Raw genomic sequence first — 57109 nt, 5'->3', positions numbered from 1 at the left:
GGAGTCGACCGGACGCAAGAATCCCGCGGGCCGGGCGATGATCATCGCGCTCTTCGTGGTGGCCTTCCTGTTCGTCGCGCAGACCTGGGTGGCCAGCCTGCTGGCCGGCGGCCGCGAGGCGTTCAGCGACGACGAGATGGGCAATGCGTTCTTCACCCTCGTCGAGGCGGCGTCGAACACCGGCTGGATGAATGCGTTCTTCGCGGTCAACGTGATGGCGGTGGGGTTCGCCAACGCGATGGCCGCCCAGGCAGCCACCAGCCGGCTGCTGTACTCGATGAGCCGCGACGGTCAACTGCCGCACTTCCTGTCCAAGATCAGCAGCCGCAAGGTGCCCATCGCCGCCATCCTCGTCGTCAGCGCGCTCAGCCTCGTGCTGGTGCTCTTCTTCGTCGGCCAGATCGGGCTGATCTCGTCACTGGTGAACTTCGGCGCGCTGTTCGGCTTCTGCCTGCTACACGTCTCGGTGGTCTGGTACTACATCGTGCGCCAGAAGTCGAAGAACTACCTGCTGCACCTCGTGGTGCCGACGCTGGGCTTCCTGATCATCGGGTACGTGCTGTTCAACGCCGATGCGCTGGCCAAGATCGGCGGCCTGGTGTGGCTCGTCGTGGGAGCTGTTGTCTTTGCAATCAACGTGTTTCGCGGCAAGGGCATACCGGAACTGGCCGAAGAACCCGCGAACGACTAACCCACGGGCGCGCTGGCGTTAGGGTGACGCCATGACAGCGACGTCCATCGCCCCGCGCCTGCTCGACGTCATCGACGACGACATCCTGCCGCTGACCGAACGCGGTGTCGCCGCGGGCAACAAAGTGTTCGGTGCGGCGATCCTGCGCAAGTCGGACCTGTCGCTGGTGATGGTGGGCACCAACGACGAGACCGACAACCCGCTGCTGCACGGCGAGATCAACACCCTCAACGAGTTCTACGAATTGGCTGACCGCCCATCGACGCCCGAACTGGTGTTCCTGACCACGCACGAGCCCTGCACGCTGTGCATGTCGGCGATCACCTGGGCCGGGTTCGACAACTACTACTACTTCTACAGCCACGAGGACTCGCGGGACGCCTTCGCCATTCCGCACGACCTGACGATCCTCAAGGAAGTGTTCGGGCTCGAACCCGGTGGCTACCGCCGCAGCAATGCGTTCTGGACCGCCTACTCGATCCGCGACTTGGTGGAATCCGAATCCGAACCGTTGCGCTCCGAACTCCGTGACCAGGCACAGCGGATCCGGGACCGCTACGCGACCCTCTCCGAGCAGTACCAGAAGTCAAAGGGCGACAACGACATTCCGCTGAGCTGACGGCGCGGGTACTGCGCCGAGGTGGACTAGTGACACAGCCATCCCACCCATCAGAAGCCAACGCGCACGACGCATTACCTGCCTCTGAATCGCTCCGAGAGCGGCTGTCGCGTGACTTGCTCGGCGATTGCCTGTCGCTTGGCCATATCGACTCTGAGCTTGCCTATGACTTCCCAGCCGCGCCACTCGCAGCACGACAAGAGCGACTCTTGACCGCGGTCCGATCGCTGCTCGCCGACGGCCTGCTGGTCGTCGGTGACATCGTCGGAGGTACAGACCCGGACGTAATGCCATGGTCAAGCTCGGTCGATGTGACGATGGAAATCCTTCGTGAGCGCTACGTCGACCAGTACGAAGACTCGGTCAAGTGGGAGTGGACGACGTGGTTCGCGCTTACGGAGTCGGGACGACGTGCTGCAGAGGCACCAGAGGCGTAGGCGAACGGTTTACCTCCATGGGCAAAACACATACCTGTGCCGTGCCCTCCACGAAAAATCCGGCGGCGCGGCTCCCGCAGTTGCCGAGTCTCTGTCACGTCAGCTTCAACGCGGCGACGGGACAGCTGAGCACTGCGGCGTGCACATCGTTCTCATCTCCTGCTGAGACTTCCTCTTTGAGGACGGTCAAGTTCCCGTCATCGTCGACGGAGAATGACGCTGGCGCGGCGGCCTCGCATAAGGCGTGGCCTTCACAGCGTGGGCGGTCGAGTTCGATCCTCAAGGCTTCCCTTCCCTCGGCGGGCCATCCAGCGATACAAGTACCTGTCCGACGCTTCTGATGAGCGCCGTCGGTTGTTTCATCCATGTGGCGCCGTTGACCAACCTCAGATCGGGATATCGATCGAGCAGCGCCCCAACGGCAACTTGGGCCTCGATCCTGGCCAGCGGCGCGCCGATGCAAGCGTGTATTCCACGCCCAAACGCCAAGTGCCCTACAGCATTAGGTCGATCGACACGATAGTCTCGGGAGTCCTCGCCCCAACGTTGTTCGTCCTGGTTGGCCGACACGATGTTCAAATACAGCTTCTTCCCGCGTTCGACCGGGCACGTGCCGACGACGACGTCCTCGAGTACCGAACGGACCATGAACTGAGCCGGCGCGTCGAGGCGTAGCGACTCTTCTATGGCGTTCGGCAACAGCGAACGGTCCGCCTTCAGTGCCTCCCACTGCGAGCGCTTCTCCAGTAGCCGGTAGAGGCAGTTGGCGATGAGTGCACGCGTTGTATCCGTCGCGGCCACTACGAGTTGGAAGATGTGCATCGTGATCTCGAGCACGGACATCTCCCTCTCCGAGTCATCCGCGAAGCACAGGTTGTCCAACACGTCTTCGTGGCGTTCATTTGAACGGGCCCGGCGCTCGTTGGCGAGCTGTGTCAAATAGCCAATCAGAGAGCCGAATTCGGGCAGCTCGTGTGCCGGTCCTGGCATGGCGCCGACGACGACATCCGACCACGTCTGAACCTCTTTCCAGGCCGACCGGGGAATTCCGATCATCGCGTAGAGGACGGCCGCGGGTATCACATGCGCGTACCTCTCGTACAAGTCCACCTCACCGGAGGTCGGAAGCGCGTCGACGGCTTCCCTGACGATGTCATCGACCTTCGGCCTCAGCTTCCGCAGCCGCGCCGGGCCGAGGTCCTTCAGCAATCGCGCACGAAGTTCTGTATGCACGGGCGGATCCGCGGTGGTGATCACAGCGATCGGAAGTTGAAGGTCGTCGGGACCCAACGTGAAGTTCCCGCGGTTGGAGAATCTTTTCGTGTCCGTGAACACCTCACGAACCTCAGTGTCCGTGTTCACGGTGTACAGATAGTCGCTGACCTGGGCGACGGGAGCCTTCCTTCGCGACGCCCGCATGGCCTCATCCGGATCGGCGGTGGAGGTCTGGTTCAACGGGTTGAAGCATTCGGTTGAGTCTGTCGTCATGACGAAATCCCTTCTTTAGACCCAGTTCTCATTGGCCGCCGGTCGGCGGAATCAGCATCGATTGCCACGGTTTGTCTGCGCGTTGCGCAGACCTCGCCAAGTCGAACTCGCGCACCGCGAAGGGTCGACGACCAGCCATCGTGTCGATGGCGAATGCCCGTCGAATCGCCTCAGGCCGTTGAGCAGCGCGCGGTCCACCTCCGGCTGGATGAATCCGTGTTTGCGTCCCCAGCCGAATTCGGTCGTGGCAGGATCGTTGACCAGCAGCACGTTGCCGGCGCTGTTGACCAACCGCATGATGTGGTGGGGAGTCGTGTGGGGCAGAACGGTTTCCACCAGGCCGACTGTCTGAATCGTGCATCTCGTCGTCCTCGCCTGTCATGCGGTCCTCCATCATTCACTAGGGCGGCCTTTGGCCCTGCGCCAACGTCAGGCTAGGACGACCTGCGTTTCGCGAGAAACAGTCACCGTGAATGCTCGACCATCGACGAAATCGATACCTGGCCACCGCAACCGCATCTCGCCCCTCCTCGACGAAGAGGGCGATGCTTGATCCCATCCGATCAACGAGGCCGTGCATCACGCGAATCGCGACGTCGCGCATCCCGGCATACACGTTGCGAGCCAACGCGGTGAGCCCACCCGCGGCTCGGTACCTGTTGTCGGGATCACGCACACCTGTGTAGCGATTGGACAGGTCCTGAAATGGCGGCGCGCCCAACCCTCAATCCGGCAGTGCGCGCGGGAGTTCCGCAGTGGGGCATTCTTGCGAGAGTTCTCTCGCGGCCGTACTTATGTCATTCGACGCCTGAGCGAACGCGGGCCCATAGTTTGGCGTGGCGGTAGTGGGAGTCAGCCGTATGGCGTCGCGTCTAATTTGGGCCCTCACAGCAAGGCCGTCAGCCCATCTGTTCAAAGCACTTTGGATCGACCGGGACGACAGGTCTCGGGTCGACGCTCGCAGCACGTGACTGGATGATTCTTCGGCTCCAGCAACGAGAAGCACGGCTTCGCGCTGCGACGGGTCAGTCAATAGCGCCGTCTTTGCCGGAGCCACATCTGAGTTCCACTGAAGTGTCATGTCGCCGACCACATCGCAGTCACTGCGTGGCCCCCGATGTCCCCAATGCAGGATGAGCGCACCCGATACGATCGCGCAGATCGCGATCAACGCCGCCACACCTAACCATATTCGCTGCTCCCTGTCAGAGGCGTTCACCATTGCCCATGCCCTTCGAAAGTTGCCCATGGCCTCGGTGGACACGTTCAGTCGAAATGAACCATCCGCGGAGTCTCGGTTTTCAATACACCTATTGCGCAACGGATTTCGACAACGGATGCTCCAAGATGGCGATGGCCGGGCCCGTCTCGTTCCCACGGAGGTGCCTGCGAATGCAAGGCCAACGCCGCCTTGCCCGCCCCGTCATCCAGCATCGACAGGCGGTAGTGCCTGGCAGTTCGGCGTGGTCGGCAGTCCGTTGAACCGATCGGTGACCCACTGAATACCGCGCTCACCTTCGACGAAGTACGTCAGCATGGTGTTGGTTGCCGTCTTGTTGAGAAACGGCGGTTGCTCATTGGTCCAGAACTCGACATCGGCGCCCTGGGCACACCAGTCCGCGGCCAGTTGCCTTGCGCCAACCCAGGGAAAGAGCGGGTCCCATCGATTGATGTCGATCTGCACCGGAGCTTGCGGCTTCAGTGATCCCAGCCGTTGAGCGGCCAATGCGGACTTGATCGGCTCCGAAGCGAGGATCTGGTGAAAGTCCTGGTTGAAGTACGGCTGTAGGTGCCGGAACATGAACTTCATGATGCTTTCATCGGTGCAGCTATAACGGGTCTTCTGGATGAAGTCGACGCCTCGCGGCGTCAATGTAGACATCACGCCCGGCTCGGCTTCGGGGAATGCCGCCATGAAGGCGTTGAGTGCAAAACCCATGGTGCCAGCCAGCATCGAGCCATCGGCGTAGTCCGCATACAGTGCGTAATCGGCGATCGGTGCACCGAGCCAGGCACCGACGACGTTCAATTCGGGCGCGTAACTGGGTGCCATCTCGACAGCTGATCCTGCCCCTTGCCCACCTGGCCCGTACCCCCAGAATGCCACGGGCCCATGAGGATCGAGCGACGTGCCGGGCAGCCGCATGGCCGCTCGCGCGGAGTCGAGCACCGCGTGCGCGGTGGGGATTCGTATTCCTGCGGTAGGCGGGCCGTAGGTGCCGATGCCTTGGTAGTCCGTGACGACTAAAGCGAATCCTCGGTCCAACAGCGTCGCCGGAAATCCCTCTTCGAAATAGAAGTTGAAGTCGAGGTAACCGCCGTAATGCATGCCGCCTTCGCTGACGAGGCGGGAGATGGCGCACTGATCCCCGAGGCCTTGCGTCCAGGGCGCCAATGCGATGAGGGGGCGTGGGCCGCTGCCGGTCCACGGTCGGTCGGGCTCGAAGTAGGTGCCCGTGACGGCGACCGGTTGGCCGCGGCCGTCGATGCTTTGGTACATGATCCGCGTTCCCGTGCCCGAATAGTTGCCGTGGCCGGCGGGATCCAACGCGATACGCGACGGCTCGGTGCGGACGAGATCACCGGGCGCCCCGGCGGGGAGCGGGTTCGGGGGGGTGTAGAAGGGCCGATACTGACATTCCGGTTGGTAGCCGGTGTTTGGTGGACAATCCTCATCCGCGCTCGCGAAAGGATGGTGCCCGATCACCAGGCATGTCATGACGGTCACGGCGACGATCATGACGTTCAACAGCACGCCTCTCAGGCCGAATCGCCGGCGCGATACGTTGGCGCGTGGCGGCCGCTGTGCGCACCCGCCGGCATCTTGTATGATTTGGTTGCTCGCGGTGATGGAAACTCGCTTCATGTCGTTCCTCTGTCCTGGTTCTATTCTTCGTGGTAGCCAGCGATTCCCCTGCGTTAAGGCACAGAGGAATCGGCCGATGGCGGACAGCCCAAGGGAGCCGCCGTCGGCGATGTTGTGGTTATTTTGTTGTGTGACAGGCGGATTCGAATGTCTGGGATCGCTACCGCTGCTCTCGATCCCGAATTGGCTGCGCTGTACCGCTAATTGCGAGGACTAACTCCGTTGCGGTGCTGCGCTTTCCAGTCGTGTCGACGGGCTTCGCGGATCGGCGGCGAGGCCGTGCCCTGCACGACGGTATTGCGGATAGTGCCGAGTGTCGCAACCGTCATCTCGACCACATCCCCGGGCTGGAGCGGTTTCGGCGTGCGCTCACCGGAACGGCCCCACAACTCCGCGAGGCACCCTCCATTTCCCAGCGTTCCGGACCCGAGAACGTCCCCGGCCCTGACCCACGTCCCGCGCGACGCTTGGGCCAGAAGCTCGTCGAACGACCAGCTCATGTTTCGCAGGTTGTCCCGGCCGATGACTGTGCCGTTCACCGAAACAGTGCCGTCGATGTCCAAGAGGCCGTCGGCGGTCAGAAGGGGATCGAGTTCATCGGCCGTGACGAGGAACGGGCCGAGTGTGGTTGCGAAATCCTTGCCCTTGGCCGGGCCGAGGCCAACCTTCATCTCCCCCGCTTGGAGGTCCCGGGCCGACCAGTCATTGAAGATCGTGTAGCCGAAGATGTAGTCGCGAGCCTCTGCCGGTGCGACGGACGTTCCGTCCCGCGACACGACGGCTGCGACCTCGAGTTCGTAATCCAAAACCTGACATCCCGGTGGTACGGCCACGTCGTCATGGGCGCCGATCATCGCGTAGGGATTGCTGAAGTAGAAGGCTGGCCGCTTGTACCACTCGGGCTCTACCTCGGCCGCAGCCGACATCGATCGAGTGACCCCATCCAGGTGCTCTTCGAAAGCTGCGAAGTCACGGACGGTGGGGGGCTCTATCGGCGGGAGTAGCCGCACCGCAGCGAGATCGACGGGACGTCTACCCAGTGCGGCGGCCCCGGCATCGAAGGCGACCGGGAGTCCGGCGCGAACGAGTTCGAGAATCGTAATTGGATGGTCGAACGCGTGTAGGCCGTCGTCGCTGGCGACGCCGGTCGTGATCTGACCATCCTGAACCCACGTGGCGAAACGCATGGGTGAAGCTCCTGTCGTGTTGGTGGGTTCAGCCCGCCGGTCGAGTCACTTGATCGCGACGGGGTTGACCGGCGCGCCGACGGCGCCCGTCACCGGAATGGGCGCGGCAGTCAAGAAGAAGTCGAAGATCCTGTCGGAGGCGCAGTCTGCGGCAAGTTTGTCGAGATCCCACATCTCTCCGATGAAGAGCCCCATGTGTGGGATCACGACCTGGTGCAGCGGTTGGAAGGCGTTCACGAATTCGTTGGGGCGGACTTCGAAACCCCAAGTGTCGGTGGCGATCGCGGCGATCTCCCGGTCGTGGAGCCAACCCGCCGTCGCGAAGGACAACCCGGGAGCGTCACCGCCGGCGTAGCTGCCCCAACCGTCGCGACGGACCCGGGACAGCTGACCGGTGCGGACGAGCATGATGTCGCCACGCCCGACGACGGACGACTCCCCTTGCGCAGAGATGGTGTTCTCCAGGTCCTCGACGGTGATCGCGTAACCGTCGGGCAGCTCCCCGTCTTCCCTGAGCGCGTGACCCACGTCGAGCAGCACGCCGCGCCCTGCGATGCGGTCGGCCACGGTCTCGATGCCCGTCAGCAGATCGCCCTCGCTGGTGACGACCTTGGAAGCGGGACGTCCGTTGTAGGCGACACCGTGGTCGAAGATGTGGCCCAGCCCGTCCCACTGGGTGGAGGCCTGCAGCGGCATCACCACGTAGTCATCGGCACCGCCGAAGCCGTGCGGCAGTTCGGGTGCTCCGAATTCAGCATCGAGGCCGCTGACCAGCATGGTGTGCACCGGGTTGTTGCGCTTTCGCCAGCCGTGCTGCGGGCCGTTTGCGTCGAAGCTCTGGGCGAGCGAGAAGGCAGCGCCCCGACGAATTCTGGAGGCACCCTCGAGTCGCTTCGCGTCGTCGAGGAAGTTCATGGTGCCCAGTGCGTCGTCGTCGCCCCACCGTCCCCAGTTGGAGCAGCGCGATGCGGCTTCGGCGATAGCCGCTTCAGCGACGGGGCTGTAGAAGGGACTGTTCGTGTCGACGGCGCGAGCCTCGGCAAGGGCGTTGGTGTCGGGCATGTGCGATCCTCACCGGATTGATTGGCGGACAATGCGATTGGCTGGGCAGGGCGCTAACCAGTCGGTTGCGGGACCATGGCCGCGAAGGCGTCGGTGACCCAATCAGCGATGTAGGTACCGACCCGGGGGAGGTCGTCGATCCCGATGTGCTCCGCACCCCCCTCCTGCGCCGTGAAGATACGAAGCTCACGAGAGGGTGCGTTCACCGCCTGCTCATAGGACCGATGTGCATACTCCAAGGGAATTTGCCGGTCGTTCTCGCCGTGCACGATCAGGAACGGCACCGTGATCTTCTCGACGACGCCATCGAGGTGAATCGAGTCGGCGAACTCGATGAACTCGTCGAGATCGTCGTAGCCCCAGACCCATTTGACATGGTCCCAGTAGTGCGGCACCGGGTGCTCGCCCTCGCGGTCGAGCCGACGCCGCTGCACGGCACCCCAGTTGTGGTTGGCTCCCCAGGCGACGCACAGGGCGAAGCGCTTCTCGAAGGCCGCGATCCGAGGTGAGAAATAGCCGCCCAACGACCAGCCCACGACCCCCATCCGGGCGGTGTCGACGTCATCTCTTGCCGTCAGCCAGTCGACGACCCAGCTGGCCCAGGTCTCGGACTCGCGACGTGCGATCAGACCTTGTAGCCGAAGTGCCTCCCCGGAGCCGGGTTGGTCGAGCATGAGACACGAAATACCCCGATCCGCCAACTCGGCCCAGAATCCCGAGATGTACATGTGCTCCTTGGTCGAGTCCAGGCCGTTGATGAGCATGACGACCGGAGCCGGCCCGTCCGACGTCGCCGGTGCCGCCGAGAAATAGCCCGGCAGTGTCGTGTCCTCGAAGGGGATGGCAACGCGGGTGATGCTGTGGTCACGAAGGTCGAATCCCTTCTGAGCCAGCTCCATCACCCGGCGGTAGATGGACACGCGGTCGGGGTCACCCGCGGAGAGCATCCGCTCGGCGGTGCAAAGATAATTCGTGGCACGGGCATAGATCCCGCCGGCGGTCCGATCGTGGCCCGACTCCTCCGCGGCCCGAGCCGACTCCACCAGCGAATCCGTGAGGTCGGTCCAGACCTTCAGGAACTCGCCCGTCCCGGCATCGCTACCTCCTTTCGCGGCCTCGAGCAGCGGGCGGCAAGCGCGGTCGACCTCGTCGATCCGGCCGCCGGAGTTCATTGCGCCTACCACGGACATGTTCCAGACGTAGTTGCCCGGGAAGTATTCGAACATGAGTCTCTTTCTGCTGCTTGCTATCTCGGCTGTAGTGGCTGGGGCGTTTAGGCGCCCGGCATCGTGGCCATCAGTTCGCCGATGCTGATCAGTGCCCGGTTCAGGGAGCCCGAATCCGCCAGTACCGTCTGCCCGGTCATGACCCTGTTGCGTCGTGACGCCAGGAACGCGTAGAGCGGGCCGTATTCCTCTGGAGAGGGCATGTGCTGAAGCGGAGCGAGCCACTCGAATTGCTGGCGGAAGGCGTCCGCCGGGATGTCGGACTGTAGGGAATTCTGCAGATCGAGTGCGGCAGGTCCGCGCAGCTGACTGTTCGCGATACCGGTCGGTGCAACCGCGTTGACGCGGACTCGGGGTGCGAACTCGAAGGACATCTGATTGACCAGGGCGCGAATGGCACCCTTGCTCGCGGTGTAGGCCACTCCTCCCCCGTCGGCGGCGAACGCCGCCTGCGAACAGGTCAACACGACAGCGCCCCCTTCGGCCTCGAGCAGGTCGAGGAAGATCCGTGCGGTAAGGACGTAGCCCTTGACGTTGATACTGAAGACTTCGTCGAGGAGGGTGTCGACACGCTCCACCGGGATGTCGGCCAATCGCACGTTGCCGTCCCAGATGCCCTGGGCTCCAACGATCGTCGTCAGCCGGCCGAAGCGCCCGACGATCTCGTCGCGGCAACGCGTCAGGTCGGAGATGCTGCGGACGTCGCCCTGTACCACCAGTACGTCGTCGCCGAATTCCTCCCGGAGCGTCGAGACTTTTGATTCGTCGTACTCGAACAGTGCCAGCGTCGCGCCCTCGTCCCGGAAGTGCCGGGCGATGCCGAGTCCGAGACCGGAGCCGGAGCCGGTGATGAGGACGACGTGGTCATCGAGCAGTTGCATTTCTGCAGTCCTTTCAAGGGATGTGGTGCGCGGGGATTGCCGACACCGATCAACGGGCGGCTGAATGCGCCAGGTCGGGGTTTGACGCGTGCGCCAGATCGAGGGCGTCGTGCCAGGTGCCGCCTCGCGCGAGAAGTTTGCGATAGCCGCGCAGCGACCGTGACAGCCCGCTGGCGAAGACGGCGTGGAATTCCCCGTCCCGCCCGAACAGGACCAGGAATTCATCAGTGCTCAGCGATCCCTCCGCGACGAAGATCTCGTCACCGGGGGCCCGCCGCCCGTAGCTATGGAACCGACGTCCGAACTGATCGCTCCAGAAGTAGGGCACGCCGCCGAAGGACTCTTCGGTGCCGCGGGCGATGTTGAGCCCGACGTGCCTGCCCTTCTCGACGGCGTGTGTCCAGTGCTCGATGCGCAGCGGCTCACCGAACATGGGGTGATCGGAGCGGGCGACGTCACCGGCCGACCACACTCCGGGCACGTTGGTTCGGCCTGCCGCGTCGGTGAGGACACCTCTGTCCAGCGCGACACCCGAGCCGCGAAGCCAATCCACGTCGGGGTCGACCCCGATGCCAACGACTACGTAGGGCGTCTGATGGGTCGAGCCGTCCACCAGATGAAGTGTGTAGGCGCCCAGTTCACCCGTCACGGACGTGACGGCACTCGACATCCGCAACCGCACACCGTGTTTGGAGTGCAGGTCGGAGATCACCTGGCCGAGTTCGGGCCCGACGATGCCGTCCATGGGGCGCTCGGTGTCGTGCAGGACCGTGATGGACACGCCGTGGGCGCTAAGTCCGGCTGCGATCTCGAGGCCGATGAGCCCCGCGCCGACGACGGTCACGTCTCCGTGGCGGGCAGCGGCTCGTCGCAGGGCCCGGAGATCGTCCGGTGTGCGGAGCACCGGAAGCGCTTCACCTTCGACCGTCGTAAGCGCCCGTGCACGACCACCACACGCCAGAACCACGGCATCCCACGGCAGCGTCTCACCGTGGTTGGTGATCACGAATTTGCGATCGATGTCGAGACCGACTGCTTGGTGTCCGAGCAGAAGAGTGATCCGGTTCTCCCTGATTCGCTCTGCCGAGCGAAGCTCGAGCAGCTCCGGCTCGCCACGCCCGAGCAGCAGACCCTTCGACAGCGTCGGACGATCGTAGGGATGGTGCAGCTCTGAGCCCAGGACCGTGATCGAACCTTCGAACCCGCCTTCACGTAGTCCATCTGCGGCCGCCAAGCCTGCCGCTGACGCTCCGACCACTACGACGTTTTCGGTCTCCTTCAGCGCGGCCGTCACGTCGGACCGGAACCTTGGAAAATGGCTTGGGCCGGGCACGCCCGTACTGCTTCCTCGAGATCTTCGACGTCATCGGGATCGACCTCGCGACGCAGCAAGACTGCCGACTTGGCGTCTGCCGGAAGATCGAAGACATCGGGCAAGATGCTCACGCAGATCCCGTAGGAACGACACCGGACCTCGTCCAGCCGGACCACGGTCTCGTCACTCATCGAAGTGATCCCTTGCTCACAGAAATAGTCCGAGGTTGGGAGTGGCGATCGCCACTTCGGTCAAGAGGATCTCCCGGGACAGGAGTCGTGGCCCATCAGCCGTGATGCGGAGTTCGTCGTTGCGCCGGTACGGGATGAGGTCGAAGTGCGGATCGATCCCACGCTGTCGATAGAGCAGCACGGCGCTCGAGACGGCAATGACGTCGTCTCGATCCGTCTGTCGGGCCAAGACCGACCCGACCAGACGCATGGTGCGAGAGGGCGGAATCTCCGAGTAAGCCTTGCCAGTGCTCAGACGGTCGATGCGTAGACGTACGTGGGCCAGGGTGTCGCGGACCCGGAACGCGGCGCGATCGACCTCGTCCGATCGCTGCTCGGTCGCCTGCCTGATCGGGATCACGTACAGCAGTTCGGGATCCAGGAGCTGATACCAGTCTTCCTCGCGAGCTTCATCGAGCAACTTCGATTCGAGAGCCAGGAATTGAGTCGCGATGTTTTGCCGTTCGGCATCCGCCAGAGGGCTCTGGTGCACAGCTGGTGGCGCGTGCCCGGTCGTGTCGATGGTGGTCATCGTGAATGGCGCCCTTCGGTCGTCGCGGATGATGCGTCGCCACGCATGACGGCAAGCCAGTGCCGGTAGAAATTCAACTGAGTGAGTTCCCCAAAGCCGGTGGGGCGCTTGATGCCTGGACCGTGATAGTCGGGGTCGGGTGTGACGTCGACCGTGGTTCGACCGGCCTGCTCGAAGTTGAAGCTCAAATTCTCGCGTTGCATCCACGCGCTCTTCGCCGCGCGAGCGGCGCCCTCCCAGGCGACGGTGTCGTCCGTTTCGAAGTTACCGGCGGATCCGAAGGTCAACTGTCCCGTCACATAGGAATCGAGCTTCTCCTGATCGCTTTGGCACTCGTAGACGAACTGCCAATTCCACAACTCCATCTTTCCCGGCGCGATCGGCTGCCACACCCGGATAGAGGTGACGACCGCCGGAGGGCCGCCCGGAAGGGTAGGGGAGCCGACGCGTATGTAACTGAAGTTCGGGAAGATGGTGCCAATCGTCGGCGGGTTGGTCTCGAGGACGTACCGCTGAGCGTCGTCGAGGACCGAAAGGTCGAACTGAGCGGCGGTCTCTGGTGAATAGCCCCACAGCGGCAGACCGACCTTCGCCCATGGAAAGCCGATCGTCGCGTGGCCGTTGCCAAGTTCGTAGGCGTGCATCATCTCCGCGTTGGAACCCAGCCCCTGGATCATCTGCACCTCTTCGTTACTCCAGTGCAAACTGTCGGCATGGTAGGCATCACCGGAGAAGTTCTCGGCGCCGGCTTTCCAGTCCGCATTGACTTGATACCGCTCGGGCGGCCCCGCCACCTTCACACCGCCGGGTGCCAAGTTCACCAGGATGTCGAGCATCCAGCCTCCCCCGCCCAGATACTCGTCGAGCGACGGACCTTCGTGCGCTAGCGACGCGAAGATGAAGCCGGACCGGACGTCGACCCGCGGGGCCCTCTTCAAACCCCATTCCTTGGGGTCCAGCCGCGTTCCGTACGCCTCGCGCATGTGAGGCGTGCCGACGAGGTCGCCGTTGTTGGAGTATGTCCAGCCGTGGTACGGGCATTTGAAGAAGCGCGAATTCCCGGTGTCGGTCTGGCATACCTGGGTGCCGCGGTGGCGGCAGTAGTTGGACAACACGTTGATCCCACCGGTGCCGTCGCGCGTGACGATCACGGGATCGAGGCCGATGCGGCGCTGGACGAAGTCACCAGCCGTGGGGATCTCGCTCTCGTGCGCGACGAAGACCCAGCAAGTGCCGAAGACCTGGTCCAGTTCGGCGCGGAATATCGCGTCGTTGTTCCAGATCTCGGCCGGTACCCGATGTTCCTCGAGCTCCGTCTCGACACGGTCGAGGATCCGAGAGACTTCCGGGGCAATGGTGGGCGTGATGACGGTCATGTAACTCCTTGCAAGCACCGGGCGGATCAAGGTGACGCTCGTGATGGTGGACCCATCGTATGACCGCCATCACAGTGCCGGAAGGCGTAACTTTCGATGCCCGACAATTGATGTCATCGATGGAAGACCGCACTCGCGCCAGCGTCGCGGGAGCCCGGATCCGCGCGCGGTATCGATGTCGTCGATGGTCGAGCATTCACGAGAATCGTTTGTCGCGGCTCCCAGCGGCGTCCTAGCCTGACGTTGGCGCAGCGGGTCTCCCGCACTATCCGTGTTCGCGGGACGCCCAAACCCCGACGAGGTGGTTCCATTGACGCTATTGCTCGACGACCGGGCCGTCCGAGATTCATTCGGCTGGGCACCGGCAATCGATGCCCTCCGCGCTGCGTATGCCGGCGATGTCGCAGACTCCCGCTATCCCGAGCGGTCGATGGCTCGCGGTGACGGCAGCTGGCTCCGGACGCTCACCGGGGTATCGGCGGACAACGGTCTCATGGGCGCCAAACTCATTGCGGCGTCCATGAAGTCCCGTCAGGTGTCCTATCTGATTCCCTTGTTCGACGAGCACACCGCCGAGCTCGTGGCTCTGATGGACGGTCAGTCGATCACCGGGTTCCGCACCGCCGCGACCTCGGCGGTCGCCGCTGACCTCCTGGCGATCGCCGGCGACCTCGACGTTGCCGTCATCGGCTCTGGCTTCGAGGCCAACAAGCACCTTCGCGCCGTAACGGCAGCACGCGCCCTGTCCTCGGTCAGCGTCTGGAGCCCCCGTGCGGAGAGCCGGTCTCGGTTCGTCGCGGATCTGGATGATCTGGAACTGCCCTTGACCGCTGCCCAAGACGCCGAAAGTGCAGTCGGCGCAGCCAACCTGGTGATCTGTGCGGCCCGTTCGCGCGACGAATCACCCACCGTCCGTGGTGCGTGGCTCCGGCCCGGAACCACCGTTGTATCCGTCGGATCGACTCTTCCCGAACAACGCGAGGTCGACGTCGAGCTACTGGTTCGCGCTGAGCTCATCGTCGCTGACATGGTCGATGAGGTTCTGCACGACACCGGGGATGCGTTGGCAGCCAAAGCAGCCGGCGTCGATCTCGGATCGAAGACCATCTCACTGGCAGACCTCGTGGCGGGCCGACATCCGGGCCGTACGAGCAGCGACCAAATCCTGGTGTACAAGTCGGTGGGCTCAGCCGTGCAGGACATCGCCGTCGCAGCCATGTGTCTGGCCGAGGCCCGACGCCTTGGACGCGGAGTCCCGCTCCCCGTCTCGATCCCCCCCGTCCAAAAATAGAGGCGCAGCCATGACTTCTCGGATGACCACACAGGAATCCAGCCTCGGACTCGCCGACCCATCGCTGGTCAAGTCGTCCTCCTACGTCGACGGGCAGTGGCTCACCCGCGACGGCGGCGAACGGCTCGTCGTGCACAATCCGTCCACCGGCGAACCGATTGCCGATCTGCCGTCGGCCAGCGCGGACGAGACCCGCCGCGCCGTCGAGGCTGCCCAGCGCGCGTTGCCCGCCTGGCGCGGCCTCTCCGGCACAGAGCGTTCAAAGGTCATGCGTCGATGGTTCGAGCTGGTCCGGGACAACACCGAGGACCTGGCGCGGCTCATCGTTCTCGAAGAGGGCAAGCCCCTGGCCGAGGCCGTCAGCGAGATGAACTATGCGGCGTCCTTCATCGAGTGGTTCGGCGAGGAGGCCAAACGCGTGCGCGGCGACATCTTTCCCGCTCCCGAGTCGTCTCGACGAGTCGTCGTGCTCAGGGAGGCGATTGGCGTGTGCGCTGCCATCACACCGTGGAACTTCCCCGCCGCCATGATCACTCGCAAGGCTGCCCCCGGACTCGCCGCCGGATGCACGATGGTGGTCAAGCCCGCCGAGCAGACGCCGCTGACAGCACTGGCCCTCGCCGAGCTCGCTGAACGAGCTGGCGTGCCGGCTGGAGTGCTCAGCATCGTGGTCGGCGATGCCCGCGAAATCGGTCCGGCCCTGACTGCCAACCCCATCGTCCGCAAAGTCAGTTTCACCGGCTCGACCGAGGTGGGTCGGCTCCTGCTCGCCCAAGCGGCGGAAACCGTCAAGAAGACCTCGATGGAGCTCGGCGGCAACGCGCCGGTCCTCGTCTTCGACGATGCCGATCTCGATCAGGCGGTCGCCGGCGCAATCGCCACCAAGTACCGCAATACGGGCCAGGCCTGTATCAGCGCCAACCGGGTCTATGTCCAGTCTGGGATCTATCAGCGGTTCGCCGAAGCGTTGACACGCAAGGTCAAAAACCTTGTGGTCGGCGACGGATTCGACGCAGGTGTCCAGCAGGGTCCGCTCATCGACGTCGACGCGGTCACGAAGGTCGAGGAGCACGTGGCCGACGCGGCCAGCCTGGGTGCGCGCGTGCTCTGCGGCGGTCGGCGTCACGGTCGCGGCGGCTTGTTCTTTGAACCGACGGTTCTGGCCGATGTCGACTCCACGATGCGCATCACCCGCGAGGAGACATTCGGGCCCGTGACCCCGCTCATCCGGTTCGAGGACGAGTCCGATGCGATCCGCATGGCCAACGACACCGAGTTCGGGCTGGCCGCATACCTCTTCACTCGCGACGCTGAACGGACGTGGCGGGTCAGCGCGGCCCTCGAGGCGGGAATGATCGGCATCAACACCGGCCTCATCTCCAACGAGATCGCGCCCTTCGGTGGCGTGAAACAGTCGGGTCTGGGCCGAGAAGGATCGGTCTATGGGATCGACGAGTACATGGAAATGAAGTACCTCGCCTGGGAGGGCGCTGGAGCGTTGTAGAAATCGCTTCCCGGACAAAGAACTTCGCCCTTGAACAACCCCCGAGAGGAAAATCCATGGCTGCTTACACCCGTACCGAGGCCCGCGAATGGGCCCGCGAGAAGCTCATCGGCGCCGTCAACTGCACCATCCCGTCGTTCACGAGCGACCTGAAATCCCTCAACGAGGCAGGCATCCGCCACGACATCCGCCTCGCGAAGGAACACGGCTTCCTAGGGACGCTGGGTGTCTCCGAGGTCAACATCACCCTGCCCGAATACCTGGAATTTCTTCGCATCATCCGCGATGAAGCCGGCACGGACTTGGTCGTCGTACACCACGGCAGCTGGAGCACCCTCGCCGACAACATCGAGGCCGTTCGGGGCGCCGAGGAAGCCGGCGCAGATCTCGTGCTGCTGTCGTACCCGCCGAACTTCTATCCAGAGACTGAGCAGGAGGTCTACGACTACACGAAGGCGGTGTGCGACGCGACAGATCTCGCCGTCATCGTCTTTCCGATGTACCTGTGGGGCTTCAGCCCTCGAATCCACCCGTCGGACATCCCCAGCCGCCTGATTCGTCGCCTACTAGACGACTGCCCCAACATCGCCGTCATCAAAGCTGAAGGCGGGTTTCCCTACATTCAGGGAATCATCGAGTGCCACAGGCTATTCGGCGACAAAGTCGTCATCTCCGTGCCCATCGAGGCCGATCTGATCCCGCTTTCACAAATCATGCCCATCCAGCTCTCGGCAACCAGTGACCACGAGTTCTACGGCCCCGTCATCCCGCGGGTAATGAGCCTGCTCGCTAACGGCGAGAATGATGATGCCGCCGAACTGTTTTGGCAGACGCATCCCGCTCGCAAGGCGAAGGCAGCCCTGGCGCCGTCGCTCAATGGTGGCGCGTTCATCAATCGCCAGGCGTGGAAGTTCCAGGGCTGGCTACAGGGATACAACGGTGGTCCGCTGCGTCAGCCCACCCAACGAATTCACGACGGTCAAATGCTCGCTCTGCGCAAGGGTCTCACCGACTCCGGCCTCGACCCGTCCATGGACCCGCTCCGCGAGTTCTTCATCGGCCGCAACCCGGCCTGACGCGCGCAATCAGCGCTAAGGCGTAGCCACCAGATTGGCTGCTTGCGTCCGCAGTCGGTCACGGAACCACGCCTGGGCAGGATCCCCATCGAGGCGGCGCAGCCAGATGAGCGTTTCGGTGATCGGCTCCAGCTGCATGGGTGGATCGATGAACTGCAGATTGGCGGCCTTGGCCATGCGTGTCGCAAGTGTCCGCGGAATCAGCGTCACCAATGTGGTGTCGCGCAACATGAAGGGGGCCACGGCGATGCTGGTACTGACCTCGACTCTGCGCGGTATGCCTAGGACATCGAGGTTCGTGTCCCCCAAAGAGGGCCGCCCGTCCTCGAAGGTTGCCGCAAGGTAGGGCATGGCGCTGAACTCCTCGACCGTCATCGCCGAACGGACCGCGCGGTTGGCGGCATCGGCAGCCAGCACGTAGCGATCGCGATAGAGCACCTCGCGACGGACGTCGTCTCTCCAGAGAGCCGGGAACGACGAGATGACCTCTCGAGGCAGCACGATCACGTCGACGCGTCCGCGCAGCATCTCAGCGGGAATGTCAATCGAGACCGTTCGAATCTGCACACGGATGTTCGGGTACGTCGACGAGATCTCGACCAGCAGCGGGTGAAGAAGGGCGGCCGCCGCGAAATCACTGGCGACCACAGAAAACGCATGCTCATCGACCTTCGGGTCGAACGAGCCCAGGGAAGACAACGTCACCTGGAGTTCGGCCAACGTGCTGCTCACCGAGCTGGTCAGTGCGTTCGCGAGTGGGGTGGCGATCATCGTTCGGCCCTGCCGCACCAAAATTGGATCCTTGAAGAGCCTGCGCAGCCGCGCCAGGGTCGAGCTCATCGCAGATTGTCCGATCATCAGGCGCGCAGCCGCCCCGGTGACGCTCCGTTCGGACATCAACGCCTCGAACGCGACCAGCAAGTTGAGATCGACACGGCCCAGCTGTGCCAGAGAAGGGTGTGGCGAAGAGCCGGTTTTGGACGCGATCGGCTCGTTCACCGCGCGCCGCCCGGCATCGGAGACCACGTTTTCCGGGCGGTGATGTCGACGAGCCGTTCTCGGAGCCAGCGATGACTGGGGTCGTCGTCGTTCCGGTCTGCCCAGACCATGGCCTCGACCATCGGCTCCAGCGCCATGGGTGGCGTGAGCACCTTCAACCGCGCGCCCTCGGCGACCGTCGACGCCAAACTGGCGGGAAGAATGGTGACGAGTGGGGTGTCGCGCAGCAGGAATGGGGCAATGCCGAAACCCGTCGTCACCTCCAGGCGCCGCGGAATGCCGAGTCGGTCCAATTGCGTCTCGACGAGCGTGGGGGCATGCCCGTTGCTGCTTGCGAGATAGGGCAGCGACGAAAACTGCTCGAGGGTGATCTCGTTCGAGACCAATGGGTTGGCCGCATCGACGGCGATGACATAGGGGTCGCTGTACAGCGTCTGGTAACCGAAGGAATCGTTGATCGCGTCGGCGGCCAGCGGAACGATCGTCAGATCCACGGCGTCGGCTGTCATGTCGTCTAGAAAGGTCGCAGAAACCGGTTGGATGGACAGCTCGACGTGCGGCGCTGCATTGCGTAGCTCGACCAGTAACGGCTGGAGCACGGCCAGCGCAGCGTACTCACTCGCCATCACGGTGAAGCTGCGACGGTCCCGTTCAGGGTTGAAGACGGGCGGTTCGGTCAGAATCGAATTGAATTGGCTCAGTGCCTCTCGTACCGGAACTACGAGTGCCTCCGCCAGCGGAGTCGGGAACATGGTCCGGCCCCGGCGCTCGAGCACCGGATCATCGAGCAACGCCCGCAATCTCGACAGTGTCGAGCTCATCGCCGACTGTCCGACCGAAAGTCTGCGGGCAGCTGCGGTCACATTCTGCTCGGTCATGAGCACGTCGAACGCCACGAGCAGGTTCAGATCGACCTGTCGAAGATCCATGGGCTGATGGTAGGCCATGAATTGATCGGATCGATAACAAAGCATCGCCAAGCATTGTTGGTGCCACGTGATTGGCGCCACTACCGTTACTTCAACGGCATCCCACCCGGGATGCCGTTGAGAGGTGAGGAGTTCACCGATGGCTTTCGGCTTCAGTCCGATCACGCACCTGCGGCATGTCGGTCTTGCTGTGCCGAACTATGACCAGGCTGTCGAGTTCTACACGAAGGTGTGGGGTCTTCTGCCGATTGCGAGCGATTCAGGGGTGACGTTCTTCGGAACGCCCGCTGATCCAGAGCACTACATCCTGCGCGTACGAGACGACCGACTGAAGCGTCTCGAGCTGATTGCGTTCGCGGCGGAGTCGACCGGTGAGGTCGACCTCTTGGCTGAGCGGTTGGGACGGGCAGGGGTGAAGATCGATCGCGAGCCGGCGGTGTTGACGACCCCGGGAGGTGGGTACGGCCTTCGGTTCTTCGACCTGGACGGCCGTCTCATCGAGGTGTCTGCGGACGTGGAGCAGCGCCCGTTCCGATTGCTCGAGGAGCGGGAGTCGATACCGCGCAAGCTCAGCCACGTCGTGATCAATTCGACGGACGTCCACAAGACCAAGGCGTTCTACGAAAACCATCTGGGATTCCGATTGTCGGATTGGTTGGGCGATCTGATGTGCTTCATGCGCAGCAGTTCGCAGCACCACATTCTCGCGATCACACAGGCGCCGTCCACATCGTTGAACCACATTTCGTTCGAGATGCGTGGGCTCGACGAGTACATGCGGGGCACGGGCCGGATGATTCGCAGTGGCTACCGGCCGCTGTGGGGCCCGGGTCGCCATAGCGCCGGCGACAACACGTTCTCCTACTTCTTCGATCCCCTTGACAACGTGATCGAATACACGACCGAACTCGAACTCGTTGACGAGGCCACTTGGGAGCCAACGACATACGACCCGATGCGTTCTGATACCCAGGACCAGTGGGGCACCGGTGGGGCCATGACCGAGGTAATGCTCCCGGTCATGCTGAAACAGCGCGATGACGGCGGACTCTGGAGCCCCTCACCGGTTTAACGGGCCCGTCGTCCCCATCATTGCCATGAATTCCGCCCATCGCCGACGAAAGGAAACACTCGTGTCTGATCTTGACGGCAAGGTGGCTGTCATCACCGGCGGCGCCAACGGCATAGGCCTGGCCTGTGCGCAGAAGTTGAGTGACGAGGGGGCGAACATCGTAATCGCCGACATCGATCTCACAGCCGCTCAAAAGCGAGCCGACGAACTGCCAACCGACTCGCTCGGCGTCCACCTCGACGTCCGGGACTCAGCCTCTGCCAATGAATTAGCGTCGAGGGTTTCGCGCGAATACGGTCGGGTCGACATCCTCGTCAACAACGCGGGTATGAACATCGGAGCCCGCAACACCACTGACGTGACCGATGAGGAATTCGACCTCCTGATGTCGATCAACGTGCGGGGCACCTTCACGACGACTCGGGCACTTCTGCCGGCCCTCGTCGAGCAGCGCGGCGGCAGCATCATCAACATGTCGTCGATCTGCGGCCACCGTGGCATCGCCCTGATCGCGCCCTACTCGGCGTCGAAGTTCGCCATCGTCGGCATGACCCAGAGCCTCGCAGCCGAACTCGGCCAGTACGACATCACCGTCAACTCCGTCCACCCCGGCATCGTGGCCACCGATCTGCACGTCAAGGTGGTCGAAGAGTTCAGCGGACTCAAGGGCCTCAGCTTCGAAGACGGATGGGACGGCTTTCTTTCCTCGATCCCGCTCGGCCGGCTCCAGACCACCGAGGACATCGGCGACATGGTGGCCTTCCTGACCTCCAAAAAGGCTCGGAACATCACCGGATCGGCGTTCAACGTCGATGGTGGCCTCCTGTTGGCCTAACCATGTCTCCGCGTCAAACCCGTCGCACTGACCGCGATCCCGTCACACGCCACTTGGAGGAGCTCCATGACAGCCGTACTCGACTCAGTGCGCGACGACAGAGCCGCCGTCGACAAGGCCTTTAGCCTGCTTACTGCATTCGGAGACGAGGCCAGCACCGGTGTCGGTGTCAGCGAACTCGCCCGGCGCACAGGCCTGAGCAAATCAACCGCCTACCGCGTGTTGGGGATGCTGGAGCGCAACGCCATGGTGGAACGCATCGGCACCAACTATCGACTGGGCTCCCGGTTACACGAACTGGGCCTGGCGGTGTACCCGCCGGGACACGAGCAGGTGCGCCACCAGCTGATGCCTTTCGTCACCGAACTGTTCGAAGCGACGCACCAGACAGTGCACCTCGCGATGTTGCACGGTACCGATGTCGTCTACCTGGCCAAACTGTACGGACATCGCAACGCGGTTGCACCGTCACGCATCGGCGGGCGCCTACCGGCGCATTGCACTGCCGTCGGCAAGGTCTTGCTGGCCTATGACCCCGCTGCGGTGGAACGGTTTACCAACATCGCGCTCACCGCGCTCACTCCTCACTCGATCACTGATCGCAACGAGCTGGCGCGTGCGCTTGATCGCGTGCGGCGCGAGGGCGTGGCAACCGAGCGCGAGGAGAGCCGCCCCGGGTTGGGCTGCGTTGCGGCACCGGTGTTCGGCCGTAACGGGGTACCGATCGCCGCGTTGTCGGTGTCGGTCCCCTTGTCCGCCGACCTTCGTCCGCTGACGCACAGCTTGCGGCGTGTCTGCGCTTCCGCCTCCCGGACAATGGGCCAGTCTCACCGCGATGGGTGATCAGGTGCCTGGCACTCGATCGAGGTCGGCGTCCACCTGAGTCGCCCACTCCGGTTCTCGCACAAGCAGACTCAACTCCTCACCGGGAACGTCGACGTCGACGACGTGGCGAAAGCCCACCGACTCCGCCGCCGAGATCGCGGCCAGGTCATCAGGCGCAACAGCAACGACAACACGCCGGCAGGCTCGGTCTGCGGCCAGGATCGCAACGCCGAGTTCGTCGAGGAAGACGGTCAGCCGAGATGAGGGCTGGCGTCGGCCGGAGATCCGAATCTCGACATCGTGGGCACCCACCGGGTAGGCGTCGCGCAGAGGACCGCCACTGGCATACCTGGCCACCGCCTCGAGGCATTCGCCGTCGTCATCACGACGGATGATGTCGAGTACGTCTTTCGCTCCGGGTGTGACCGTCCACCCCGGCCCCAAGTCCAGCGACACCCGCTTCACAGGTGGTCACCTCCAGCAGCAGCAGCGAACCCCCGCACGCCGATACCACCGTCGACCGAAATCGCTTGTCCGGTAATGGGTCCGCTCTGCTCGCGGCTGGCCAGCAGAACGTAGGATCCGGTGAAATCTTGGGGATCGGTGCTCGAGTCGTACAGCGGGATTGGCGGCGGCGGATCATCCGGTTTCTTCTTCGCAAAGGACGCCGCCAGTGTGCGGTCCTGCATGTCCAGGGTCGCCGGCCCGCGCAACTCCGTGTTCATCGCCCCACAGGCCACGCCGTTGACGCGGACTTTCGGCGCCAATTCGTATGCGAGCTCACGCATCAGCCCGAGGCACGCGTGCTTGCTGGCCGTGTAGATCGGCCCGCCGCCGTTGACGTAAAACGAGGCGTTGGACAAGGTCATCACGATGCTGCCGCGGGTCTTGACTAGCTCCCGCCACGCTGCCTCAGCGGCCAGCAGATAACCCTTGACGTTGATGTCGAACAGCTCGTCGAAGGTCGCACTGAGTTGCGCGCCGGTCATCCGGGTCAGCTGCCGGTGGTAATCCCAGATCCCGGCGTTGGCCACTAGCGTGTCGAGCTTCCCGAAACGGTCAACGGTCTCGTCGACCGCGCGATGCAGCTCCTCCGAATCGCGCACGTCCGCGCTGATCGCATGCAGCTTGGCCGGATCGGCGCTGGCCTCGATGGCGGCGTGCAGCGCGTCGGGGTCGCGACCGAGGATGGTGACCGAGGCGCCCTCGGCGATGAATCGTTCGGCGACGGCCCGCCCGATCCCGGTGCCCCCGCCGGTGATCAGTGTGACGTATCCCTGCAGCCAGCCGGTCACCGCAACTCCGTCAGGAACTGCGCCACCAGCAGTTCGAAATCGCGCTGACGCTCCAGCTGCACCCAGTGCCCGCAGTTGCCGAACACGTGCAGCTGCACGTTGCGAATCTGTTTGAGCATGATCTGAGATCCGTCGAGGGTGATGGTGCGGTCATCACGGCCCCACAACAGCAGGGTGGGCGCGGTGATCTCGTGCAGATCACGCCACAGCGGATCCATGCCGTGTCGCTTACCGAAGGCGGCGTTGTACCGGTGATAGAACTCGATGTGGCTGGGGTCCAGCGATGCCTCGTACCGCGCCTTGACGACGTCAGCACCGAACTGCCTGTGGTCGAAGACCATGGCGCGGATGAAGTTCGACATCTTCTTCTCGCTGGGGCCATCACCGTTGTAGTAGCGGAACATCTCCTTTTGCCCCTCGGTCGGAGTGGGGCCGAACGGCAGCCAGCCACCCCCGGGGGCCATCAGCACCAGTCCGGTGATCCGATCCGGCTGCGCTTGTGCCATCGCGATGGCCGCCGCACCGCCAAGGCTGTTGCCCAGCAGGTGAAACCGGTCGACACCGACAGCGTCGAGCGCCTCGAACAGCGCGCCGACCGAGATCTGGGTGATCGACTGAGCGTCGAGGTCGGCCTCGGTGGGGCGGTAGCTGCCGCCGAACCCGGGCTGATCGGGCAGCACGACCCGGAACCTCTTGGCCAGCGCAGGCAGGTTCTGATGATAGTTGCTGACCCCGGAGGCTCCCGGCCCGCCGCCGTGCAACATGACCAGGACGGGTCCCTCGCCGGTCTCCGCCATGGCGATGTCCCCGTAGGAGGTGGTTACCGTCCGCGTGAGCAACGTGGGCATTTCGTCGATCTCAGTGTCGAATTGCGTGCTGGCCACCGGCACGTCCTTTCACTCGTCGGTTCGGAAGGAAGCTCGTCGATTCAGAAGAAGGTCGATTCAGAAGAAGGTGGAGATGTTCTTGGCCAGCAGGACGCTTTGGTCGAGCAGGATGACTCTGCGGGCGACCTTCAACCCGCCGTCGGGGCTGCGATGCAGGATGTCGGTGCGGCACCCCGCGAACACGTTCTCCTCGCGTTCGAGGCGGTTGCGATACACCAGGAACGCCGACCGGGCGGCGAGATCAGAGCCACTCCCCTGATCCGAATCGACATGGTGCACCACGACGTTGGTGACCAGGTGCCGGGTCCGCGAGGGCGGGTCCTCGGCCCAGGCCATGCCGGAATCGAACCGCCGGATCCGCCAGGCCAGACTCTCCTTGGTCTCGTCGTAGAACGCGGCCTCGCCCCGTGCCGAGATCGAAAGCGCCTGTTGGCGACGCAACCGGTTGGTTCTGGTGGGCATCCAGTAGTCGAGGTCGTCGGCCAACAGATCGAGCCAGTCGGTGAAGCGTCCGTCGTCGAGCAACTCAGCCTCGGTGTAGTAGAACTGCTCGACGTCGAAGTGAATGTCGTGGCTGGCCCGCCGCGCACCGTCGATGCTGGCCAATATCGTTGCCGCGCTCGTCATGTCCGTACTCTCCGTGTCGTCGTCATCGTTTGATCAGCCTGCGTAGGTCTACCGATCGATCGCCTAGTTCGGCCGCGGATACCGTGATGCCACGGTCGATCATCCGGCGCGCGGCCCGAACGGACGCGGAGTCGTCGACCGCCACCGCGCCGGCAACCCGCCCGCCGCGAAATCCGAAGCACGCGTAGGGCTGCTCACCGAGGCGACCCCGAGACGCGAAGTCGTCAGCACCAGTGAGGTTTCCGACGACCTCGATGTGTGTCCCGTATCGGTCGGTCCAGAACCAGGACGCGCCGGCAGCTGGCGGTGGCACGCCGAGGATCGTCGCGGCCGCGCGCTGTGCGTCGTGCTGGGCCGCCTCCCAGTGCTCGCTGCGGTGCAACAGGACACCGCCGGCACAGGTGCGCGCGACATCGCCGACCGCGAGGACCGCCGGATTCGACGTCACCTGCATCGGGTCGACGACGATCCCTCCGTCTACCGTCAGTCCGGCATCGCGAGCCAGCGTGGTCGCCGGGGCCATCCCTACGGCCAGCACGACCGCGTCGAACACCCGCGGCTCGGCGCCGGCCAGTACAGCGGCGATTCCGTCTGGCGAGTCCTGGAACGACTCGACGACACCGCGCAGCACCGTGGCACCGTGGGCGGTGTGCATGCCGTGCAACCAGGAAGCGATCTCGTCACCGACCACGGCGGCCAGCGGCGCCGCGACCGGGTCGACGATCGTCACGTCGCAGCCCAAATGCAATGCCGTGGAAGCAACTTCAGCGCCGACCAGGCCGGCACCGACGATTAGCAGGCGCCCACCGGGCACCAGTGCGGTGCGCAGTTGGTCAGCGTCCTGCGCGCTGCGCAGCGTATGCACCCGCGGGCTCTGCGCACCCGGGATCGGCGGCCGAAACGCGTGACCGCCAGTTGCGAGCACGACCTTGTCCGCCCGGACCGCGCTGCCGTCGGCGAGCTCGACCACACCCAGACCGGGCCGCAACGCCCCCACCGAACTGTGTGCCATCAACTGCACCTGGTGGTCGTCGAACCACTCCGGAGGCTGCAGGGCAATGCTCTTCAATTCGACATCACCGGCCAAGTAGGCCTTCGACAGAGGGGGCCGGTCATAGGGGAACTCCCCTTCGTCGATCAGAACGACGTCCCCGTCGAAGCCGCCGGCCCGCAGCGCCGCGATGACACTCACGCCGCCGACACCACCTCCGACGACCGCGATCCGGTCGGTCATCAGGGTCTCTCTCCCGGATAGAGGAACACCTGGCCGTCGTGCACCTCGACCCGGTGCGGGCAGGCGTCCTTGGTGGCCGGCAGACCGTCGACCGCACCGGTCTTGAGACAGAACCTGCTGGAATGCAGTGGGCACTCCACCTGACCGCCCTCGACCCACCCCTCGGCCAACGAGGCCTCGGCGTGGGTGCAGGTGTTGTCCAGTGCCCACACGCTGCCGTCGTCGTCGCGCAGCAGAGCCACGTCGTCATCGGTGCCGGTGATCGACCGTGCGACGACGATGCCCTCGCCCTCGGGGATATCGACGACGGCGGCGACGCGGATGCCCTCACTCATCGGCGGCCTTGCGTTCGTGCCACGCCGGGGTGTTCATCAGGTCACGCCAGTGCGCGTAGAACGAGCGCGCGGCAGCATCGCTGTACAGCTCACTGGTCATTCCGGGGTGGCGCCCGTCTTCGCGTTCGGATCCCAGCCCCATCTGATAGTTCAGCTGGACGGAATTCGTGATGAATCCGTGCGCGAAGGCCTGCGCCTCACTCCAGTTCTCACCGTCGTCCTGTTCGAAGATTCCGCTGGGACCGAAGGTGCGCAGGTTGTAGAGGCGCTGCGCCTCCCGCACGTGCTCTGGCATCGACTTGTCCAAGATGCACCACGCCCAGACCTCCATCTGGTCAGGTCCTTTCGGGTGCGACACCCGAATCGACCCGTTGACCGGCAGGTAGGAGAAGTTCGGGAACACCGTGCCGTGCCCGGTCGTCAACGGGCCTTCCACGCGTTCGTCGCCCAGCCGCAGCCGTAGAGCGGCGTAGTCCATCCACTCGTGCACGGTCTGGGCGTCGAACCGGTTGCGTGGATGCACCGGAAAGCCGTGCCCGTGCCCCCTCGGGTCGACGTACTGCCGTCCAGTGCGGTGCACCACTTCGGCCTTGGGCTTCCCACCCGCCAGCACCGTCAGTGCAGAGCCGTGGCTCATGTTCACGTGGTACCAGTCGCTGGCGGCCTGTTCGGCGGCGAGCTTCCAGTTGCCCTCCACCACCCATTTCTCCACGCCGCCGACGACGACGGTGCCTTCCGGGTCGTGGTCGAGCATCGCGTCCAAGTACCAGGTCATCCCGCCAAGCGCGTCATGCAAGCTACTTGCGCCGGGATCCCAGTTGCCGAAGATCAACCCGTGGTAGGAGTCCACGTTCGGCACCTCGACCAAACCCCAGTCACCGGCCTGGAAAGTGTCGGGGTAGCCCTCCTTGTTCGGGATGCTGATCAACTTGCCCTCCAGGTCATACGCCCACCCGTGGTACGTGCAGGTGAAGCTGCGGGTGGCGCCAGTCTCCGCACGGCAAACCCGCACGCCCCGGTGCCGGCACGAGTTCAGAAACGCCCGGATCTTGCGGTTCTTGTCCATCGTGACGATCACCGGGTCCTCACCCATATAGGTGGTGAAGAAGTCGCCGGGCTTGTGGAACTGGTCGGTATGGGCGAGGAACAGCCAGTGGGTGGCGAAGATCCGCCGCTGCTCCTGCCGGTAGATCAGTTCATCGGTGAACAACGCGCGGTCCAGCAGCCCACCCTCGGCGTCGACGAGACCCGACACGTCGAGGGTGCGCTCGAGTTCAGCGGGACGTCGTAGCGTCGTTCCCGGCGGCGACGTGAGTGCCCGGCCCTCGGCGCCCGGCTGCATGGTGGAAGTCATGCGGACCACACAACCCCGGTCGCCCAACGAATTCCAGCGATCGTTTCGCACAACGGCACGCCGACTGTGAATCGACGCACGACACCGCCAAGGTTGACGATGTGCTTGCCGCAGTCGCTGTCTCACAGAATCCACATGACCCCCTGGAGGGGCTCGAACTTCGCGATGTACCGAAACCGCAGCCCCGGCCGGGATGGGCAGTGGTGCGGGTGGCGGCCTCGGCGCTGAACATGCACGACCTGTGGACCCTGCGCGGTGTCGGGCATCCCGCAGAACGCCTGCCGATGGTGCTGGGTTGTGACGTGTCGGGGTACGACGAGGACGGCAACCCGGTGATCGTTCACGCGGTCATCGCCGATCCTGACGCCGGCGGCGGAGACGAGACACTGGATCCCAACCGTGCGCTGTTGACCGAGCGGCACCACGGCGGGTTCGCCGAGTACATCTCGGTGCCGCGGCGCAACCTCGTCGCCATGCCGCCGTGGCTCACGCTCGATGAGGCGGCTTGTCTGCCGGTGGCGTGGACGACCGCCTACCGAATGTTGTTCACCCAGGCCAACATCAAGGCCGGCGACCGTGTCCTGGTGCAGGGAGTCGGCGGCGGGGTGTCCTCGGCCGCCATCAAACTGGCGTCGGCGGCAGGCGCCGTCGTCTACGCCACCAGTCGAAGCGAGGCCAAACGCACCGAAGCGCTGAGTTGGGGCGCGCGGGAAGCAGTGCCCAGCGGGGAACGACTGCCCGAGCGGGTCGACGTCGTCATCGAGACAGTCGGTGAAGCCACCTGGTCGCACTCGCTGAAGTCGGTGCGCCCGGGCGGCACCGTCGTGGTCGCCGGCGCGACCACCGGGATGAATCCGCCGGCAGATCTGGGACGCGTCTTCTACCTGCAGTTGAGAATCCTGGGGTCCACGGGAGCCACCCGTGCCGAACTCGAGGCGCTGCTGCGGTTGCTCGACGCCACCGGAACCCGGCCGGTCATCGACCGGACGTTGCCACTTACCGACATCCACAAGGGTTTTCAGCTGATGCTCGACGGCGAGGTCATGGGCAAGGTCGTCATCCATCCGTCGTCCGAGAACTGAGGTATCTGCATGACCGCCGCCGTAGTTGGCCTGTCACATTCGCCGCTCATCGGTAAGAACGACCCCGACCCCGAGACTCTCGGCCGGGTCGACGCAGCAATCGACGCCGCGCGGGCTTTCATCGCTGATTTCGCCCCCGATCTGGTGGTGCTCTACGCGCCCGATCATTACAACGGCTTCTTCTACAAGGAGATGCCGCCCTTCTGTCTGGGTACCGAAGCGCATGCGGTCGGCGACTTCGATTCGTCGGCCGGACCATTGTCCGTCGACGCCGACGCCGCCCGCCGCATCGCCGAGGGTGTGCTCCAGCGCGGTGTCGACCTGACCGTCTCGGCACGGATGACCGTCGATCATGGCTTCGCCCAACCCCTGGAGACGCTCTTCGGGGGTATCGACCGGGTCCCGGTGGTGCCGGTCTTCGTCAACGGTGTCGCCACACCGCTGTGCCCCGTCGCACGGATTCGCGCACTGGGCACCGCCGTTGGTCAAGCCGCCATCGATCTCGACCGACGCGTGCTCTTCCTTGCCTCCGGAGGCCTTTCCCACGATCCGCCGGTCCCGGTGCTCGACGGCGCCCCGCCGAAGGTCGCCGACGCCCTGATCGAGGGTCACCCGCCGACGCCTGAGCAGCGCACCCGTAGCGAGGGGCGGGTGATCGAGGCCGGCCGGCAGTATGCGGCCGGCGGAACGACGATGATCCCTATCAACCCGGGCTGGGACAACAGGTTTCTCGACCTGCTCGAGCACGGCCCCCTCGGCGAGTTCGATACCTGGACCACCGAGGCAATGGCCGCCGAGGGCGGCGGCTCCGCCCATGAGGCCCGCACCTGGATCGCCGCGTTCGCATCGCTGGCCGCCGTCGGCAGCTACACGATGGATCTGCGTTTCTACGAACCGATTCCGGCCTGGATCGCCGGATTCGCGGTGGCGACCGCGCGACTGACGGAGGCCCCTCGATGACCCTGCAGAGCAGTGCTGCCCTCGTCACCGAGGTGGCCGACCTCCTGACCGTCGCCACTGACACCGGCACCCCGATTTCTCCCGTGCGACATCTCATCGGCGGCGCCGACATCGGCTTGGCCTACGCCGTGCAGCAGGAGCTCGTGCGGCGACGACGCGCCGAGGGCGGCGAAGTGGTGGGACGCAAGATCGGATTGACCTCTCCGGCGGTGCAACAGCAACTCGGAGTCGACCAACCCGACTTCGGCGTGCTCTTTGCCGACATGAAGGTCACCCATTTCCACGCGGTGCCCTCGGGGCGGCTGCTACAGCCGAAGGTGGAGGCAGAGATCGCCTTCGTCCTGGGCCAGGACCTCATCGGCGGCGACTTCACCGCAGACAGTGTCCGAAGCGCCGTCGACTATGCCGTTGCCGCGCTGGAGATCGTCGACAGCCGCATCGCCGACTGGGACTTGACGATTGCCGACACCGTCGCCGACAACGCCTCCAGTGGACTGTTCGTGCTCAGTGACACCAAGGTCCGACTGTGCGACTTCGTGCCGCGGGAGGTCACCATGCAGATGTACGCCAACGATCGCCTGGTCTCGGAAGGCACCGGCAGCGCCTGCCTCGGCGACCCCCTCAACGCCCTGGCCTGGCTGGCCCGAACCGCCGAACAGTACGGGGAGCCGCTGCGGGCCGGCCAGGTCATCCTCTCCGGCGCACTGGGCCCAATGGCCCCGGCGCCACCGGGAACCCGTATCCGGGCCACGATCACCCCGCTGGGCGAGGTGTCGGCAACCTTCTCACCCAAGGACACCCCATGACCAAGACCAAGGTCGCCATCATTGGTTCCGGCAACATCGGGACCGACCTGATGTTCAAGATCCTGCGCACCTCCGAACACGTGGAAGTGGCGGCGATGGTCGGCATCGACGCCCACTCCGACGGACTGGCGCGCGCCCGCCGCCTGAACATCCCGGCCACCCACGAGGGCGTCGACGGGTTGATGTCGATGCCGCACTTCGGCGAGATCGGCATCGTCCTGGATGCCACGTCGGCCCGCGCCCACATCGCGAACGCCGCCGCCCTTGCGCCACACGGCAAGACGCTCATCGACCTGACGCCGGCAGCCCTCGGTCCCTACGTGGTCCCCACGGTCAACCTGGACAAGTGCCTCGACGAGGGCGCACGCAACGTCAACATGGTCACCTGCGGCGGCCAGGCCACCGTGCCGATCGTCGCCGCGGTGTCAGCGGTCACGGCGGTGCCCTACGCCGAAATCGTGGCCTCCATCGCGTCGAAGTCAGCCGGCCCCGGGACCCGCGCCAACATCGACGAGTTCACCGAAACCACGTCGCACGCAATCGAATCGGTGGGTGGCGCCGCCAAGGGAAAGGCCATCATCGTCCTCAATCCCGCCGAACCGCCGCTGATCATGCGTGACACCGTGTTCTGCCTGATCGGGGACGCAGACCACGCCGCGATCCGCGACTCGATCCACGAGATGGCCGAACGGGTCGCCCACTACGTGCCGGGGTACCGACTCAAACAGGACGTCCAATTCACCCCCATCGAACCCGACGAACCCGTGCACACCCTGCTGCGCCCCGGCTCCGCGCCGGTACGCACCCGGGTATCGGTGTTCCTGGAGGTCGAAGGAGCCGCCCACTACCTGCCCGCCTACGCGGGCAACCTCGACATCATGACGTCGGCCGCCATCCAGGTCGCCGAAGCCATCGCCCGCCGCACCAGTCCCCTCGTGTCGGAGGCACGCCGATGACCCCCCCGCTCTACATCCAGGACGTCACGCTGCGCGACGGCATGCACGCGATCCGCCACCGCATCAGCCCAGGCGACGTGGCCCGGATCGCCGGCGCGCTCGACGCCGCCGGCGTCGACGCCATCGAAGTCGCCCACGGCGACGGACTCGCCGGAGGATCGGTCAACTACGGCCCTGGCAGCCACACCGACTGGGAGTGGATCGAAGCCGCCGCCGACAGCATCAGCACTGCAGTGTTGACCACTCTGCTGTTACCCGGCATCGGCACCATCGCCGAGTTGCGGCACGCCTACGCTCTGGGGGTCCGCTCGGTGCGGATCGCCACCCATTGCACCGAGGCCGACATCTCCGCCCAACACATCCAGACGTCGCGCGAGCTCGGCATGGACGTCTCGGGCTTCTTGATGATGAGCCACATGGCCGAGCCCGCGCAGCTCGCGACCCAAGCCAAACTCATGGAAAGCTATGGCGCGCATTGCGTTTACGTCACCGACTCAGGAGGGCGATTGACGATGAACGACATTCGCGAGCGAATCCGCGCCTACCGCGACGTCCTGGACCCCGGCACCCAGATCGGTGTGCACGCCCACGAGAACCTGTCACTGTCGGTGGCCAACAGCGTCACCGCCGTCGAAGAAGGCGTCACCCGCGTCGACGCATCCCTGGCCGGCCAGGGAGCTGGCGCAGGAAACACCCCGATCGAAGCGTTCATCGCGGTCGCCAATCTCCTGCAGTGGACGCACGGCTGCGATCTGATGGCGCTCGAGGACGCCGCCGACGATCTCGTCCGCCCGCTACGAGACCGGCCGGTCCAAGTCGACCGCGAAACCCTCACCCTCGGATACGCCGGGGTCTACTCGTCCTTTCTGCGCCACGCCGAGAACGCCTCGCGTTTCTACGGCATCGACGCCCGCACACTGCTGCTCGAAGTCGGCCGCCGCGGACTCGTCGGTGGGCAGGAGGACATGATCGTCGACATCGCGTTGGACCTCGTCGGGCAGCCTGCTGCCGCCACCACATCATGACCGGGCAGAACAGCACCGCGCGACTCGACGTCGCGTTCGCCTCTGCGGGTGTCACATGCCGAGCCTGGCTGTACCTACCCAACGCCGCGACCCCGGCGCCGATCATCGTCATGGCCCACGGATTCGGCGGCATCCGGGAGATGCGACTGGATGCCTACGCCGAACGATTCCGCGCGGCCGGATACGCGTGCCTGGTCTTCGACTACCGACACTTCGGCGCCAGTGACGGAGAACCGCGCCAATTGCTGGACGTCCAAAAACAACTGGCCGACTGGGCCGCCGCCATCGCGTTCGCTCGCAGTCGCCGCGACGTCGACGCCGAACGTATCGTGTTGTGGGGCAGCTCGTTCAGTGGTGGACATGTCCTGTCCGCGGCGGCACAGGATTCGGATATCGCCGCGGTGATCGCCCAATGCCCCTTCACTGATGGCATGGCGTCGGTGCTGGCCATGGACCGGCCACACGCTCTGCGGGTCGGGATGCGTGCCGTCGCCGATGTTGCCGCGTGCATCGTCGGCCGACCACCGGTGATGCTGCCGATCGTTGGCGTGCCCGGTTCGGTGGCCATGATGACGTCCCCAGACGCGGCGCCGGCGATGGCGGCGATGGTTCCGCCAGATGCCCAGTGGCGCAATGAAGTCGCTGCGCGCGTCGCACTGCAAGTGATCCGATACCGGCCGGGACGCAACGCCGCGAAAGTCCGCTGCCCGCTACTGGCGTGTGTCTGCAGCGAGGACTCCGTCGCGCCCGCGGACGCCACACTGCATTATCTGGAGAAGGCCCCCCAGGGCGATATCCGGCTGTACTCAGAAGGACATTTCGACATCTACGACGGCGCCGCCTTCGAACAACTGATCTCCGATCAGATCCAGTTCCTCAGCCACCATGTTCCGTTGGCGGGCAACAGGACTCCCCAACCACCGCCGACATTGGAGGCGACGACCTGATGACCTTCGCTGTAGCAGGACGCACCATAGCCATCACCGGCGCCACCGGAGGACTTGGCGTGGCGTTGGCCACCAAACTGCGCGAGCGTAAGGCCAACGTGGCACTGCTCGACCTCGACGGCGGCGCCGCCGAACGGCTGGCCCACGACCTTGGCGGCGGTCGCGTCGCGTGGGGCACCTCCGTCGACGTGTGCAGCCTCGAATCAGTGGAGCAGGCCATGGCCGGCACATCGAAGCACTTCGGCCGCATCGACGTGGTCATCGCCGGCGCCGGGATCGGAAACATCTGGGGCACCCTGACATCCACTGCGGAAGAGAGCTGGGAGAAAGTGATCGACGTCAATCTCACCGGTGTGTGGCGGACCTTCAGGGCCGCCCTGCCCTATGTCGCCGACACCGGAGGTCAACTCACTGCCATCGCATCGATGGCCAGTTTCGTGCACTCACCGCTGCACGGGAGTTACGCCGCCAGCAAGGCCGCGGTATTGGCACTGTGCAACTCATTGCGGATCGAGTTGCGTGAGTCCGGGGTATCCGTGACCAGCGTCCATCCGGCGTTCTTCAAGACACCCATGATCGCCGAGGCGCTCGAAGATCCGGTAACGCGCGCGATCTGGGGCGACTTCAGGGGACCCTTCAAACCGATACCCATCGATTCGGTGGTCGCAGGCATCATCGGTGGCATCGAACATCGCAAGGACCAGGTCGTCATCCCTGGCGCCTTCCTGCCGATCGCCAAGGCCACCGGGCCGCTGCGTCCGATCATGGACCGGGCGACGTTTCGTCGCCGCGACATCCGGCGTGCGATCGATCACTACCCGCCGATCCAGGCGGCGATCTAGATGACTACCGCCCCCTTCGCCGACCCCGACATCTCAGCAGAACACCTCCCCGACGGTTCGCTGCTGCTCACCTGCCGTCATCCACTCGACGACCGGGCCAAGCCCGATGTGCTGGCGACTTTCTTCGCCCGTTGTGCGCAACACCCCGACCGCCTGCTGGTCGCCGAACGCGGCCAACACGGCTGGACGAAGCTGACATGGGGCGAGGCCGGCGAACGGGTGAGGCGGATCAGCCAGGGGCTGCTCGACCGCGGCGTCGCCGGTAGACCAATACTGATCGCGTCCCACAACAGCATCGCCCACCTGCTGATCACCCTGGCCGGATACGCACTGGGCAGTCCGATCGTGCCGGTCAGTGCGGCCTATTCTCTGCAGAGCACGGATTTCGCCAAGCTGAGCCACATCATCGCAGCAACCGATCCCGCGGCTGTCTTTGTCGAGAACGACGACTACGCCCGAATTCTGCCCGTCGTCGGCGACGTCGGCCTGGTGCTGACCGCCGCGGGCACCGTGCCGGGTCTGACACCGCTTGCCGAGATCGAGTCGGCGCCCACGACGCCGCTGCCCTCGCTGACAACGAATATCGACGACACCGTCGCCAAGATCATGTTCACTTCCGGGTCCACCGGCATGCCGAAGGGAGTCATCAACACCCACGGCATGCTCGCAGCCAACCAGCAGCAGATGCGGCAGGTGTGGCCCTTCCTGCAGGCAGAGCCGCCGGTGATCCTCGACTGGCTGCCGTGGAGTCACACCTTCGGTGGCAATCACAACGTCAACATGGTGATCGTCAACGGCGGGAACCTCTGGATCGATGACGGCCGTCCAGCACCACAGCTGATCGGCCGGACCATCGCCAACCTCGCCGAGGTGTCCCCGACTCTGTACTTCAACGTGCCTGCCGGGTATTCGGCACTGTTGCCTCATCTTGAGGCCGATTCCGCGCTGGCCGAACGGTTCTTCTCGCGGCTGCGGGTGGCGTTGTTCGCCGCCGCGGCGCTGCCCCAACAGCATCTGGATCGGCTCCGTGTGCTCGCCGAACGGTACGGCTCAGCCATGCACCCGACCACCTCGTGGGGGATGACCGAGACAGCGCCGGCCGCCACATCGGCGCACTTCGCCATGACCCGCAGTGACACGATCGGTGTTCCGCTGCCCGGGGTGACGCTGAAACTCGTTCCAAGCGAGGGTAAGTACGAGGTGCGGCTGCGCGGGCCCAACGTGACACCGGGCTATTACGGGCGTCCCGATCTCGATGAGGCACTATTCGATCGAGACGGGTACTTGCGCACTGATGATGCGGTGACGCTGGCAGACCCGGCCGACCCGAACAAGGGACTGATCTTCTCGGGGCGAATCTCGGAGAACTTCAAACTGTCCACTGGCACGTTCGTCACCGTGGGACTCGTTCGGCCTCAGCTCATCTCGGCGATGAACGGCTTGATCCACGACGCCGTCATTTGTGGCGAGGGCGGCGAATTCGTCGCCGCGCTGGTCTGGATTCACCCCAGCCATGCCCACCGGGTGTCGGCGGACGGTACGCCCGACACCGGTCTGCGCACCGAACTCTCGGCGGCCCTCGACGGGCTGGCCGCCGCCGGAGGGGGTTCCTCGCACGTCGTGCGGCGCCTGCTCATCCTGTCTGAGCCCCCCGACATCGACCTTGGCGAGACAACCGACAAGGGTTACGTCAACCAACAACTGGTTCGCAAGCTCCGGGCACACCTAGTAGCCGAACTCGTCTCCGCCGAACCCTCGGCGCGCGTCATCTGCGGCAGTCGATCCCGGGCCACCCGCTCCGGCAGTGTTCGAGCGTGACTCGCGGCGGGGTGCCCGATCGACGAGGACTGCGGTCAGTGGCCGATGATTTCGCCTAACGCTTCGCCACGCGATGGCCGACGTCCGAATATCGTTTCTGACCCGGCCGCACCATTTGGTGGATGGGAACCGAAATGGCGTACCGGTTTTCTCATCTTCGTGGCGGATGCGAGAGCCGTACGGTTGTGCAGCATCTCGGGCGATGCTCCGGCTTCCGCGGCGAGGCAAGCGACTGACGGCGCAGCTCGCGAAGCGCAGATCCCTCGGCGCGTGCGCAGCAATGCAGTCAGGAGGTTCTGGGGAGGCGCGTGGCGCGGCAAAGGCACCGGAAAAGCGACCGCGGAACCTGGCACAGGCCACTAAACCCGTTGGCGTCGAGGCGCTTTGATAGCTGATCTACCGTGGCGGTGTGGGCCGCCCGGTGCGTCCCTGATTCATCGGATGAAAACAGTGACATTGCTGGCAACCCGCAATATCCGTTTCCGCCGTGAGTTTGAGACGACAGTCCGCTGAAGTGCGCCGACGTCAGCGTTCTCACGCAATGTCCACATTCGGCGAGTCGCCGATGCACAACGGCGAATCGCTGTTTTAGGCAGCCGAGTTTGGCCAGTCCGCACGCCGTCCCAGGACGGGTTGGCGACGACGGCCATGGCCCCACCCCGCCTCCCAGGGAAGACGCCCCTTCTCGTCAGCCCATACCAATTGCATCGCACGGACCTTCGGGCCGAAGAGCTCGACAGCGAATCTCATGTGGACATCGGGGTGCTCCACCTGAACCACCTCGATGAGGAACCGATCTTGGTAGTCGATGTGCATCGCCGGCGCAACCACGACGCCGTCGTCGACAATCATGTGTGCGATCGAGTTGAGCACTCGACAGGAGACCTCGGCGGAGAGGCCGGTCATCAACAGTTCCGGGAGACCGCGGGCGTGTAACCCGACCGTGTAGGCCGACGGTCGGTTGTCGCTCTCGACGTATTGGACCGCCCAGCCGTGGTCCGCGATCATCGCGCGCAGCTCCTCCAGGTACTCCTCGGTGGTGCCGTCCGGATTGTCACAGCGCCAGCACATCGCGGCTCCTTTCGTCGTAGATGCCGCCAGCATGCGCGCACCCACCGACAAATTCCGCGAGCCCGGTTGGCCGACGGGTCAGCCGCGCGGTGTCGTGGTGATGTGCACGTGGTCGAAGTGTCCGTAGCCCGTGGCTTGGGCCCGACCGGCGTGGAGTAGACGCCCGGCCAGATCACGTCCTGCAATCCGAACCGGGAGGCGTTGGCCATCGCGAACGCGCAGATGTGGCCGATGTCGCCGAAGCTCTCGGGGCAATCGGCGGGGACCCCGCCAAGATTCTCGCCGACCGGATGGGTGTCTGCAGGGTGGCGCGGTCACCAATGTCGTTGTCCCGAATCCAGATTGCGTCCGGGCGGATATCCAAGCCAACCGCTCACAGAGCGGGAACATGGGTTGCCTGTGCCCAGACTCGCGACCTATCAGCCTAATTCCAGCGAGACCCGGGGGAAACATGGTGGACACGATGCCGCGATTGGATTTTGCTGACAGTTCAATCTCGTTAATGAGGACAGATGCCAGCAAAACCGTTCCACCTCGGGTGGTTCCAGACTTTCCAGGCCAACGAGTGGAAGACTCCGTACACGCTATCGGAGGGCGTTCCGTTCACGGGGGACTTCTACGTCGAGCTGGCCCAAGCGCTCGAGCGGGCCTGCTTCGACTTCCTGATGCTGGAAGACACCGTCGGGATCCCGCGCGGTCTGGAAGGCACCACGGCTCGCGCCCTGGAGAACGGAGACTCCTGTCCGAAACAGGATCCGGTGCCGCTGGCCGCGAAGGTCGGTGCGCTGACCCGGCAACTGGGCATCGTCGCGACGATGTCCACGACGTTCTATCACCCGTATGCGTTGGCGCGCCTGGCGTCCACCATGGACTCGCTCACGAGTGGGCGCTTCGGCTGGAACGTGGTCACCAGCGCCAAGGACGAAGCGGCCCAGAACTACGGCCTCGACGAGATGCCGGAGCATGATTTGCGGTATGAGATCGCCGACGAGTTCGTCGAGCTCGTGAACGCCCTGTGCGATAGCTGGGAACCGGGAGCGGTCGTGCGCGATCGCGAGAAGGGGATCTACATCGATCCCAGTAAGGTCCATGACGTCGACTTCGTCGGCAAGCACTTCAAGTCACGAGGTCCCCTGACGTGCGTCCGCTCACCGCAGGGCCGTCCCGTCTACCTGCAAGCCGGAGGGTCCCCCGCGGGGCGGGCCTTCGCCGCCAAGCACGCGGATGCGATCATCGCGTGGGCGACTGGAGTCGAAGGGATGAAGGAGTACCGAGCGGACATCCGCAACCAGGCCACCGCCGCTGGGCGCGATCCTGATGACGTGAAGGTGATGTTCCTGTTCTCCCCGATCCTCGGCGAGACCGAGGCGGAGGCACGAGCCAAGATCAAGCCGATGAGCGAGGAGGAGATCCCGGCCCGTCTCAAGGCGTTGAGCTCGAACTTCTACGCGGACTTCACCAAGATGGATCTTGACGAGCCGGTCCCCTACTTCGTCACGCGCGGCGAACAGGGATCACTCGCTGGGTTCGCCCAGTGGGGAACCGGCAAGACGCTGCGCCAGTGCATGGAGGCCCGATCGGCAGGCGGCGCTACCTCCTTCGAGGCCATCGGTACGCCGGACCAGGTCGCCGACATCATGGCGGCGGCGATGGAAGAGGTCGGCGGCGACGGCTTCCTGTTCCCAGGGGATGGCGGGTCGCTGACACGTCACAGGATCATCGAGATATGCGACGGGCTGGTACCGGCGCTGCAGGCGAGGGGTCTTACCCGGACGAGCTATTCACATGCCCTGCTGCGGGACAACCTGCGGGCGTTCTGAGCCCTGATCCACCGAAGGTGATTTGGGATCGGTGATTCCGGCGAGTGGGAGCCGTGACGGGACAGACCTTTGCCGTCGACGGCGGAGCGACGCACTGCGTGGTCTATTGATCGCGGTCCCTGACATCCCTGTCTTCGAGGAGTTGGTGTCGCCAATCGCGCATCGATCATTCTGTTGGCGCCCCGCTCCCCATCCGTCACCTCGGACAGCCCCAACCGTTGAGCTGACTGCGCCGATCCCCCGCCTAGTGTGGCTGGCCCGTCCTCGCCCAGGTCATGGCGTGTCTCCTTCGTGGGCCGCGCTATCGAGCTCGGCTTCGAGTTCTTCGACTGTGGGAAGACTGGTTTCGAGCTCGGCGGGGAGGCTGGCGGTGATGGTGGTCTTCCATTCCGCAACACCGATAGGCGCGGTGTATCCCCGCAGCGCGTATTCCGCCACGACGTTGTTCTTGGTCTTGCACAGAATGAGCCCAATGGTGGGTCTGTCGTCGGCGTGGCGCAGACGATCGTCGACGGCGGCCATGTACATGCCAAGCTGGCCGAGAAAGCTGGGGTCGAAGTCGCCGACCTTGAGTTCGATCACCACGAAGCACCGCAGCCCCAAATGGTAGAAGAGCAGATCGGCGTAAAAGTCGGCGTCGCCGATCTCCAAGTGGACCTGTCGACCGACGAATGCGAAGCCCTGGCCGAGTTCGAGGAGGAACTTCTCGACGTGGTCGGTCAGTGCTCGTTCGAGGTCGTGCTCGCGTCGGATGTCTGCGATGCCGACGAAGTCGAAGAGGTAGGGGTCGCGGGTAGCCTGCTGCGCGAGGTCGGAGTCAGTCGGCGGCAGGGTGCGGGTGAAGTTGGTGATGGCCTTGCCAGCGCGCTGGTGGAATTCCGTGTCGATGTGGTGGACCAGGATGTCGCGGCTCCAGCCCTGATCGATCGCCGCCCGGGCATACCATAGGCGCAGGTCAAGGCTCTCCAGCTTGTCGAGCAGCACCATGTGCTGCCGCCACGGCAATTGTGCAGCGCTGCGCTGCACAATTTCGATGTCCGGCCAAGCGGCCGCGAAGGCCCGCATGTACTTGAGGTTTCGCGCCGAGAATCCTTTGGCTTCCGGGAAGCGTTCACGCAGGTCGGCCGAGAGCCGGTCGATGACCCGGGCGCCCCACCCCTCGGCGTGCTGGCGAGCCAGGATCTCATTGCCCACCGCCCAATACGTGCTGATCAGCTCTTGGTTTGCCGCCGCGACCGCGCGCTGACGACCGGTCTGCACCCGGCCCGCGACGGCATCGAGCAGTTCTGGGTACCAATCCGGAACGGCGATCTTCGGTGGCACACCCGGGAAGACTGCGCCGGAGCCCGCCCCGTCACGACTTAGCTTGTCGTCGGGCGCGGTCAACCCAACGCCCGCGCGAGCTTGCCCACCAGATCGCCACGCTCCCCCACCGTCACCTCGGCCAGGCCCAGCCACGACGCCATCGTCTTCAGCTCGCCGGCAAGGGCCGCGGCCACCCGGCCGAGATCCTGGCCCGGCTCGGCGAACGCACCCACCACGTGCAGCGCGTCTCGCGTGCGTTCGGCCTTGATGTCCACCCGGCCGACCAGCCGGCCGTCCATCAGGAACGGCCATACGTAGTAGCCGAATTGGCGCTTGGGCGCAGGCACGTAAATCTCTATGCGGTAATGGAACTGGAAGACTCGCTCGACCCTTGGCCGGAAGAAGATCAGAGGGTCGAACGGGCACAGCAGCGCCGTGCCGCGGTCGCGTCGGGGAATCGTCTGCGCGGCCGGCAGATACGCGGGGGCGGCCCAGCCCTCGACCTCGACGGCTTCGAGTTCTCCGTCGGCGACCAGCTTGGCAATCGCGGGCTTCGCCTGTTTCGGCGACAGCCGGAAGTAGTCGCGGATGTCGGGCTCGGTCGCCACGCCCAGCGCGGTGGCAGCCCGCAGCGCCAGCTCGCGAATCGCTTCGTCGTCGTCGACTTCCCGCGCCAACACCTCCGGCGGCAACACCCGTTCGGTGAGGTCGTAGTGGCGGGCAAAGCCGACGCGCGTCGCCGTCGTCAGCACGCCCGACGACCACAGCGCTTCGGCCACCCACTTGGTGTCGCTTCGGTCCCACCACGGACCCTTGCGGCCGCGGGGCTCCGTCTCCAAGTGCGCCTCGATCTGGCCTGCGGTCGACGGGCCGAGCTCGGCCACGGCGGCAACGATGTCATCAGCCAGCTTGGCGTTCTTCTTGACGATCTCGGTGCCCCACCGCCCGTGCTCGTACTCACGCATGCGCCAGCGCAGCAGCGGCCAATCCTCCACGGCCATCAGTGCGGCTTCATGCGCCCAGTACTCGACCAGCAGCCGCGGCGAGCGCGCACTGTGACTCCACGCCGCCCGGTCCAGCACGTCGCGGTCGTACGGGCCGAGCCTGCTGAACACCGGCGCGTAATGAGCCCGCACGGCCACCGACACCGAGTCGAGCTGCAGCACCTGAATCCGGGAGACGAGCCTGCGGAGGTGCGCCCGGGTGACCGCCCCTGCGGGCTTCGCCTCGCCGAAGCCCTGCGCGGCGACCGCAGTGCGGCGCGCGGCATCCGCCGTCAGCCTCATCGCCGCGAGTAGCTCAGGAACCGGTACCGCAGGCCCGACGCACTGGTCAGCCAGTCCCCCGTCGAACCAGCCCAGTCTTCGCCGAGCAGCGGCGCCACCGCGTCGTCGTCCTGGCGTGGCAAGTCGATGTCCACCTCGGTGACCTCGCACCGAGTGGCGATCGGCAGGGCCAGCGCGTAGATCTGCGCGCCCCCGATCACCCAGTTCTCCTCATCGGCGAGCGCCTCGTCGAGGCCACCCACCACGGTCGCTCCGTCAGCCATGAAGTCATCTTGCCGCGTCACTACGACATTTCTGCGTCCCGGCAGTGGCCGCACCTTCGCGGGCAGCGACTCCCAGGTCAACCGCCCCATCACCACGGTGTGCCCGAGGGTCAGCTCCTTGAACCGCGCCTGGTCCTCGGGCAGCCGCCACGGGATGCCGTTGTCACGGCCGATGACGCCAGAGCTCGACTGGGCCCAGATCAGCCCGACCGACCCCGTCATACGGCGACGGGAGCCTTGATCGCCGGGTGTGGATCGTAGTTCATGATCTCGATGTCTTCGTAGGTGTAGTCGAAGATCGAATCACGGTGCGCGAGAACGAGTTGCGGGTAGGGCCGCGGCTCACGGCTGAGTTGCAGGGTGACCTGCTCGACGTGGTTGTCGTAGATGTGGCAGTCGCCGCCGGTCCAGACGAACTCCCCCACGCCGAGCCCCGCCTGCGCCGCCATCATGTGCGTCAACAACGCATAGCTGGCGATGTTGAACGGGACGCCGAGGAACAGGTCCGCACTGCGCTGATACAGCTGGCAGGACAGCTTGCCGTCCGCGACGTAGAACTGGAAGAAGGCGTGGCACGGCGGCAGCGCCATCTGCGGGATCTCCCCGACGTTCCAGGCCGACACGATGTTGCGCCGCGAGTCGGGATCGCTCTTCAGCAGCTCGAGTGCAGCGCTGATCTGGTCGATGTGCTCGCCGGTGGGCGTCGGCCAGGACCGCCACTGCACGCCGTATACCGGTCCGAGATCGCCTGTCGGAGAAGCCCATTCATCCCAGATGGTGATGCCGTGCTCATGCAGCCAACCGATGTTGGAATCGCCGCGCAGGAACCACAGCAACTCGTAGACGATCGACTTGGTGTGCACCTTCTTGGTGGTGATCAGCGGGAACCCCGAGGCCAGGTCGTAGCGCATCTGATGGCCGAACAGGCTTCGCGTTCCCGTGCCCGTGCGGTCGGACTTCGGGGTACCGGTCTCGAGGACCAACCTCAGGAGATCCTCGTAGGGCGTCGGAATCGGCGCAGCGATCGGCACTCGCCAAGCTTACGTCCAGAGCGTGGAGTAGAACGGAGGGCATGCCGACGACCGCAGACACCATCACCACTGCCGACGGGGAATGTCCCGTCACGCTAGCCACCCCCGAGGGGACCGGCCCGTGGCCCGGCGTGGTGATGTATCCGGACGCCGGCGGGACGCGCTCGGTCTTCCGTGACATGGCGGAGAGGCTGGCTGACTACGGCTACGCCGTGCTGCTCCCGGACGTCTACTACCGCGACGGCGAATGGACGCCGTTCGAGATGGCCACGGTCTTCACCGACCAAGCCGAACGCCAACGGCTGTTCACGATGATTTCGAAGATCACGCCGGACCTCATGGCCAGCGACGCCACGGCGTTCTTCGACTACCTCGAGTCCCGGCCCGAGGTCACCGGCGCCACGTTCGGCACCACCGGCTATTGCATGGGTGGACGCACGTCGTTGGTCGTCGCCGGCCGGGTCCCCGACCGGGTCGCCGCGGCCATGTCGTTCCACGGCGGCGGCCTCGCGTCCGACGATCCGGGCAGCCCGCACCTGCTGGCCGATCAGATCCAGGCCGCGGTGTACGTGGGCGGCGCCGAGAACGACGCGTCGTTCACCGCCGAGCACGCAGAGACCCTCGACAAGGCGCTGACCGCTGCCGGCGTCGAACACACCATCGAGAACTACGCTGCCGGACACGGTTTCGCGGTTCCCGACAATGGCCCTTACGACGTGGCCGCCGCTCAGCGGCACTGGAATGCGATGGAGTCCTTCTTCGGCGCCAAGTTGGGTTGACCCGCGCGTCGGCCCGCTTTGCCTGATCGTGGCGCAGTAGGCGACCATGAACGGGTGTACGACCAGACCAGCGTCAACGAATCAGACCCCAGCGAGCCGGGATTCCGCATCGACCCGGTACTCGCCAGGAGCTGGCTGCTGGTCAACGGCGCCCAGTTCGACCGGTTCGCGCCTGCCGCTCACTCCCGAGCCGACATCATCGTCCTCGACATCGAGGATGCGGTCGCCCCGAAGGACAAGGCCGCCGCGCGCGACAACGTAATCAACTGGCTGGGCGCAGGCAACACCGATTGGGTCCGCGTCAACGGCTTCGGCACTCCGTGGTGGGCCGACGACCTCGAGATGCTGTCCAAGACCTCGGTCGGCGGGGTGATGCTGGCGATGGTGGAGTCCGTCGACCACATCTCCGAGACCGCCAAACGGTTGCCCGGCGTGCCGTTGGTGGCGCTGGTGGAGACGGCCCGCGGACTGGAGCGCATCACGGAGATCGCTGCGGCCAAGGGCACCTTCCGGCTCGCCTTCGGCATCGGCGACTTCCGCCGCGACACCGGTTTCGGGGACAACCCCGCCACCCTGGCGTACGCCCGCTCGCGCTTCACCATCGCGGCCAAGGCTGCTCACCTGCCGAGCGCGATCGATGGGCCGACTGTCGGATCGAGCGCACTGAAGCTCAGTGAGGCCACCGCGGTATCCGCCGAATTCGGCATGACCGGCAAGATCTGCCTGACGCCGGACCAGTGCCCCACCGTGAACGAAGGCCTCTCGCCGTCGCAGGACGAGATCGTCTGGGCCAAGGAGTTCTTCGCCGAATTCCAGCGCGACGGCGGCGAGATCCGCAACGGCTCAGACCTGCCGCGCATCGCCCGCGCCAACAAGATCCTCGACCTGGCGAAGGCGTACGGCATCCACGAATCCGAGTTCAGCGACGATCCGGATCACGTGCCCGCGCCGTCGGACACCTACCACTACTGATCGTCGTCGTGGTGGCGGATCAGCGCCCGAAGCGCCCGCCAGATACCGCGTGCCGCATAGGCGCCCGCCACCACCATGAGCACGATCATCACGATGAACATCAGCAGCCAGTTCGATCGGCTGTGGCTGACGTTCCACCAGACGATCGTGAACAACACGGCGCAGATGAACACCACGATGTCACGCCAGTTGCCCTTGTAGGACGCGGCGATCTCACGCAGTTCCCTGCTCTTCTCTGCTGACATGATCAGGTCGTCGATGCGCTGATCGATGCTGCGCTGCAAGTTGGCGCGCCGCTCGACCTGGTCGGCGGGCAACCGTTCCAGCAGATCGAGATCCTGCTTGATCAGCGCGCGGTAGTCCGGCCCCTTGAAGCTGCCCGCCGCGATGCCGAGCAGTGCACCACCCGCGATGGGAGCGGCTCCAAGGGCGAGTTCGGCGATTCCAGGCATGCCTGCTTTCTACAGCGTCGACAGCCGCCGTTGCGTTATTTCGCCCACTCGGAGACGGGGCGCCACGTCATCTCGTCCGCAGGATCCGGCACCCACTCGAGCGTCGCGAGAATGCTCTTGAGCCTCGTCGGCGGCTGCGGAGGATCGCCGGTGCGGAAAACCTCACCCACGCCGCTGTCGAAGACCGCCAGCATGCCTGGCGCAACCTGCACGGCTGCGTGATCGCCTGCCCCGTTCAGTGCGTCATCGAAGAAGCCGTCCTTGCCGCCGATCGTCATCGGCACCGCCTCGTCCTCCTGGAAGTGCCGGTCAAGACTGTCGGACGGCCAGAAGTGCACACTCATGGTCTCGACGTTGGGTTGGCGCACGCAGTCGCCCGCGCCGCCGTTGACGCGGCTGCCGCACGCAGCGAAGGTGATCACGGTGCCGTAGCTCCCCGTCCCGTCGACGTTGATCTCCGCCAACGGCATGTTCGCGGGTACGTCCGGCATGCTCATCGGCAGCCGAATCGGGGTGCGTTCCGCGGGCTTGAGGGCATGGGCGAGTTCGAGCATGCGGTCGAGTTGGGTGGTCGCGGCGGTCAAACCCTTCACCGTCGCCCACGCGTGGTCCGCGTATGGCCACGTCAACGTGGCGGTGTGCTCGTCGGGGTCTTCGGTGAGGAAGCCGTCGCCCTCGCCGTTGACGTTCACCGGCTGACCCGCCCGCGCTTCCGCGGGATCGAATTTGCCTGGGGCATAGGCGGTTAGGTCGACGGTCCACGGCGCGCATCCGTTGCAGTCGAACCTTCGCTCGGTCTCGTCGGCCGGCCGCAGGCTGAATTGTTGGAACTCGCCCGTGACCCGCCGGTTGAGTTCGTTCCAGCCCTCCGGCTGATTGGGCGCCAGCCCCATCCACTGCGGATCGAACTGGGTGACGGTGGTCGACGACGGTGCCGGGGCGACCGAGGTGCTGGCCGAGCTCGACGACGCCTGGGGCGACGGCTGGGCGGCGTGTTGCGAGCTGCACCCCGCCGCGACGAGCACGCCTAGTAGGGCGATGGCAGCGGCCGGTCGTCGGCGAGTCGCGCGTTGCATGACGGCAAGTTATGCGGCGCGCCTCAAAGGATGCTCAAATTCGCGTCACTCCATCAACTGCGCGGCCACCGTCGCGCCCAGATTCCAACAGGACTCGAGATCTGCCTTGGTCGGTTTCCCCGACACCACGACGTATTCGGCCGCTTTGACCCAACCCAGACCGGTGGTGATGGCGGTGACGCCGTTCTCGGCCCCCTCGGTGCCCTCGTTGCCGTGGAGGTACAGGCCGAAGGGTCGGCCGCGGGTGGCATCCAGGCAGGGGTAGTAGCAGACGTCGAACGCGTGCTTGAGAGCACCGCTCATGTACCCGAGGTTGGCCGGGCTGCCCAGCAGATAACCGTCTGCGGCAAGCACGTCGGACGGCGACACGGTGAGCGCAGGCCGGCGCACGACATCCACGCCCTCGATCTCGGGATCGGTCGCTCCCGACAGGACCGCCTCGAACATCTCCTGCATGTGCGGCGACGGCGTGTGATGCACGACGAGCAACGTGGTCACGCCCGCTCCTCGTACATCTGAACGGCCCTTTTCATGGTTTCTCGCGCACGGCCCCGGTCCCCGGCGTAGTCGTACGCGCGGGCCAACCGGTACCACCGGCGCCAGTTGTCGGGATCATTCTCCAACTCGGCGCGCACCGACTCGAACAGCGCGTCGGCCGCGTCGCGTTCGATCCGTCCGGACGGCCTGCGCGGCAGTGCGCTGGTGTCGAGTTCCATCCCGTCTTCGCGGGCAAGGCGGGCCAGCCGTTGGTGTGCGAAACCCGCTCGCAGCGTGGCGATCATCGCCCACAGCCCGATGACCGGCAGCAGGAAGACCGCGACGCCGAGGCCTGCCGCGGCGGGCCGTCCGGATGAGATGAGCATGACGCCGGCGCGACCGAGCAAGACGAAGTAGACGACCAGCGCCACGCACATGAAGCCGATCAGCAGCTGGATGCGCAGGGCACGCGAGTCGTCGGTCATGGCAGGTCGAGGAGTGGCTCGATTCCGACGGTGAGGCCGGGGAACCTGGCGACGTTGCGCACGCCGAGCAGTACGCCGGGTACGAATGAGGTGCGATCCATGCTGTCGTGGCGGATGGTGAGGGTCTCCCCCTGCGTGCCGAACAGGATCTCCTGGTGGGCGACCAGGCCGGCCAGGCGGATCGAATGCACGGGGACGCCGTCGACGTCGGCGCCGCGCGCGCCCTCGATGCCGGTGCTGGTGGCATCGGGGTTGGGCGGCAAGCCCTTTCGGGCCTCGGCGATCAGCCGGGCGGTGCGCGCGGCGGTACCCGACGGCGCGTCGGCCTTGTGCGGATGGTGCAGCTCGATGACTTCCACCGACTCGAAGAACCGTGCCGCCTGCTTGGCGAATTGCATCGACAGGACGGCGCCGATGGCGAAGTTGGGCGCGATGAGGACGGCGGCGTCGGGCTTGCCGTCGACCCACGCTTGCACCTGCGCGATGCGCTCGTCGGTGAATCCGGTGGTACCGACGACCGCGTGGATGCCCGCCTCGATCAGGAACTCGAGGTTGTCCATCACGACGTCGGGGTGGGTGAAGTCGACGACGACCTCGGTCTGGCTGTCGGCGAGCAGGGTCAGGGGTTCACCTGCATCGACTCCGGCGGTGAACGTCAGGTCGTCGGCGTTCTCGACCGCCTCGACGATCGTCGCGCCGACCTTGCCCTTGGCACCCAGCACTCCCACTCGCATGGCAAACCAGCCTAGTCCGATGCGTCGTTCGCTCTAGCCGACGGTCTCCCAGAAGCGGGTGAGGGCCTCCGCGCTGCGCGCCGGATCCTGAACCATCCACCAGTGTCCAAGGCCGTCAAGCACTTCCGTGCGCGCACCGGCACGGTCGGCCGTCCGACGCCGGGCCTCGTCCGAGCCGATGTAGGGGTCCCCGGTGGCCAGTATCGAAAGGCCCGGCCGCGCCGCCGCGTTCTCCAGCGCCCGACCGGCTTCGGCCATCGCGGGCTGAGCCGCCGACCGGTACAGCAGCAGGACCGCCCGCCCCATCTCGGGCCCCTGCACTGCGGCGATCGACGTGGCGACGTCGGTGGGTATGCCCAGCGCGGCCAGCTGCGCAGTGCGGTCCTCAACCGTGCCGCCGAACATGGTGTCCACGAGTTCCTCGCCGGCGCCGGGCGTCTGCCAGACCTGTGCGAGGTCGTGCCAGACGTAGTCGGGGTCGAATAACCCGACGGCGTCACTCGCCCAGCTGCGCACAAGCTCGGGTCTGTGCATCGCCACGTTCACCACGTGGCCGCCGCCCCAGTCGTGCCCGACGAGGTCGACCGGCTCGGCAATTCCTTCCAGCTCGGCTTCGAGCCAGTCGCGGTAGGCGAGATGGGTCGCCGGGAAGTCGTCGGGCAGTGGTGCACCGAATCCCGGAGGCGACAACCGCACCACATCCGTGCGACCGAGGGCATCGACCATCGGGTCCCACAGCGCGTCACTCTCGGGATTGCCATGCACCAGAACGATTGTCATGGCTGCCATCCTGGCACAGCGTCACGCTGCGCCAGGATCATTTGATGGGCACCTCGGGTGTTCGATTCCCGGGAAGGGTCCGTGCACCGGCGTGTTGAGGACGCGAATCACGTTGTCCACGACGCAGGTTGACGGTCGCCACTCGGGAGATGAATGACGGTCTCAATAGCCGGGTGGGTGGGTCGATGAGGGCGCTGACCCTGAAGAATTGGGCGCCGACCATTCTGTCGGTCTCGCAGGCGGTCAGTACCGAATCGACGAGCCGGTTGCTGACTCGCATCGCCGGCGTTCGTCGTCCTTCCACCTCTGGGAAGGCCAGGTCGGAACCCGCCGCGAGCTGCCAGGCCACACCGATCGACTTCGCCGCGGCGCGGAAGTAACGGCGCGGCAAGTCAGCGACGCCGTGCCGCAGCGCCTCGCGCAGAGCCAACGCGTCCAATGCGGCTACCGACATACCCTGCCCGTAGATCGGATTGAAGCTGCAGATGGCGTCGCCGCAGACGAGCAGACCGTCGGGGAATCGCCGCATCTTGTCGTAACGGCGCCACTGGCTCGACGGCATGCGGTGTTGCACCACGGGAGCGATCGGTTCGCCTGCCCGTACCGCCGCGAGCAGGTGCGGCGGGGCGTACCCCTGCGCGAACGACAGCATTCCCTCCAGGTCGCGGGGCGGCTCGTGCCCCACCATCCCGAAGACCGTGAAGATCCAGGTGTCGTCCTCGTAGCCGGTGAGAAACATCCCGGTTGGCCGGCCGGGGGCAGGACTGATAAGAACCAGCATTTCCGTCAGGGTCCCCGGCGGGATCCGCAGCAGTTGGCTGACATAGGTGGTGTGCATGACGACGTGGTCCTCCACCGGTCGCCCGTATCCGAGGCCGTCCAGGAAGGCTGGTGTGTGCGCAGCGCGGCCCATCGCATCCATGACCAAGTCGGCCGCGATCTCCCGCTGAGCGCCACCGTCGCGGTCGATCACCCGCACGCCGGTGACGCGAGTGCGGTCCGCAGAGGCCGTCAGCTCGGCCGCATCGTGTCCGCCGAGGACCGTCACGTTGGACATCGCCTGCAGGCGCCGTCGCACATGGCACTCCAGGAACGGTCTGCTCGCCATGTACATCGCCACTGACTTGTAGTCGCCAGGGAACCTGCCGGTGCGGATCGATTCGTGGCCGCTGTAGGACAAGTAGAACCTCGAGAGATCCCCGTCGTCCCAAACAGGAGCTCCGTCGGCCACTAGCTCGTCGAGTATCGCCGGAAAGAACTCTTCCAGAATCTGAGCGCCACGTGGCAGTAGAGCGTGGACGTGCCGGCCCTGTGGCACACCGCGCCGGTTGCACGGGTCGTCGGACAACGCGTCCCTTTCGACCACGGTGACGGCCTTGAAGTGGTCGGCAAGCACCCTCGCGGCGAGCAGGCCGCCCATGCTTGCCCCGAGAACGACCGCGTGCTCACCCAGTACCGGCATGGGCAGAAGTGTGAGACGGCGCTGACGTGCCGCCTAGGGTAGTCAGCTACTCGAATTTCGCCCACGGGCGTAATGTCCTGAACACATGCCGGGGGGCATGTAGCTGGCATGACTCCGGGGAGGGATCAGCCGGTGTCAGGATGGCCACTGGTCGCGCGCGTGCAGGAACTTCGCCGCGCGTCCGCGGCGGTGCGCCCGGACTCCGGATATCGCGGCGTGGCCCTGGTCGGCGCGGCCGGGGTCGGCAAGACGGTCCTGGCCAGGACACTCGCCCAGTCCCTCGAGGCGGACGGGATGACCGCGCGGTTCGTGTTGGGCACCGCCACCGGGCAGGCGGTCCCGCTGGGCGCGTTTCACCGTGCGTTGCCCGTGGAGGATGCCCACGAGCCCGCCACCATGCTGGGTGCCGCGCACCGGGCGCTGGCCCGCGAAGACAACGTGGTGATCGTGGTCGACGACGCTCAGCTGCTCGACCCGCTCTCCGCCCTGTTGGTTCACCAACTCGCTGCCGCGGGAACCGCACTACTGATCGTGACGATCAGATCCGGCGATGTGGTTCCCGACGCCGTCACTGCCCTGTGGAAGGAGCAGTTGTTGTTGCGCGTCGACGTAGCGGCATTCACCCGCGCGCAGACGCAGGAGTTGGTCAGCGCCGTGCTCGACGGCGACGTCGATGGCAGCGTGATCGATCGGCTACACGACCTTGCCGATGGAAGCCCACTCGTACTGCGAGGCCTACTCAACGCGGCGCGCGAAGACCACGCACTGGTCCAACACGGCGGAAGGTGGCGCCTTCGAGCCCAACTCCACCTGGGTGCGGATCTCGACGAGCTCGCCGCAGCCCGACTCGAAACGCTGGCGGCAGACGAACGGGAAGTCGTCGAGATCGTGGCTGCTGCGGAGATATTGGACTGGGAAGTCCTGCGGACACTGTGTGCCACAGACGCCGTCGCGCGAACCGAACGTCGAGGCGCGATTCAATTCATCGCCGACGGATCCCACACCCTGACCAGACTGACGCATCCCATCTTCGGGGAGGCCATCCGGAAGCGCACCGGGACGGCGCGAACACGCCAAATCAATACCCTGCTCGCTCAACACTTCTGCGAATTCCTGCAGGAGCAAGCACTCCACACCGCCCGACCGGACGTCCGCAGCCGAATCCAGTTGGCCCGATTCATGGTGCTCAGCGACGTGGTGGCGGACCTGGAGGTGATCATCGACGCGGCTGCGGCCGCCGTGACGATGTCGAATCTCGTTCTCGGTGAAGACCTTGCACGCTTCGCCGTCGACCGCGGCGGCGGCTTGCCTGCAGCAATCGTGCTCGCCGATGCGATCAGCTGGCAGGGCCGAGGGCAGGAGGCCGAGGCGGTGCTCGCGGGCTTCGACCCCGATGGCTCCGACGAGTTGCTGACGGTTCGATGGGGCTGTCTGCGTGCGGCGAACCTGTTCTTCGGCTGTGGCCAGACCGACGCTGCGCGTGCGGTTCTCACGACGCTCAGAAACCGGGTCACGTCCGAAGTGATGCTGAGCTTCGTTACGGCGATGGAGGTGTCGATCGCGTTCTTCGGCGGCGACGTGCCCACTGCCGTCGTGGCGGGTCTCGCCGCGCTCGACATGCAGATGATGCCGATGGCCGAGGTGTGGGCAGCGATGGCGACCGCTGGGGCACTTGCGCTTTCGGGACGGTTCGCCCAGATTGCCCCTGTCGCCACACGCGGCGTACAGGCTGCCGAAGGCTGCGAATCGGGCCCACAGCGTTACGGCATCGGGTTGGCGGAGGTGCTGGGGTTCACCGAAGCGGGTCATCTGGACACCGCAGAGCGCGTATGTGGGCGGTACTCGGCGATGACCGTCGGTGTGCCGCAAGCGGAGGCGATCGTCAACGCGTTGGTTGGCCGCGTGGAGCTGGCAAGAGGGCGGGTGCTGGCGGCGTGTGAGGCGCTCCAGACGTCGCTGTGGACGATGTCGGAGTCACTTCCCCCGGGCTGGGTGATGCTGGTGGCGTCGTGGCTGGCGCAAGCCGAGGGAGCGTGCGGCAATGCCGAAGGCGCCGCCGCCGCACTGGCACGGGCCGAAGAGGCCAACGGGCCGCAAGTCGCCGTGTTCCTGCCGGAGCTCGAACTCGGGAGATCCTGGGATCGAGTGTGTGCCGGCGAGACGACGGCGGCTCGCGACCACGCGCTGCGCGCCGCGAAGATGGCCCGCAAGGCAGAGATGCACGCCGTCGAGATGCGGGCCTTGCACACCGCAGTCAGGTTCGGGGAGCGCTCGCATTATCCGAGGCTGCGGCAACTCGCTGCGCAGCTCGACAGTCCCCTGGCTGAGGCGATGACCGCGCACGGCCGGGGACTTGCCGACCACGACGGTGATCGCCTCGACGACGCCGCCGACCAGTTCGAGGGGATCGGCGCCATGGCAATGGCCGCCGACGCCGCGGCACACGCTGCGCGTGAACATGCCCGGTCGGGCACGCGAATAAGCGAGCTGGAATCGACGACCCGGGCGCACTGGCTGGCCAGCCGATGTGGCCTGCGCACTCCCGCCGTCGCGTGCGTCGAGGATCCGCTGCCGATCACCGACCGTGAACGAGAAATCGCCAATCTGGTGGGCGCTGACCTGACGAATCGCGAAATCGCCGATCGGCTGGGAGTGTCGGTGCGCACCATCGACGGCCACCTCTACCGCATCTTCGCCAAACTGCGCATCGAGGACCGCGACCAACTGGCCCGGCTGGTTCGAATCCGCCGCGCGACCTGACCGGTCGGTGGAAGTCGAGTAGTCGCCTACTCTAGGCCCCGGGACTCCCCCAGCGAGATCCTCGAGCATGTCAATCAGCCAGATCGGTGAGCGACTCAGCTTCGCCTTCCGCGTCGCGAGGACGAATCTGGGCCGGCACAGCGATTCGCCCGATGCGTCGACCGAGACGCGTTCCGTCACCGACGTGCTTCGTTCGGTGTTGCGGGCAGTCGGTTAGGGACGCAAGGGGCTTCGGGTCTCGTCAACCCCGCGCCGGGCTCTTCAACGCACGGATCGCCAACCACGCCGCCGCCCTGTCGTCGGGGCTCGACATCGACAGCCCGGTCAGTTCCTCGATGCGGCGAATCCTGGCAGCCAGGGTCTGACGATGGACCCTGAGCCGGCCGGCCGCCGATCCCCACGCACCGTGCTCGGCCAAGTACACCTCGAGCGTCCGCGCCAATGTCCCGTGCCGGCCGCCGTCATCCCGAAGCGGGTCCAGCACAGCGGCGATCCGCGTCGTCGCGCTCTCGTCGAGGTGCTCCAACACGTACGACACAGTCGCCAGCGTGCGATACCAAACCACCGAGCAGGAGTCGACGATCGCGATCTCCAGCGCCTGCCGCGCCTCGGCCGCCGACCGGGCCAACGCCTCGGGATTTGCCGACGACCCCAAACCCATCCGCAGCGGCATGCCGGCGTCTGCCGTCAGCCGTTCCACCATCGCGGCGAGTTCGGCCGCGCGATCGTCGCCGATGAACCCGAGCACCCGCCCGCGCTCGGCAGACATGACGTGGACGGCCCCCAGCTCGTCCAACCAGCGGACGGTGTGGCGTTCCGGATCGACGGCACGCGACCGGGACGCCACCGCAAAGGCCGTCAACGTCGGTTCGTGAACGCCCCAGCGCCGCAACAACGTTGCAGCCTCCGCACCGCCTCGCAACAACGTGGACACCATCACTTCACGGCCCAACCGCTCGGTCGCGGGGTGATCCACCGTGTGCAACAGCAGATCCAACAGGGCCGCAACCTGCGAGGCCAGGTCACGGCTGCGGCTGGTGGACCCGCGTGCACCGATGACGAGATACGCACTGACGTCCTCACCCTGCCCCACGGGGTGTACCTGCAGCCCCGGGTGACGGATGCGCACCCGCCGTCCGAACGCGACCGATCCGGCGTCGCGCACATGCAGACTGCCCGCGCCTGCGGTGGTGATTACCTCGCCGTGGGCGTCGAGAAGGACGGCCCACCCGTCGATCCTGTGCGCGAGTTCGGCGACGACCGCCACCACGCCACCGCGCCGGGCGACCTGGGTGAGCACCTTGGTTCCGGTCGTCACCCGCCGGTCCTCGGCCGCCTGGTCGGTTGCGATGAGCGCGGTCAGTTTCGGATGCACGACGTCCGCGGGCAGCTCGGGCACGACGATGGCGGTGATGCCGCGCGTGTCTAGCGCGGTTCGAATCTCCTCGTCCGCCGGGCCGCCGGCGATCAACGCCACGCATCCGGCCAGTGGCCCCTGCCGATCATCGGAGGCCAACGCCACCGCCCATTCCGCCGGGGTGGCGACGACCAGGGTGGCGTACCCCGGCGAGCTCGCCAGGACCAGGTCGGCGAGCACGATCGTGCCCTCCAACGGCGTCGCGGCGTCGACGGCGCCGACGACGAGTTCGGCGTTGAAGTACTCCGAGATCGACCGCACGTCGTATGCCACCGCGCGAGTGTACGAAATGATGATTTGAGGCACCGAAACCACACTTTTTGCGGCTGCCACGACAACCGCCGACTTCCTACGATTCGTCTGATTCCCCACTCGTAAGGAGCCCCGTGAAAGCCATCGTCTTCCGTGATCCCGGTACGGCAATCGAGTACGTGGACGTCGACCTGGCGGGGCCGAAGGCCGGGGAGGTGCGGGTACGGATCGCTGCGGCGGGCGTGTGCCACTCCGACCTGCACGTCAAGCGTGGCGAATGGGACGCGCCCGCGCCGCTGGTCATGGGCCACGAGGGCTCGGGCGTCGTGACCGAACTGGGCGAGGGCGTCACCACGCTTGCCGTCGGTGACCACGTCGTGCTGTCGTGGGTGCCACCGTGCGGTGAGTGCCGCTATTGCCGTTCTGGGCACGAAGCCCGCTGCCAGAAGGTCGCCACGGTCGTCGCACCCCTGGGAACTCTGTTCGACGGCACCTCGCGACTGTCGTTGGGCGAAGAGTCGCTGCACCACTATCTCGGCGTCTCCTCGTTCGCCGAAGAGGTGATCGTGCCGGCCTCCGGAGCGGTCAAGGTTCGTGAAGACGCGCCGCTGGACGTCATCGCAGTAGTCGGCTGCGCGGTGGCGACGGGCGTCGGCGCGGTCCTCAACACCGCGGCGGTCGAACCCGGCGCGACGGTGTGCGTCATCGGATGCGGCGGCGTGGGACTCAACGTCATCCAAGGCGCCAAGCTCGCCGGTGCGGCACGCATCGTCGCGATCGACGTTCGGGATGACAAGACGCACATGGCCGTTCAGTTCGGAGCGACTGATCGCATCAATGCCACGCACGCCGACGCGGAGGAACAGCTTCGCGCCCTGATCCCCGACGGCGTCGACTACGCGTTCGATGCGTTTGGGCACACCAGCACCACCGAACAAGCAATCCGGATGCTCGGGTTGGGCGGCGCGGCCGTGGTGGTCGGGCTGCCGCCAACCGGAGCCAAGGCTTCGTTCGAACCACTCGTGCTGGCCGAGGCCGATCAACGAATCCTCGGCTCGAACTACGGCTCGGTCCGGCCGTCGATCGACATCCCGGCCCTCGTCGATCGCTACATGGACGGCCAGCTCAAGCTCGATGCCCTGATCTGGGCACGCCGACCTCTCGACGAGGCGGCGGCCGCCTTCGAGGACCTCGAGTCCGGCGAGGCTCTGCGGACACTCTTGATTCCCTGAATCGCCTTGACCAACAACGAATCCCATACCAAAGGAACCCCATGAACTCACCTGCCGCCACCCCACTCGACGCCGGGCTTCGCCGCGGCGTGATGTCGGGGCCCGAACTGGCTGCGCAAGCCATCGCGAACATCGCTCCGAGCGCCGTCATCGCGTTCACCGCCGCGGCCATCTACCTCACGGCGGGCGAGGGAACGATCTACTCGTTCGCGCTGGCGACGGTGGTCATCCTGGCCGTCGGCTACTGCGTCGTCGTGTTCGCCCGCCGCAACGCCTCGGCGGGTTCGCTGTATACCTACGTTGCCAAGGGCCTTGGGCCATTTGGCGCCTACGTCGCCGGTGTTGCGCTGCTGGTCGGATGCTGGGGCATAACCGCCGGCTCGCTCGGCGGGGCTGTCTCGTACATGAGTGACTTCTTGGTCGCGCTGAAGATTCCCGCCACCGGCGTGGCCTGGCAGATCGTGCTCGCGGTCGTGCTCGGCGGGCTGGCGACACTCTTCACCATTCGCGGCATCCGGCTCTCGGCGCGGGTTTCGTTGACCCTGGAGCTCATCTCGGTCTCCATCATCGTCATCTTGCTGGTGCTCGCGCTGATCTGGGCGGGCCCGGCCGCCTGGGATCCGTCGCAGTTCTCGTTGGAAGGCGTTCCGCTGCAAGGCGTCGCCGCCGGAATGGTGCTCGGCATCCTGGGTTTCGTCGGATTCTCCTCCGCCGACGCGCTGGGCCGCGAAGCGCGCAATCCGTACACGGCGATTCCCCGGGCCATCATCTGGAGCGCGATCGTCGTAGGAGTCTTGTACGTGTTCGCCGCGTACACCCAGATCGCGGTTCTGCAGGAGAAACTGG

58 protein-coding genes and 1 pseudogene (2 of these 59 cut by a window edge) are annotated in these 57109 nt (G+C 65.4%); 24 read left to right on the top strand and 35 right to left on the bottom strand.

From position 1 onward, the window contains the following. The 3 genes from N536_RS0104825 to N536_RS0104815 form a co-directional block, all read left to right on the top strand. Positions 1-691, top strand: the 3' portion of a protein-coding gene (locus tag N536_RS0104825) for an APC family permease (protein ID WP_029112568.1). It extends 707 nt beyond the left edge of the window; only the last 691 of its 1398 coding nucleotides appear in the window; its start codon lies beyond the left edge, outside the window; its stop codon occupies positions 689-691. Positions 692-722: 31 nt separating this feature from the next. Then, positions 723-1310 (top strand): nucleoside deaminase, encoded by a 588-nt coding sequence (locus N536_RS0104820; protein ID WP_029112567.1) that lies wholly within the window; start codon positions 723-725, stop codon positions 1308-1310. 209 nt (positions 1311-1519) lie between these two features. Next, positions 1520-1747, top strand: a complete 228-nt coding sequence (locus N536_RS0104815) for a hypothetical protein (protein ID WP_029112566.1) — start codon at positions 1520-1522, stop codon at positions 1745-1747. Between the two features lie 94 nt (positions 1748-1841). Here N536_RS0104815 and N536_RS41240 read toward each other — a convergent pair whose 3' ends face one another. The 12 genes from N536_RS41240 to N536_RS37475 form a co-directional block, all read right to left on the bottom strand. Then, positions 1842-2114, bottom strand: coding sequence for a ferredoxin (locus tag N536_RS41240; RefSeq protein ID WP_231514423.1), 273 nt, complete (start codon positions 2112-2114; stop codon positions 1842-1844). Next, a complete protein-coding gene (locus N536_RS0104810; RefSeq protein WP_197040069.1) occupies positions 2027-2956 on the bottom strand; it encodes a cytochrome P450 in 930 nt (309 codons plus the stop codon). The genes N536_RS41240 and N536_RS0104810 overlap by 88 nt, the downstream gene beginning before the upstream one ends. Before the next feature lie 330 nt (positions 2957-3286). Then, positions 3287-3571, bottom strand: coding sequence for a hypothetical protein (locus N536_RS42865; RefSeq protein ID WP_029112564.1), 285 nt, complete (start codon positions 3569-3571; stop codon positions 3287-3289). A gap of 1087 nt (positions 3572-4658) precedes the next feature. Further along, positions 4659-5954 (bottom strand): lipase family protein, encoded by a 1296-nt coding sequence (locus N536_RS0104800; protein ID WP_155948459.1) that lies wholly within the window; start codon positions 5952-5954, stop codon positions 4659-4661. Positions 5955-6301: 347 nt separating this feature from the next. Further along, complete coding sequence (locus N536_RS0104795; RefSeq protein WP_029112562.1) at positions 6302-7288, bottom strand: fumarylacetoacetate hydrolase family protein; 987 nt, start codon at positions 7286-7288, stop codon at positions 6302-6304. A gap of 45 nt (positions 7289-7333) precedes the next feature. Continuing rightward, positions 7334-8350 carry a cyclase family protein gene (locus tag N536_RS0104790; RefSeq protein ID WP_197040068.1) on the bottom strand — a complete coding sequence of 339 codons (1017 nt, stop codon included), beginning with the start codon at positions 8348-8350 and terminating at the stop codon, positions 7334-7336. A 53-nt stretch (positions 8351-8403) separates the two neighbouring features. Continuing rightward, complete coding sequence (locus N536_RS0104785; protein ID WP_029112560.1) at positions 8404-9576, bottom strand: S9 family peptidase; 1173 nt, start codon at positions 9574-9576, stop codon at positions 8404-8406. A gap of 47 nt (positions 9577-9623) precedes the next feature. After that, entirely contained in the window at positions 9624-10457 is an 834-nt protein-coding gene (locus N536_RS0104780) for an SDR family oxidoreductase (protein WP_029112559.1), read from the bottom strand. A gap of 49 nt (positions 10458-10506) precedes the next feature. Next, entirely contained in the window at positions 10507-11751 is a 1245-nt protein-coding gene (locus N536_RS37480) for an NAD(P)/FAD-dependent oxidoreductase (protein ID WP_051574254.1), read from the bottom strand. Next, positions 11748-11963, bottom strand: a complete 216-nt coding sequence (locus N536_RS0104770) for a ferredoxin (protein WP_036435506.1) — start codon at positions 11961-11963, stop codon at positions 11748-11750. Before N536_RS0104770 ends, N536_RS37480 begins: the two co-directional genes overlap by 4 nt. Before the next feature lie 16 nt (positions 11964-11979). Next, on the bottom strand, positions 11980-12534 hold the full coding sequence (locus tag N536_RS0104765) for an aromatic-ring-hydroxylating dioxygenase subunit beta (protein WP_081809054.1): 555 nt from the start codon (positions 12532-12534) through the stop codon (positions 11980-11982). Further along, positions 12531-13910 (bottom strand): Rieske 2Fe-2S domain-containing protein, encoded by a 1380-nt coding sequence (locus N536_RS37475; protein WP_051574253.1) that lies wholly within the window; start codon positions 13908-13910, stop codon positions 12531-12533. The genes N536_RS0104765 and N536_RS37475 overlap by 4 nt, the downstream gene beginning before the upstream one ends. 310 nt (positions 13911-14220) lie before the next feature. On the opposite strand from N536_RS37475, the gene N536_RS0104755 reads away from it, so the two are divergent. The 3 genes from N536_RS0104755 to N536_RS0104745 are packed head-to-tail and all read left to right on the top strand — an operon-like array spanning position 14221 to position 17781. Next, the gene (locus N536_RS0104755) at positions 14221-15201 is read left to right on the top strand and encodes an ornithine cyclodeaminase family protein (protein WP_029112556.1); all 981 of its coding nucleotides are present in this window, start codon (positions 14221-14223) and stop codon (positions 15199-15201) included. 10 nt (positions 15202-15211) lie between these two features. Further along, positions 15212-16705, top strand: a complete 1494-nt coding sequence (locus N536_RS0104750; RefSeq protein WP_081809053.1) for an NAD-dependent succinate-semialdehyde dehydrogenase — start codon at positions 15212-15214, stop codon at positions 16703-16705. A gap of 56 nt (positions 16706-16761) precedes the next feature. Then, entirely contained in the window at positions 16762-17781 is a 1020-nt protein-coding gene (locus N536_RS0104745) for a dihydrodipicolinate synthase family protein (protein ID WP_029112554.1), read from the top strand. A 15-nt stretch (positions 17782-17796) separates the two neighbouring features. Here the strand turns inward: N536_RS0104745 and N536_RS0104740 are convergent, their stop codons facing one another. Beyond that, positions 17797-18780, bottom strand: coding sequence for a LysR family transcriptional regulator (locus tag N536_RS0104740; protein ID WP_155948423.1), 984 nt, complete (start codon positions 18778-18780; stop codon positions 17797-17799). After that, on the bottom strand, positions 18777-19709 hold the full coding sequence (locus N536_RS37470) for a LysR family transcriptional regulator (RefSeq protein ID WP_051574252.1): 933 nt from the start codon (positions 19707-19709) through the stop codon (positions 18777-18779). Before N536_RS37470 ends, N536_RS0104740 begins: the two co-directional genes overlap by 4 nt. A 139-nt stretch (positions 19710-19848) precedes the next feature. Here N536_RS37470 and N536_RS0104730 point away from each other — a divergent pair, with 139 nt between their 5' ends. From N536_RS0104730 to N536_RS0104720, 3 genes are all read left to right on the top strand, one after another. Continuing rightward, entirely contained in the window at positions 19849-20781 is a 933-nt protein-coding gene (locus N536_RS0104730) for a VOC family protein (RefSeq protein ID WP_029112552.1), read from the top strand. Next, entirely contained in the window at positions 20747-21616 is an 870-nt protein-coding gene (locus N536_RS0104725; protein ID WP_081809051.1) for an SDR family NAD(P)-dependent oxidoreductase, read from the top strand. The genes N536_RS0104730 and N536_RS0104725 overlap by 35 nt, the downstream gene beginning before the upstream one ends. Positions 21617-21682: 66 nt before the next feature. Further along, complete coding sequence (locus N536_RS0104720; protein WP_029112550.1) at positions 21683-22459, top strand: IclR family transcriptional regulator; 777 nt, start codon at positions 21683-21685, stop codon at positions 22457-22459. On the opposite strand, the gene N536_RS0104715 is transcribed toward N536_RS0104720, so the two are convergent. From N536_RS0104715 to N536_RS0104685, 7 genes are all read right to left on the bottom strand, one after another. Continuing rightward, on the bottom strand, positions 22460-22906 hold the full coding sequence (locus tag N536_RS0104715) for a hypothetical protein (protein ID WP_051574250.1): 447 nt from the start codon (positions 22904-22906) through the stop codon (positions 22460-22462). Then, the gene (locus N536_RS0104710; protein ID WP_029112548.1) at positions 22903-23736 is read right to left on the bottom strand and encodes an SDR family NAD(P)-dependent oxidoreductase; all 834 of its coding nucleotides are present in this window, start codon (positions 23734-23736) and stop codon (positions 22903-22905) included. The genes N536_RS0104715 and N536_RS0104710 overlap by 4 nt, the downstream gene beginning before the upstream one ends. After that, complete coding sequence (locus tag N536_RS0104705; protein WP_036435600.1) at positions 23733-24584, bottom strand: alpha/beta fold hydrolase; 852 nt, start codon at positions 24582-24584, stop codon at positions 23733-23735. Before N536_RS0104705 ends, N536_RS0104710 begins: the two co-directional genes overlap by 4 nt. A gap of 96 nt (positions 24585-24680) precedes the next feature. Next, entirely contained in the window at positions 24681-25250 is a 570-nt protein-coding gene (locus N536_RS0104700) for a 3-phenylpropionate/cinnamic acid dioxygenase subunit beta (RefSeq protein WP_036435502.1), read from the bottom strand. Between the two features lie 22 nt (positions 25251-25272). Continuing rightward, positions 25273-26484: an NAD(P)/FAD-dependent oxidoreductase gene (locus N536_RS0104695; RefSeq protein ID WP_029112545.1), complete on the bottom strand. Its 1212-nt coding sequence runs from the start codon at positions 26482-26484 to the stop codon at positions 25273-25275. Next, positions 26484-26819, bottom strand: coding sequence for a non-heme iron oxygenase ferredoxin subunit (locus tag N536_RS0104690; protein WP_029112544.1), 336 nt, complete (start codon positions 26817-26819; stop codon positions 26484-26486). Before N536_RS0104690 ends, N536_RS0104695 begins: the two co-directional genes overlap by 1 nt. Next, positions 26812-27987, bottom strand: coding sequence for an aromatic ring-hydroxylating dioxygenase subunit alpha (locus N536_RS0104685; RefSeq protein WP_197040076.1), 1176 nt, complete (start codon positions 27985-27987; stop codon positions 26812-26814). Before N536_RS0104685 ends, N536_RS0104690 begins: the two co-directional genes overlap by 8 nt. A gap of 287 nt (positions 27988-28274) precedes the next feature. Here N536_RS0104685 and N536_RS0104680 point away from each other — a divergent pair, with 287 nt between their 5' ends. The 8 genes from N536_RS0104680 to N536_RS0104645 are packed head-to-tail and all read left to right on the top strand — an operon-like array spanning position 28275 to position 36609. Further along, entirely contained in the window at positions 28275-29255 is a 981-nt protein-coding gene (locus N536_RS0104680) for a quinone oxidoreductase (protein ID WP_029112542.1), read from the top strand. A 9-nt stretch (positions 29256-29264) separates the two neighbouring features. After that, positions 29265-30215, top strand: coding sequence for a 3-carboxyethylcatechol 2,3-dioxygenase (locus tag N536_RS0104675; RefSeq protein WP_029112541.1), 951 nt, complete (start codon positions 29265-29267; stop codon positions 30213-30215). Continuing rightward, positions 30212-31021 (top strand): 2-keto-4-pentenoate hydratase, encoded by an 810-nt coding sequence (locus tag N536_RS0104670; RefSeq protein WP_029112540.1) that lies wholly within the window; start codon positions 30212-30214, stop codon positions 31019-31021. Before N536_RS0104675 ends, N536_RS0104670 begins: the two co-directional genes overlap by 4 nt. Next, positions 31018-31977 (top strand): acetaldehyde dehydrogenase (acetylating), encoded by a 960-nt coding sequence (locus tag N536_RS0104665; protein ID WP_029112539.1) that lies wholly within the window; start codon positions 31018-31020, stop codon positions 31975-31977. Before N536_RS0104670 ends, N536_RS0104665 begins: the two co-directional genes overlap by 4 nt. After that, positions 31974-33002 (top strand): 4-hydroxy-2-oxovalerate aldolase, encoded by a 1029-nt coding sequence (dmpG, locus tag N536_RS0104660; protein ID WP_029112538.1) that lies wholly within the window; start codon positions 31974-31976, stop codon positions 33000-33002. Before N536_RS0104665 ends, dmpG begins: the two co-directional genes overlap by 4 nt. Continuing rightward, positions 32999-33949, top strand: coding sequence for an alpha/beta hydrolase (locus N536_RS0104655; protein ID WP_036435500.1), 951 nt, complete (start codon positions 32999-33001; stop codon positions 33947-33949). The genes dmpG and N536_RS0104655 overlap by 4 nt, the downstream gene beginning before the upstream one ends. Next, positions 33949-34791, top strand: a complete 843-nt coding sequence (locus N536_RS0104650; RefSeq protein WP_036435498.1) for an SDR family NAD(P)-dependent oxidoreductase — start codon at positions 33949-33951, stop codon at positions 34789-34791. The genes N536_RS0104655 and N536_RS0104650 overlap by 1 nt, the downstream gene beginning before the upstream one ends. Further along, a complete protein-coding gene (locus N536_RS0104645; protein WP_029112536.1) occupies positions 34792-36609 on the top strand; it encodes an AMP-binding protein in 1818 nt (605 codons plus the stop codon). It begins immediately after the preceding gene. Between the two features lie 588 nt (positions 36610-37197). On the opposite strand, the gene N536_RS0104640 is transcribed toward N536_RS0104645, so the two are convergent. Both N536_RS0104640 and N536_RS42860 read right to left on the bottom strand, forming a co-directional pair. Continuing rightward, positions 37198-37680, bottom strand: coding sequence for a DUF4262 domain-containing protein (locus tag N536_RS0104640; RefSeq protein ID WP_029112535.1), 483 nt, complete (start codon positions 37678-37680; stop codon positions 37198-37200). 78 nt (positions 37681-37758) lie between these two features. Then, a pseudogene (locus tag N536_RS42860) lies at positions 37759-37904 on the bottom strand (glycoside hydrolase); the annotation flags it as partial. 288 nt (positions 37905-38192) lie between these two features. Between N536_RS42860 and N536_RS0104635 the strand changes: the two are divergent. Then, on the top strand, positions 38193-39500 hold the full coding sequence (locus tag N536_RS0104635) for an NtaA/DmoA family FMN-dependent monooxygenase (protein WP_029112534.1): 1308 nt from the start codon (positions 38193-38195) through the stop codon (positions 39498-39500). A 273-nt stretch (positions 39501-39773) separates the two neighbouring features. On the opposite strand, the gene N536_RS0104630 is transcribed toward N536_RS0104635, so the two are convergent. Genes N536_RS0104630 through N536_RS0104615 form a run of 4 tightly spaced genes read right to left on the bottom strand, consistent with a single transcriptional unit; the run spans position 39774 to position 43379 of the window. Beyond that, positions 39774-40886 carry a YhcG family protein gene (locus N536_RS0104630; RefSeq protein ID WP_029112533.1) on the bottom strand — a complete coding sequence of 371 codons (1113 nt, stop codon included), beginning with the start codon at positions 40884-40886 and terminating at the stop codon, positions 39774-39776. After that, positions 40883-42091, bottom strand: a complete 1209-nt coding sequence (locus N536_RS0104625; RefSeq protein WP_029112532.1) for a winged helix-turn-helix domain-containing protein — start codon at positions 42089-42091, stop codon at positions 40883-40885. The genes N536_RS0104630 and N536_RS0104625 overlap by 4 nt, the downstream gene beginning before the upstream one ends. Then, entirely contained in the window at positions 42088-42576 is a 489-nt protein-coding gene (locus tag N536_RS0104620; protein ID WP_029112531.1) for a dihydrofolate reductase, read from the bottom strand. Before N536_RS0104620 ends, N536_RS0104625 begins: the two co-directional genes overlap by 4 nt. Beyond that, a complete protein-coding gene (locus N536_RS0104615; RefSeq protein ID WP_197040075.1) occupies positions 42573-43379 on the bottom strand; it encodes a thymidylate synthase in 807 nt (268 codons plus the stop codon). The genes N536_RS0104620 and N536_RS0104615 overlap by 4 nt, the downstream gene beginning before the upstream one ends. Positions 43380-43426: 47 nt before the next feature. On the opposite strand from N536_RS0104615, the gene N536_RS0104610 reads away from it, so the two are divergent. Together N536_RS0104610 and N536_RS0104605 are read left to right on the top strand one after the other, a co-directional pair. Beyond that, the gene (locus N536_RS0104610) at positions 43427-44164 is read left to right on the top strand and encodes a dienelactone hydrolase family protein (protein WP_029112529.1); all 738 of its coding nucleotides are present in this window, start codon (positions 43427-43429) and stop codon (positions 44162-44164) included. Positions 44165-44218: 54 nt separating this feature from the next. After that, entirely contained in the window at positions 44219-45136 is a 918-nt protein-coding gene (locus N536_RS0104605; RefSeq protein WP_029112528.1) for a CoA ester lyase, read from the top strand. Here the strand turns inward: N536_RS0104605 and N536_RS0104600 are convergent. From N536_RS0104600 to N536_RS37465, 7 genes are read right to left on the bottom strand one after another with little or no spacing between them, the layout of a single operon-like run. Continuing rightward, positions 45130-45588 carry a hypothetical protein gene (locus N536_RS0104600; protein WP_029112527.1) on the bottom strand — a complete coding sequence of 153 codons (459 nt, stop codon included), beginning with the start codon at positions 45586-45588 and terminating at the stop codon, positions 45130-45132. The two genes, N536_RS0104605 and N536_RS0104600, sit on opposite strands and share 7 nt — an antisense overlap. 35 nt (positions 45589-45623) lie before the next feature. Beyond that, complete coding sequence (locus N536_RS0104595) at positions 45624-46664, bottom strand: hypothetical protein (protein WP_155948419.1); 1041 nt, start codon at positions 46662-46664, stop codon at positions 45624-45626. Positions 46665-46709: 45 nt separating this feature from the next. Beyond that, a complete protein-coding gene (locus tag N536_RS0104590; RefSeq protein WP_029112525.1) occupies positions 46710-47162 on the bottom strand; it encodes a flavodoxin family protein in 453 nt (150 codons plus the stop codon). After that, positions 47159-47626, bottom strand: coding sequence for a hypothetical protein (locus N536_RS0104585; protein WP_029112524.1), 468 nt, complete (start codon positions 47624-47626; stop codon positions 47159-47161). Before N536_RS0104585 ends, N536_RS0104590 begins: the two co-directional genes overlap by 4 nt. Then, the gene (gene dapB, locus N536_RS0104580) at positions 47623-48360 is read right to left on the bottom strand and encodes a 4-hydroxy-tetrahydrodipicolinate reductase (RefSeq protein ID WP_029112523.1); all 738 of its coding nucleotides are present in this window, start codon (positions 48358-48360) and stop codon (positions 47623-47625) included. The genes N536_RS0104585 and dapB overlap by 4 nt, the downstream gene beginning before the upstream one ends. A gap of 33 nt (positions 48361-48393) precedes the next feature. Beyond that, positions 48394-49140, bottom strand: a complete 747-nt coding sequence (locus tag N536_RS0104575) for an alpha/beta fold hydrolase (RefSeq protein WP_029112522.1) — start codon at positions 49138-49140, stop codon at positions 48394-48396. Positions 49141-49177: 37 nt separating this feature from the next. Continuing rightward, entirely contained in the window at positions 49178-50602 is a 1425-nt protein-coding gene (locus tag N536_RS37465) for an NAD(P)/FAD-dependent oxidoreductase (protein WP_051574248.1), read from the bottom strand. A gap of 132 nt (positions 50603-50734) precedes the next feature. On the opposite strand from N536_RS37465, the gene N536_RS0104565 reads away from it, so the two are divergent. Next, the gene (locus N536_RS0104565) at positions 50735-53362 is read left to right on the top strand and encodes a LuxR C-terminal-related transcriptional regulator (RefSeq protein ID WP_036435495.1); all 2628 of its coding nucleotides are present in this window, start codon (positions 50735-50737) and stop codon (positions 53360-53362) included. Positions 53363-53429: 67 nt separating this feature from the next. Further along, positions 53430-53579: a hypothetical protein gene (locus tag N536_RS42045; protein ID WP_155948417.1), complete on the top strand. Its 150-nt coding sequence runs from the start codon at positions 53430-53432 to the stop codon at positions 53577-53579. A gap of 24 nt (positions 53580-53603) precedes the next feature. Here N536_RS42045 and N536_RS0104555 read toward each other — a convergent pair whose 3' ends face one another. Then, positions 53604-55052 (bottom strand): CdaR family transcriptional regulator, encoded by a 1449-nt coding sequence (locus N536_RS0104555; RefSeq protein WP_029112520.1) that lies wholly within the window; start codon positions 55050-55052, stop codon positions 53604-53606. A 113-nt stretch (positions 55053-55165) separates the two neighbouring features. On the opposite strand from N536_RS0104555, the gene N536_RS0104550 reads away from it, so the two are divergent. Together N536_RS0104550 and N536_RS0104545 are read left to right on the top strand one after the other, a co-directional pair. Continuing rightward, complete coding sequence (locus N536_RS0104550; protein WP_029112519.1) at positions 55166-56263, top strand: alcohol dehydrogenase catalytic domain-containing protein; 1098 nt, start codon at positions 55166-55168, stop codon at positions 56261-56263. Positions 56264-56304: 41 nt separating this feature from the next. Then, a protein-coding gene (locus tag N536_RS0104545) for an APC family permease (RefSeq protein ID WP_029112518.1) crosses the window boundary here: on the top strand, positions 56305-57109 show its 5' portion. It continues 620 nt past the right edge of the window; 805 of the gene's 1425 nt are visible here — the first part of the coding sequence; the start codon lies at positions 56305-56307; its stop codon lies beyond the right edge, outside the window.

The sequence above is a fragment of the Mycobacterium sp. URHB0044 genome (assembly GCF_000620625.1).
Classification (GTDB): Bacteria; Actinomycetota; Actinomycetes; order Mycobacteriales; family Mycobacteriaceae; genus Mycobacterium.
Note: the sequence above shows the minus strand (reverse complement) of the source record. Positions and strands in the feature narration are given on the sequence as shown.

Coding starts and splice junctions, on each gene's coding strand:
- N536_RS0104745 (WP_029112554.1), top strand. CDS start 16,762: ATGGCTGCTTACACCCGTACCGAGGCCCGCGAATGGGCCCGCGAGAAG.
- N536_RS41240 (WP_231514423.1), bottom strand. CDS start 2,114: ATGGATGAAACAACCGACGGCGCTCATCAGAAGCGTCGGACAGGTACT.
- N536_RS37475 (WP_051574253.1), bottom strand. CDS start 13,910: ATGACCGTCATCACGCCCACCATTGCCCCGGAAGTCTCTCGGATCCTC.
- N536_RS0104795 (WP_029112562.1), bottom strand. CDS start 7,288: ATGCGTTTCGCCACGTGGGTTCAGGATGGTCAGATCACGACCGGCGTC.
- N536_RS0104675 (WP_029112541.1), top strand. CDS start 29,265: ATGACCGCCGCCGTAGTTGGCCTGTCACATTCGCCGCTCATCGGTAAG.
- N536_RS0104595 (WP_155948419.1), bottom strand. CDS start 46,664: ATGCAACGCGCGACTCGCCGACGACCGGCCGCTGCCATCGCCCTACTA.
- dmpG (WP_029112538.1), top strand. CDS start 31,974: ATGACCCCCCCGCTCTACATCCAGGACGTCACGCTGCGCGACGGCATG.
- N536_RS0104575 (WP_029112522.1), bottom strand. CDS start 49,140: ATGACAATCGTTCTGGTGCATGGCAATCCCGAGAGTGACGCGCTGTGG.
- N536_RS37470 (WP_051574252.1), bottom strand. CDS start 19,709: ATGGATCTTCGACAGGTCGATCTGAACCTGCTCGTGGCGTTCGACGTG.
- N536_RS0104640 (WP_029112535.1), bottom strand. CDS start 37,680: ATGTGCTGGCGCTGTGACAATCCGGACGGCACCACCGAGGAGTACCTG.
- N536_RS0104770 (WP_036435506.1), bottom strand. CDS start 11,963: ATGAGTGACGAGACCGTGGTCCGGCTGGACGAGGTCCGGTGTCGTTCC.
- N536_RS0104790 (WP_197040068.1), bottom strand. CDS start 8,350: ATGCCCGACACCAACGCCCTTGCCGAGGCTCGCGCCGTCGACACGAAC.
- N536_RS0104600 (WP_029112527.1), bottom strand. CDS start 45,588: ATGCCTGGAATCGCCGAACTCGCCCTTGGAGCCGCTCCCATCGCGGGT.
- N536_RS37465 (WP_051574248.1), bottom strand. CDS start 50,602: ATGCCGGTACTGGGTGAGCACGCGGTCGTTCTCGGGGCAAGCATGGGC.
- N536_RS0104695 (WP_029112545.1), bottom strand. CDS start 26,484: ATGACCGACCGGATCGCGGTCGTCGGAGGTGGTGTCGGCGGCGTGAGT.
- N536_RS0104705 (WP_036435600.1), bottom strand. CDS start 24,584: ATGCCCACGTTGCTCACGCGGACGGTAACCACCTCCTACGGGGACATC.
- N536_RS0104665 (WP_029112539.1), top strand. CDS start 31,018: ATGACCAAGACCAAGGTCGCCATCATTGGTTCCGGCAACATCGGGACC.
- N536_RS0104720 (WP_029112550.1), top strand. CDS start 21,683: ATGACAGCCGTACTCGACTCAGTGCGCGACGACAGAGCCGCCGTCGAC.
- N536_RS0104690 (WP_029112544.1), bottom strand. CDS start 26,819: ATGAGTGAGGGCATCCGCGTCGCCGCCGTCGTCGATATCCCCGAGGGC.
- N536_RS0104670 (WP_029112540.1), top strand. CDS start 30,212: ATGACCCTGCAGAGCAGTGCTGCCCTCGTCACCGAGGTGGCCGACCTC.
- N536_RS0104650 (WP_036435498.1), top strand. CDS start 33,949: ATGACCTTCGCTGTAGCAGGACGCACCATAGCCATCACCGGCGCCACC.
- N536_RS42045 (WP_155948417.1), top strand. CDS start 53,430: ATGTCAATCAGCCAGATCGGTGAGCGACTCAGCTTCGCCTTCCGCGTC.
- N536_RS0104645 (WP_029112536.1), top strand. CDS start 34,792: ATGACTACCGCCCCCTTCGCCGACCCCGACATCTCAGCAGAACACCTC.
- N536_RS0104635 (WP_029112534.1), top strand. CDS start 38,193: ATGCCAGCAAAACCGTTCCACCTCGGGTGGTTCCAGACTTTCCAGGCC.
- dapB (WP_029112523.1), bottom strand. CDS start 48,360: ATGCGAGTGGGAGTGCTGGGTGCCAAGGGCAAGGTCGGCGCGACGATC.
- N536_RS0104655 (WP_036435500.1), top strand. CDS start 32,999: ATGACCGGGCAGAACAGCACCGCGCGACTCGACGTCGCGTTCGCCTCT.
- N536_RS0104610 (WP_029112529.1), top strand. CDS start 43,427: ATGCCGACGACCGCAGACACCATCACCACTGCCGACGGGGAATGTCCC.
- N536_RS0104750 (WP_081809053.1), top strand. CDS start 15,212: ATGACTTCTCGGATGACCACACAGGAATCCAGCCTCGGACTCGCCGAC.
- N536_RS0104620 (WP_029112531.1), bottom strand. CDS start 42,576: ATGACGGGGTCGGTCGGGCTGATCTGGGCCCAGTCGAGCTCTGGCGTC.
- N536_RS0104765 (WP_081809054.1), bottom strand. CDS start 12,534: ATGACCACCATCGACACGACCGGGCACGCGCCACCAGCTGTGCACCAG.
- N536_RS0104700 (WP_036435502.1), bottom strand. CDS start 25,250: ATGACGAGCGCGGCAACGATATTGGCCAGCATCGACGGTGCGCGGCGG.
- N536_RS0104800 (WP_155948459.1), bottom strand. CDS start 5,954: ATGACATGCCTGGTGATCGGGCACCATCCTTTCGCGAGCGCGGATGAG.
- N536_RS0104725 (WP_081809051.1), top strand. CDS start 20,747: ATGACGGCGGACTCTGGAGCCCCTCACCGGTTTAACGGGCCCGTCGTC.
- N536_RS0104785 (WP_029112560.1), bottom strand. CDS start 9,576: ATGTTCGAATACTTCCCGGGCAACTACGTCTGGAACATGTCCGTGGTA.
- N536_RS0104730 (WP_029112552.1), top strand. CDS start 19,849: ATGGCTTTCGGCTTCAGTCCGATCACGCACCTGCGGCATGTCGGTCTT.
- N536_RS0104625 (WP_029112532.1), bottom strand. CDS start 42,091: ATGAGGCTGACGGCGGATGCCGCGCGCCGCACTGCGGTCGCCGCGCAG.
- N536_RS0104820 (WP_029112567.1), top strand. CDS start 723: ATGACAGCGACGTCCATCGCCCCGCGCCTGCTCGACGTCATCGACGAC.
- N536_RS0104585 (WP_029112524.1), bottom strand. CDS start 47,626: ATGACCGACGACTCGCGTGCCCTGCGCATCCAGCTGCTGATCGGCTTC.
- N536_RS0104780 (WP_029112559.1), bottom strand. CDS start 10,457: ATGCAACTGCTCGATGACCACGTCGTCCTCATCACCGGCTCCGGCTCC.